Source organism: Streptomyces sp. P9(2023) (genome assembly GCF_032436795.1).
Lineage (GTDB): Bacteria > Actinomycetota > Actinomycetes > Streptomycetales > Streptomycetaceae > Streptomyces.
On record NZ_JAUPWM010000010.1, the window covers coordinates 1 to 55,652 of the forward strand.

The window sequence follows — 55,652 nt, forward strand, 5'->3', positions numbered from 1 at the left end:
GAAGCCCGGAAGCCCGGAAGCCCGGAAGCCCGGAAGCCCGGAAGCCCGGAAGCCCGGAAGCCCGGAAGCCCGGAAGCCCGGAAGCGACCGGCGTGAATTCGTGCCGGTTCGTACGCATCTTCGATTACGTGAACGGCCCTAAAAGGACGCTCAGTTGCCGATCGCGTTGTACGCGGCAAGCCAGCCCGAGGCCATCCGGTCCCCGCGCGTGAACACCACCGCGCCGCAGCCTTCCGCCTCCGGGTCCGGTGTCGTGTGGGTCGCGCGCTCGGCGAGGAGGGCACGGTACTGGTCGGGGGGAAGCGCGCAGTCGCGGGGTGGTGTGGTGCCAGGCCAGTCCGGGGAGGTGATGCCACGGTCGCGGGCCGCGCGCCACAGACGGGGGACCAGGTGAGGGGCGAGCGGTGGCGTGGCCATGCGTTCGCACATCCACAGCAGACGGCCCGCGCCGCGCGTCGGGCCGAGGGCGCGCCAGCGGATGCGCTGGGCGAGGTCGGACGCGACGACGCCGATCCAGGGGTGCACCGCGTCGAGCGGGCCCTGCGCGCCGAGCCACGCGAGGTAGCGGCGGGCCTCCTCCAGAACGTTGGTCATGCTCTCCACGGGGATGCCGAGGACATAGCCCGAGCGGCCGCGGAAGAGGTGGGGGCTGTGAGCGACGAGAAGGAGCACCGCTCGGGCGAGATCTCCGGCGACAGGCTTCGCCTCCTCGTCGGCCGGCTCGTCCACCGGCTCGGCGTCGGCACGCCCGCCGCCCCGCAGCGCCTGTAGGAGGGCCCGGCGCGCTCGGTCGGTGAAAGGAGCCTCTTCGAGTACGGGCAGGTGGATGCTGAGCAACGCCGCCAGCACGTCCTCGGCGTCTTCCGGCGACTCGGGGACAGGTGCTCGGCGCAGCGCCTCCGCCAGGGCGTGGGCGGGGTCCGTGTCGACCATGAAACGACTCGTCAGCTTCCCCAGTGCGGTGGGCTCCCAGCGTCCCTCTCCCCGGCCATGGAGGTGACCCGAGGTGAGCAGGAAACCGGCCGCCTCGTGGACCGGGTCGACGGAGTCGTGCCCCTGGTGCATGGCGAAGGAGCGGCCCCACCACTCCTCCGCGTCGGCCAGTGAGGACAACCGGCCCTGCACCGCCTCCGCGAGGAGATGGTCGGGTAGCCGGTCGTCAAGGCGGGACGTCACGGTGTAGCCGGCCGCCAGCCGGGCCTGCCACTCGGACCGGTCCGTCTCGTCGGTCAGGAGGAAGGCCCAGCCCTCCCGCTCGCCCGCGCCCACCCGGCCCGCCCGGCCGAACATCTGCTGGACCATCGAGACCTCCATGCGGTCCAGGCCGATGGTGGTGTCGCTGACGATCACGGCCCGGGCGGGCAGGTTCACCCCGGCCGCGACGGTCGAGGTCGCCACGAGTACGTCGGCCTCACGGCTCCGGAACGCCTGTTCCGCCTCGCGCTTGAAGGGCCAGTCGCGGTAGTGGAGCCGTACGCCCGCTTTGGTGCAGAGCCGCTCGACGGCCTCCGCGTCGTCGGCGTCCACCCTGGCCGTCGGGACGCCCCGGTCCGCCGCGAGGGCGAGCGCCGTCGCCCGTACCCGTCGTTTGCTGCCGCAGAAGACGAGGACACTGCCCCCGTCCTCGCTCACGGAACGCGTCAGGCTCACCGCGGCCTGCGTGCGCACCGCCGCGCGCGCGTTCCAGTCCGGGGCGTCCGCGGTGGGCAGCACCGGGAGCTGCCAGGTGAGCCGGGTGGGGCGCCAAGGGGTACGGACGAGGCGGGCACCGAGCCAGTCGGCGACCGCGTCGGCGTTCGCGGCGGTGGCCGAGAGCCCGACGATGCGTACGCCGGCGGTGTCCTCCCGTACGCGGGTGAGCAGGGCTTCGAGCAACGCGCCGCGGCTCGGGTCGCCGAGCAGATGGATCTCGTCGACCACCAGGCAGCTGACCTCGGCGAGCGCGTCGCGCAGTGAGCCGGCGCGACAGATGGACTCGAACTTCTCGGTGGTGGCCACCCAGAGGTCGGCCGTGCGGATCTGCTCGGCGTCGACGGCGAACTCGCCGGTCAGACGCACGACGCTGAGGCCGTGGTCGCGCCACAGGGCCAGTTCGCGGTCGAGTTCGTCCGTGAGCGAGCGCTGGGGGACCAGCCACGCCGCCTTGCGCCCCGCGGCGTGCGCCTTGAGTGCGGCGACCATGCCGATGGGCGTCTTGCCCGCCCCTGTCGGGGCCACGACGAGCAGGTGCGTGTCGTCGCGCATTACTTCGGGGACGGCGGCCGACTGCGCCGGATTGAAGGTGGGGTGCGGCAGTAGCGCGGCCCAGTCGCTGGGGACGAGCTCCGTGACGGGTGTGTACGCGGCGGATTCGGCCGCGGAGCCGCCCTCGCCTTCGCGTGCGGCCTCCGGGGGCTCCTCCAGTGCGTCCCACTGTGCCGCGAAGGAGTCGCGGGCGGCATGGGCGCCGGGTCCGGCGACCGGTGCCGCCGTTGCTCCCGTGGTGCGGGTGGGGTGCGCCACCAGGTCGGTTCGGCCGCCCATGTCGCCCACGGTTCCGACCTGTTCGGCCTCCACCCAGTACGCGGCCGAGCGGAAAGGTAGCCCGAGCGCGGTGAGACGGTCACGCAGGGGATCGAAGGCGGCGCCCGCCGGAAGGATCACCCGGACATCGTCGGCGGCGGCGACCGCGTCCTCGGGAGGCCGCCAGGCCGGGTCTGTCACCTTGCACCACAGGAGGGCGCGCTGTTCGGGCTCGCCCAGGGGCGGGAGGTCTCCGGGCCAGGCGGGGCGAGGCGACCGGGCCGCGGGTACGACCACCACCGTCGTAGCGGACCCGCCGCGGGACGAGACGTCGGAAGCGCCGCGGCCGTTCGCGGCGGTCAGCTGGGCGTAGGTCTTCAGCCCCAGGTCGGCAAGGGTGTACGCGGCCGGGCAGCCGGGGCAGACAAGTGCCACGTACCGGTAGACGCGGCCCGCCGACTCGTACGGTCGGCGCAGCGCGTGCAGGCGAGTCGCGCAGGTGGGGCAGGCGCTCGGTACCTCCTCGTCGTAACTCCACCCCGGTTCGGCGAAGCGCGGGAGGATCGTCCCGGTGAGCGTCACCCCCCAACGCTGCCGCAGCAGCCCGGCGACGGTCGCGTCCATGGTCATTTCCCCGTCCATGGGGCGACTCTGGCACTCCTGGATCCGCACCCGCCAGCCGTTTCGGGCCAAGGTCACACGGGCTGTTTCCGGGCCACCATCAGCCGGCACGCCGGGCTGCCGTCCGTCCGGCTGCCCAGGGCGTCGATCGCCGTCGTCTTCACGTCGAAGCCCGCCCGTGTCAGCCGGGCCCGTACGTCCGGCAGGCGGAAGGTGCGGTAGTACATGACGAAGGGTGGGCGCCAGATCGCGTTGCGTAGGCGCATCGTCGTGTCGAAGCCCAGGAGGGTCCAGTACGGGAGGGAGCCGACGCGGGGTGGGGCCGGGAGGGGGAAGGCGAGGAGGCCGCCCGGGCGGAGGGAGGTGTGGATCTGGCGGAAGAGGGTGAGCTGGTCCTTCGGGCGGAAGTGGCCGAAGGCGCCGAAGCTGACCGCCAGGTCGAAGGTGGGCGCGAACCCCAGCGCCAGGGCGTTCGCTCGGATCAAGGTCGCCTTGGGGTGGGCCCGGCGGGCCTCCGCCAGCATTCCCGCGCTGAAGTCGACGCCCGTGACCCGGCCCGCGCACAGCGAGCGGAGGACGGAGAGGCCCGCTCCCGTGCCGCAGCAGACGTCGAGGCCCGTGTCGAACGGGCCCAGCGGGCGCAGGGCCTCCGTCACCGCCGAAAGGACCCGGTCCGGGGTACGGAACGGCGTCGCGTCGAACTTCCCCGCCAGCAGGTCGTACCCGTGCTCCACCGAGGAGAGCGCCTGGACGGTCAGCTCACGGACGGTCGGGCCCTGAGGGGTGAACATGCTCCGACAGTACGCCGTCCCCCTGCGCCGGGATCAGGTTCCAGGACGGCGCGGTGCCCGTCAGTTGGCAGCACAGCAGATAGAGGGGGATGGGTGGCGTGTACGGCGATGTTCCGTCGGGGTGGTGGATCAGTCTGGGGCGGCGGTCCGGGATCTCCGCCCCGGGCGCGTAGCAGGACGGCAGCGGCCAGATCAGGTCCAGGTCCGAGCCCGTCGGGACCAGCCACCACCACCAGTCCGTGTCCGCGTAGACACAGCCCTTGGCGGGCAGCCGGGACAGGATGCGGAATCCGTAGCGCGCCGGAACGCCGACCGCGTCGCAGCCCAGGTTCGTACGGAAGCCCGGCGGGACGACGAGCCGCGTCGAGCCCGCATCGGCCGGGCCACCCGCGCCCGGCGTCCTGCGCGACCTCGGCGTCAGCAGGGTCGCCATCGACCTCAGCACGTGTGCCCCATGCCGTGGGCCAGTTCGGCCCAGACGACTCTGGCCGTGCCGTGTCCCGTACTGTCCGCTCCCCACGCGCTGCTCAGAGCCTCCACGAGCACCAGGCCGCGCCCGCGCTCCTCCTCGCCGCAGTCCCTGATCCGCGGGTCGGCCGCGCCGCCTTCGTCCCGTACCGCTATCCGCAACTGCTCTTCCCCCTCGCGCAGTTCGCAGACGACATGGCCGCTCGCGGTGTGCACGACCGCGTTGGTGACCAGCTCGGAGACGATCAGCGTCACCGTGTCGCGTATGTCCGGGGCGCAGCCCCAGAGGATGAGCCGCTCCTCCGCCAGTCTGCGGGCCCGCGAGACCGACGCGGTGCGGGCGGGGAGCTCGAAGGCGAACCTGCGGACGTCGTGGCGGTGCAGGTCGTGGCGGTGGGCATCGGTGCGTGGGCGCTGCTGCATGACGCGGTGGCTCATGAGGCCTGAGGGAAGCGCGTTACCAGAAGCCACGACCGGTTCCTCACAACAGTGGGTAAGCAGTGCCGTACGACGACCCCCGTGGCGGCGCGCGGCAGCAGCGCGTACTGGTTCACCGGAATACTTTGCTCCCGACGCGGACACTTGGCAAGTGGCACTCTGAAAATTGCAGAGTGCTGTGTTCTCTCTGGCTAGGTTCGTGGCACACTCAAGCCAAACAGCGCGTCGGGGAGGTCTGAGAGTGAGCGAGCCGCGGTCCGCCCCCACGGTGGGACAGGTCGTTCTCGGTAGACGTCTGCAGGATCTGCGCGAGCGGGCCGGCCTGAAGCGGGAGGAGGCCGCCAAGGTCCTCCGTGTCGCGCCGGCCACCATCCGCCGCATGGAGACCGCGGAAGTCGCGCTGAAGATTCCGTACGTACAGCTCCTGCTCCAGGCGTACGGCATCAACGAATCCGAGGCCGAGGCGTTCGTCGCCCTGGCCGAGGAGGCCAACCTGCCCGGCTGGTGGCAGCGGTTCCACGACGTGCTGCCCGGCTGGTTCTCCATGTACGTCAGCCTGGAGGGGGCCGCCAGCCTCATCCGTGCGTACGAACCGCAGTTCGTCCCCGGTCTGTTGCAGACCGAGGGGTACGCCCGCGCCATTCTGCGCAGCGGGGCGGTCGGTGGCAGCTGTGCCGAGGAGATCGAACGTCATGTAGCCCTGCGGATGGAGCGCCAGTCCCTGCTGACCAGGGAGGACGCCCCGCGGTTCTGGGTGATCATGGACGAGACGGTCTTCCGCCGACCGGTCGGCGACGGGCCCGAAGTGATGCGCGACCAGCTCGACCGGCTGCTCGAAGCGTCCGAGCTGCCGAACGTCACCCTGCAGATCGCGGAGTACGCGTCCGGCCACCACCCCGGCACCTATGGACCGTTCGTCCTCTTCCGCTTCGCCGTGCCCGAACTCCCGGACATGGTCTACAGCGAGTACCTGACCGGTGCCGTCTATCTCGACGCGCGCCCGGAGGTGGCCTCCCATCTCGAGGTCATGGACCGGATGGCGGCCCAGGCCGCGACTGCACAACGCACGAAGGAGATCCTCCGGGGTCTCCGCAAGGAGCTGTGAATGGATCGCATATACAACGGCATGCCCGCCGCGGATCTCGGTGTCGATGGCTGGCACAAGCCGTGGAGCGGCGGGAACGGGGGCAACTGCGTGGAGGCCATGAAGCTGGCCGACGGCAGAGTCGCCGTGCGACAGTCCGCAGACCCTGAGGGACCCGCGCTCATCTACACCCACGGCGAGATCGCCGCGTTCATCCAGGGAGCGAAATCCGGTCAGGCCGACTTTCTGCTCACCTGACCCCTTCCGTCACACCCCTACCGTCGCGTAACTCTTGCTGCAGTACCAGTAGTTCCACTCCCGGACCAGGAGCCCCGATGACCCAGGACCCCGCAGCCGCAGCCGTACGGATCGACACCAGCAAGCCGCACCCCGCGCGGATGTACGACTGGTTCCTGGGCGGCAAGGACAACTACCCCGTCGACGAGGAGATGGCCAAGCAGCTCCTCACCCTCGACGCCCGAGGCCGGGACATGGCCCGGGTCAACCGCGCCTTCATGCACCGCGCCATCCGCTGGCTCAGCGCCAACGGCGTCCGCCAGTACCTGGACATCGGCACCGGCATCCCGACCGAGCCCAACCTGCACCAGATCGCCCAGCAGGCCGCGCCCGAGTCGCGGATCGTCTACTGCGACAACGACCCGATCGTGCTCGCGCACGCGGCCGCCCTGCTGCGCTCGACCCCCGAAGGGGCCACCGAGTACATCCAGGCGGACGCCCGCGACCCCGAGACGATCCTCGAAAGAGCAGGGAAGGTCCTTGATTTCGACCGGCCCATCGCTCTGTCGATGCTGGCCCTGCTGCACTTCGTCGGGGACGAGGACGGGGCGGACGAGCTGGTCCGCAAGCTCGTCGACCAGCTGGCCCCGGGCAGCTACCTCGTCCTCTCGCACGTCACCGGGGACTTCGACCCGAAGGGTGCGGCGAAGGCCACCGCGATGTACAAGGCCCGGGGGCTGACCCTGCGGCCGCGCTCGCGCGACGAGCTGGCCGCGTTCTTCGACGGCCTGGAGCTCGTGGAGCCCGGGGTCTCGCTCACCGCCGAGTGGCACCCGGAGCTCGGCGAGGTCGTCCCCGTCCAGGGCGACGACCCGATCCCGGGCTGGGCCGCCGTCGGCCGCAAGGTCTGATCTGACCCCTCCCGTACGCACACGTCGAGGCCCGCGGACCGAGGAACGGTCCGCGGGCCTCACCCGTCAGCCCTGCGGCCCGACAGCCCCGCCCGGCTCGACCAGCGTCACCAGGAACGATTTCGCCGGCCCCACGTTTCCCGCCGCGTCCACCGTCCGGTACTCGACCGTGTGCGTGCCGTAGTCCGGTGTGGCGTCGTCCCAGGGCACCGCCCGGCTCCGGCCCAGCTTCCCGTAGACGAGGTCGTCGATGACCGTGCCGCCCGGGGTGAAGCGGAACGGCGCCTCGGCGTCGGTCGGCCAGCCGTAGTACGTGTACCAGCCGTCACCGTCCACCCGGAACTGGCGTACCACCGAACCCGGTTGGTCGTCGACCGCCGACAGCTTCATCGTGAACGGGCCGTCGTAGACGTACTCGACGGGCCTGCCGGGCCGGTTCACCGTCCGCAGCGGCGTGGACAGTTCGTACGAAGCCGTCGCCGGCCGGGCGTCCACCGCCCACCTCAACTCGGCGTCCGTGCCCGGGATCCGGGCGGTGAGGCTGTGCGTGCCCGGGGCGAGACGCAGCGAACGCAGGTCCAGGTCACGGTCGTTGCCCGGATTCGCGACCGGCCGGCCGTCGAGCCGCCACCGGACGGCCAGGGTGCGGCGCGTCGGATGGGTGGTGTCCGCGTGGACCACCGAACGCGCGCCGACCGGAGAGGTCGTCGGGGTGTGGCCCGTGAACGCGGCCCCGGCGACGCCCTCCCCGGTGGTCAGCGCCCGGTCCACGGTCCAGCTCACGGTACGGGTGAGGGCCGCCGAGCCGCGTACCTCCGGGTCCCGCACGAACGGTGTCGGGTCGCTCACCGTCGCCGTCAGCGTGTGGGCGCCGGGGGAGAGGCGCAGCGCGCGCAGGTCGACGGTCCTCGCGTTGCCGGTCCTGAGCGGACGGCCGTCGAGCCGCCAGACGACGTCGAGTTCACCACCGAGCGGGTGCAGCGTGTCCACCCAGACCGTCCGATCGGCCCCGATCGGCGCCGAGTTGGGAGTGTGGTCCTGGACCAGGTTCACCTTCGCCGAGATCGCGCCCACCATCACCTCGCGCTCGACCTGGTCGAAGTCGTAGCCGAGCGTCTTCATGATCGAGTGCTTGCTCGGTCGCCAGACGCCCTTCGTGCTGTAGAGACCGCCCTCGTGCCGGCCGATGACCCCGCCGGCCTCGCTGGGTTCGCCCAGCCAGCGCCACCATTTGGCGCGCCGCTCCCGCATCTGCTCCTCGGACAGGAGGGTGTGGTGCGCCGAGGCCGGCTCCGTCCCCTGGTACGCGCCGCCCGCGACGCCGCGCGCGTAGTAGTCGTACTCGTCCTGGAGCCCGCCCAGCGAGTGGCCTATCTCGTGCGGGGTGATCAGTGAGGAGAGCGCGTTGCCGCCGGACGCGGTCGCGTAACTGCCGCCCGCGCCGCCGTAGGTGGCGCTGTTCGCGAGAGCCACGATCTGGCGGTTCGCGGGGCTCGTGCCCGGGACGAGGCCGGCCAGCGCGGCGGCCTTGGCGCTGTCCACGGTCAGCAGCCGCTGCACGCTGTTCGGGTTGCAGCCGCCCCAGAAGCCCATGTCCAGCGGGGTGTCGCGGCGGGGCGCGTCGAGCCCCGGATCGCAGTCCACGCCCGACTCCGGCGAAGGGACCTCCACCGCCCAGACGTTGATGTACGAGCGGTACGAGGCGAACGGCTCGATGCTCCACAGCACGCTCAGGTGCTTGTCGACGTCCGCCCGGAACTCCGCCCGCTCCCCGGCCGTGTAGCCGTCGCCGAGGACCACCAGGTTGAAGCGCTTGTCGGCCGGGCCGGTGAGCTGGACGGGGACGACGTCCGCGGCGGCCAGAAGAGGGTCGGCGGCGAGGACGGGGTCGGCGGCGGCGAGGACGGGGTCGGCGGGTGCCGGGGACTCGGCCACCGCCGGTCCGGCGCCGACCAGTCCCGCGGTCAGCAGACAGCCCGTCGTGAGACGGGCCATCGCCCTTCGAAAGCGTGTGCCAGGTGAGCTCATGGGGCGCGAGCGTATGCCGCGCCCCGCGTGTCGTAAAGATGTTCCCCGGACAGTCGTCCGGGCGTCGATTCAGCGGCGCAGGTACGCAAGTTCCGGATGCTCGGCGGTGTAGCCGTCGACCAGCCGACGCGCCACCGATACCGAGTCGACCAGCGGATGCAGCGCGAACGCCTTCACCGCCGTCGCCCGCGCCCCGCTCTCCGCCGCCGCGAGGACCTCGCGCTCGACGGCCTTGACCGCCGTCACCAGTCCCACCGCGTGGTACGGCAGCGGCGCCACCGAGACCGGATGCGCGCCCGCCGCGTCCACGAAGCAGGGCACCTCGATCACCGCGTCCGCGTCCAGGACCGAAAGGGTGGAGCCGTTACGGACGTTGAGGATGAGCGTGGCCCGTTCGTTGCGGGCGATCGCCCGCATCAGCGCCAGGGCCACCTTCTCGTACCCGCCCGACTCCAGGTCCTCCTCGTCGCGCTCCCCGATCCCGGCCGCCTCCCGGTTGGCGGCCATGTAGGTCGCCTCCCGGTCGGCGAGCGTACGCCGCCAGGCGGCCAGCGGAGGCGTGTCCGGCCTGCCCATCTCCCGGTAGAAACCGGCCTGTTGGTCGCGCAGATAGGCGCCGCGCGTCCGCTCCGCCTGCTGGTACGCGTGGACGGCCTCGCGGTTGAAGTAGTAGTAGTGCAGGTACTCGTTGGGGATCGCGCCCAGCGAGCGCAGCCACTCCGGGCCGAAGAGCCGCCCCTCCTCGAAGGAGCCGAGCGCCTCCTCGTCCGCGAGCAGCCGCGGCAGCTCGTCCCGCCCGCCGACCCGAAGGCCCCGCAGCCAGCCCAGGTGATTGAGGCCGACGTAGTCGATCCACGCCTCGTCCGGGTTCGCGCCCAGGATCCGGGCGACCCGGCGGCCGAGCCCGACGGGGGAGTCGCAGATGCCGACGACCCGGTCGCCGAGCACCCGCGACATCGCCTCCGTCACCAGGCCCGCCGGGTTGGTGAAGTTGATGACCCAGGCGTCCGGGGCGAGTTCGGCGATCCGCCGGGCGATGTGCACCGCGACCGGTACGGTCCGCAGCCCGTACGCGATCCCGCCCGCGCCGACCGTCTCCTGACCGAGGACCCCTTCGGCGAGGGCGATCCGCTCGTCGGCGGCCCGGCCCGCCAGACCGCCGACCCGGATCGCCGAGAAGACGAAGTCCGCACCGCGCAGCGCCTCGTCCAGATCCGTCGTCGCCGTCACCACCGGGGCGTCCGGGACGCCCGCGCCCTGCTCCGTGAGGACCCGGGCGATCGCCGAGAGCCGTCCGCCGTCGAGGTCGTGGAGGGTCACGTGGGTGACCCTGCCCTCGGCGTGATCGCCGAGCAGGGCGCCGTACACCAGCGGCACCCGGAATCCGCCGCCGCCGAGAATCGTCAGTTTCATGCCCGTACGCTACTGGGATGCACGTACTGAGCAGCCGGATCCTGCTCCGGCCGGCCGACCCCGAACGCTCCCGCGCCTTCTACGGCGAGACCCTCGGGCTCACGGTGTACCGCGAGTTCGGCACCGGCCCCGACCGGGGCACCGTCTACTTCCTGGGCGGCGGATACCTGGAGGTCTCCGGGCGGGCCCCCACGCGCGAGCCCGCGCCACAACTGCGCCTCTGGCTCCAGGTGGCGGACGTGCGCGCGGTGTACGCCGAGCTGCTCGACAAGGCCGTGGAGATCCTGCGCGAGCCGGTGACCGAGCCCTGGGGGCTGGTCGAGATGTGGATCGCGGACCCCGACGGCGTCGAGATCGCCGTCGTCGAGGTCCCCGAGAACCATCCCCTCCGCTACCGCCCCTGAGCCACCCCTCCACTCACCCCACGTCGAGCGCGTTGCGCAGGCCGAGCCGGAAGCGCGCTCGGTCGTGGCGCTTGAGGGCCTCCAGCTCGGGCGCGCGGAACAGCGGCTGGACCGTGCAGCGCGCGGCCGTCGAGCCCGTACGGTCGAGCAGCGCGTTGACGGCCTGCCGGGCGGAGGCGTTGGCGCCCTCCATCGTGGCCAGGTCGATGTCGACGGCCACGTAGTCACCGGCCAGATAGAAGTTCGGGATCCGGGTGGCCGCCTGGGGCCGGTTGTGGAAGGTGCCGACCGGGTGGATGAGGAGCTGGTCGTCGTTGGTCGGGTTCGGGGTGCCGAGGCCGTCCACCCCCGGGTCCAGGAACCAGGAGTGCAGGGCGCCGTCCTTCAGGACCGTACGGCCCGTGTCGTTGAAGCCGGCCTTCAGCTGCGCCCACACCTCGCGCGCCACTTCCGTACGGGTGCACTGCTTGGCCGTCTTGCCGTACAGGATCCCGGGCCGGTCCCACTCCGAGACGTCCACCGACAGACAGTCCACGACCGACCCGTCGCCGTAGTCGGCCGGGAAGTTCCGCGTCGGCCAGTGGTGCGCCTGCTGGATGCAGGTGAGGGACCAGGGGGAGTCGATGAGGTTGGCGTGCCCGGCGAGCAGCGGCGCCCGCTCGGTCAGATAGAACTGGATGCCCGTCATCCAGTCCGTCTCCAGCTTGTCGCACCGGGCCAGCTGGGGATCGGCCGCCCTCAGCGCGGCGCCCCAGGTCCGCCGGGCGTGCTCCACCGGCATGGCGGAGACGTAGTGGTCGGCGGTGACCGAACGCCGTACGCCGTCCGGGTCCTCGATCACGGCCGCGGAGATCCGTCCGGCGGCCGCGTCGTACGCCATCTCGCGCACCGTCCAGCCGACCTTGAACTCCACGCCGAGGCCGGTCAGATGGTCGACCCACGGGTCGATCCACGCCTCGTTCGTCGGCAGGTCGAGGATGCGGTCGAGCGGTCCGTCGGCGCCCCGGCCGAGGGCGTTGAAGGCGAACGCCTCAAGCAGCGTGGCGACGGTACGGGTGCTGGCCTCCTCGGCCTTGGTGGCCACGATGTTCCGGGTGAGGCCGACGGCGAGGATGCGCTGGTAGTCGTAGCTCATCCGGTCGGCCCGCAGGAACTCCCACCAGGGCGTGGCCTCCCAGGTCCGGTCGCGGCGCTCGTCGCAGCTGGTGAGGAAGACCAGGAACCGGTTGACGAAGTACGCGGCCTCGTGGAGCGGGATCGAGCGCGCGGTCTCCAGCAGAGCGGTCAGGGCGCGGCGGATCTCGTCGAGGGTGAGCTCGGCGGGCTTGTGGCCCGGCCAGGGGAGCGGGATGCGCAGGTCCTCGCGGCCGGTGCGGGCGAAGGACATCTCGGCCGGTGCGACGAGGTTGTCCCAGACGCCGTTGGCGTTCCCGGGGAACGGGATGCGCCGCATCGTGTCGGGGAGGTTGTGATAGATCCCGGGGATGAAGCGGAAGCCGTGCTCGGCCGGGAGCGCGCGTCGGCCGCCCCTGGCGCTGTCGGGCACGTCCATCGAGCGGGCCTTGCCGCCGAGCGCCCGGCGCTCGTAGACGGTGACGCGGAAGCCGCGTTCGGCCAGCTCGTGGGCTGCGGTCAGTCCGGCGACGCCGCCGCCGAGGACGGCGACGGCCGGTGGTGCGGCCTGCTCGGCGCGGCCGGTCGTGGCGGCCGCGTGGGCCGGTACGGCTCCGACGCCTGCCGCGGCGGTCGCCGCGGTGACGGCGGCGGCCGTGGTGACGAAGGTGCGTCGCGAGGTGCCCGTACGGTTCATGCCCCAGCCCCTTTGCCTTACCGGCGGTAACGGTCACGTCCGGCGCAGGAGCATAAGGGCGTCGATCGGCTCCCGGAAGTGCCGTACGGGCCACCCGGCACACATGGCGCGATCCCGCCCCTCCCGTACAGGCGATCCCGCCCTTCCCGCACGAGCGAACCCGCCTCTCCCGTACAACCGATCCCACCCGTCCCGCACCAGGGACAATGACGTCATGCCCCGACGCACCACCCGCCCCAAGCGGCGCCCCGCCACGTCTCCCGCGCCCGCCGTGACCGAGTCCTCGCCCTGCCCCTGCGGCCTGGCCGCTCCGTACGGCGAGTGCTGTGGACGCTTCCACGCGGGCCCCGCCACCGCGCCCACCGCCGAACTCCTCATGCGCTCCCGCTACAGCGCCTTCGTCGTGCGCGACGCGGCGTATCTGCTGCGGACCTGGGCCCCGGAGACCCGCCCCGCCGAGGTCGACTTCGACCCGTCGATGCGCTGGGCGGGCCTGGAGATCCGCGAGACGACCGACGGGACCGCCTTCCACCAGTCCGGGACCGTCACCTTCGTCGCCCGCTACACCCACGCGGGCGAGCAGGGCTCCCTCCACGAGCGCAGCCGGTTCCGGCGCCACGACGGCGCCTGGGTGTACGTCGACGGCGATTTCATCGACGAGGACTGACTAAGACGAGGACCGACCACGACGAGGACCGACCACGACGAGGACCGACCACGACGAGGACCGACCACGACGAGGACCGACTACGACGCGACGCCGACCTGCTCCCGCCGCCCCCGCGGCATCCCCTGCGCCAGGTCCTCCGCGATCAGCTTCTTCGTGATGGCGTCCGTCGCCGCCCGCAGCTCCGGCCCGCTGGGCCGGCCGGTCTCCCGCTCGACCCGGTCGCTGAGCCAGTCCCCCCAGGCGTGCGTGATCACCTCGGCCTCCCGCCGCCCCGCCTGGGTGTGCGAGAGGAGGTTGCCGTCCCGGGTCAGGAACCCCTCGTCGACCATCCGCTCGAAGACCGGCAGCAGGACCTCCGGGGGGACCCGCCGGCCGGCCGAGATCAGGCCGAGGCTGGCGTGCCCGACCGTCCGGGTGAAGAGCTCCACCTGCATCACCGCCCACGCGCCCGCCGTGTCGAGCCGGGTGTCGGAGTTGGCGACGATCCGGCGCGCGGTGTCCAGGTCCGTCTTGCGCAGGATCCTGCCGACGGAGAGTTCGAGCAGCTTGGCCGAGTCGCCCGAGGACGTCGGCGACGCGAAGCCCTCACCCATGTCGGGCGCCGAGGCGCGGGCGGTGTCCCGGAGCGGGACCTCCTTGAGGAAGAGCGCGACGACGAAGCCGATCGCCGCGACCGGCACCGTCCAGAGGAAGACCGTGTGCAGGGTGTCCGCGTACGCCTGGACGATCGGCGCCGCCACGTCGTCCGGCAGCCCGTGGACCCCGGCCGGGCTCGTCGCGGCCTCGGCGATGGCCGACGGCTGCAGGCCCGGCCCGGCGATGGCGGCCGCCTCGCCGACGCCCTCGGCCAGGTTCGGCTTCAGGGAGTTGGCGTAGATCGTGCCGAAGACCGCCGTGCCGAAGGAGCTGCCGAGCGTACGGAAGAAGGTGACGCCCGAGGTGGCGGTGCCGAGGTCGGCGTAGTCCACGGTGTTCTGCACGGCGATCGTGAGCACCTGCATGCACAGCCCGATGCCGGCGCCGAGCACGAACATGTACAGCGACTCCAGCCAGGCACTGGTCTCGGTGTCCATGAGGGACAGCAGGAAGAGGCCGACGCCCATCACCAGACAGCCCACGATGGGGAAGATCCGGTAGGTTCCGGTCTTGCTGACCACGTTGCCGCTGTAGATCGAGGCGATCAGCAGACCGATCACCATGGGGAGCGTACGGATGCCGGAGATCGTGGCCGAGTCGCCGTCGACGTACTGGAGGTACGACGGCAGGAAGGTCATCGAGCCGAGCATCGCGAAGCCGACCACGAAGCTCAGCACGGAACAGACGGTGAAGACCGGATTGGCGAACAGCCGCATGGGCAGCATCGGTTCGGCGGCCCGGGTCTCCACCCAGCAGAAGAGCGCGAGCGCGATCAGTCCGCCGGCGAAGAGGCCGATGATGACCGCGGAGCCCCAGGCGTACTCGTTCCCGCCCCAACTGGTCGCCAGGATCAGGGCGCTGGACCCGGCGGCGACCAGCGCGATGCCCGCGTAGTCGATGATCGGCTTGCTCGCGGACCGTACGGACGGGATGGTGCGGGCGGCGGCGATGACGACCAGGATCGCGATGGGGACGTTCACGTAGAACGCCCAGCGCCAGCTCAGATGGTCGGTGAACAGCCCGCCGAGCAGCGGCCCGATGACGGTGGAGACGCCGAAGACGGCGCCGATCGCGCCCTGGTACTTGCCGCGGTCGCGCAGCGGGATCACATCGGCGATCAGCGCCATCGAGGTGACCATCAGCCCGCCGGCGCCGATGCCCTGCAGGCCGCGCCAGAGGATCAGGAGCGTCATGTTGCCGGCGAGGCCGCAGAGGAACGAGCCGGTGATGAAGACGATCGCGGAGATCTGGAAGATCACCTTGCGGCCGAACAGGTCACCGAACTTGCCGACCAGGACGGTGGCGACCGTCTCCGCCAGCAGATAGGCGGTGACCACCCAGGACATGTGGGCGGCGCCGCCGAGGTCCGAGACGATGGTCGGCAGGGCGGTGCCGACGATCGTCTGGTCCAGCGCCGCGAGCAGCACGCCGAGCATGATCGTGCCGAAGACGATGTTGCGGCGGCGGCTGTCGAGCACGGGCGGCTCGGCGGCCGGGGGCGCTGGGACGGCTTCGCTGGTGGTGGTCACCCTCGCAGCCTCACACCGGGCGGCCCCGCCCGCATGCGGGGGACGCCCGAACCGGTGCGGCGCCGGGGCGGCACCCCGAACGGGTCAGCGCGGGGGCCGGACGGGACGGCACCCCGAACGGCCCTGCGCGCGCCCGGTGGCACCCCGAACGGCCCAACGCCCGCGCGCCGACCGCTAGCGCGGGGTCACCGGAAGCAGCGGGTGGTGCTTGGCGAGGATCTTGTTCGCCCGGGCCAGCGCGGCCAGCGCGTGCTCGCGGTCCGCCCGGTCCTCCGCGCAGAGCGGCCCCCGGAACCTCAGCACCTCGCGCGCCGCGCAGTCGGCGTCGACCTCCGCCTGCAGCACGTGCAGCGGCAGGCAGGACCCGATCATGGCGGCCACACGATCGGGGATCGGGACGGGTACGAGGGGCGAGGGCGAGGTGATCACGGGTCAGTCCTTGTGGGTACGGGTATGGGTGTGGGGTCTCCCTCTCTCATACGTACAGGATGGGGTTCCGGGTTCGGAGACGGGGATGTCTCCGTGGGGCAACGGCCCCGGGCCCCTTCGGCGGGGCGTGCGGACGGTCCGGGCGCGCTCTCGGGCCGCGGCCCGACCGCCCCGACGGTGTTCCTGCAGGTGCGCGCCGCGCGGGCCGATCTTCCTCCCCGAGCCGCCTCCGGACTCGCTCGGTTGTTCGCCGAACGGAGACTCGGGAGCCCGCATGTGGATGTGAAGCATCTCACTCCCGGCGGCACGGGCCGGTCGACGGAAACCTCGCCGGAGGAGACCGTGTGCGGAAGGTTGAAATCTGGTTACGTGTGGGTAAGTTGACTGGTCGGTAAGTCCGGAGGTCCCGCTCGTCCCCGTCCGCACCGCCGCGAACAGGAGCCCCGCCATGGGCGTACGCAAGGACTTGAAGCAGGCGAGGAGCCGCCCCGAGCTGCGCGACCGCTTCCCCGTCCGGCTCGTGCGGGAGGACGGTGTCGTCCGCGAGGCGCACACGGCTCCGCCGACCGGGCCGCCGCCCTCCGGAACGCCGGCCGACATCCCCTTCGTCCACGCGGCCGAGGACCCCGGGTCGATCGTCATCCGCCGTCAGGAGCACGGGAACTGGCGGCCCGTCACCGCAGCCGAGTTCGCCGGGGACGTGCTGGCCGTGGCGAAGGGGCTGATCGCGGCCGGCGTCGAACCCGGCGCGCGGGTCGGGCTGATGGCACGTACCGGATACGCCTGGGCCGTGCTCGACTTCGCCATCTGGTCGGCCGGCGGGCAGACCGTCCCCGTCTACCCCACCTCGTCGCCCGACCAGGTCGGCTGGATCCTGCGGGATTCCGGCGCCCGGCACGTCGTCACCGAGAGCGCCGAGCACACCGCCGTCGTGGCCGAGGCCGCCGCCACGCTCCCCGAACCAGTCCGGACCTGGCAGACCGACTCCGGAGGCCTGGCCGAACTCGCCGTTCTCGGGGCGGAGATCGCCGACGCGGTCCCGGCCGCGCGCCGCGCCGCGCTCACCCCTGACACCGTCGCGACCCTCTGCTACACGTCCGGGACCACCGGCCGCCCCAAGGGCTGCGCCCTCACCCACGGCAACCTGCACGCCGAGGCGCACGCCACCGTCGAACTGCTCCATCCGGTCTTCAAGGCGGTGACCGGGCAACCGGCCTCGACCCTGCTCTTCCTGCCCCTCGCCCACATCCTCGGCCGCGTCATCCAGATCGCCTGTCTCATGGCGCGCATCGAGATCGGCCAGTTCCCCAGCATCAAACCCGACGAACTCCGCCCGGAACTCCGCCGGTTCAGGCCGACGTTCGTCGTCGGCGTGCCCTACCTCTTCGAGAAGATCCACGACACCGGCCGGGCCACCGCCGAGAAGCTCGGCCGCGGCGCCTCCTTCGACCGCGCCGACGCCATCGCCGTCCGCTACGGCGAGGCCTCCCTGGGCCATGTCCTCGGCGCAGGACCCCGCCCCGGCGCCGGGCTGAGAGCCGCCCACGCCCTCTACGACGCGCTCGTCTACCGGCGCATCCGCAAGGAGCTCGGCGGGAACCTGCGGTACGCCATCAGCGGCGGCTCCCCGCTCGACGGCGCCCTCAGCCACTTCTTCTACGCCGCCGGTGTCCTCGTCTACGAGGGCTACGGCCTCACCGAGACCAGTGCGGCCGCGACCGTCACCCCGCCCCTGGCACCACGACCCGGCACCGTCGGCCGGCCCGTGCCCGGCACAGCCGTCCGGATCGCCGACGACGGCGAGGTCCTCCTCAAGGGCCCGATCGTCTTCAGCGCCTACTGGAACAACCCCGAGGCGACCGCGGAGGTGCTACGGGACGGCTGGTTCGCCACCGGCGACCTCGGCGCCCTCGACGAGGAGGGCCATCTCGTCATCACCGGCCGCAAGAAGGACATCCTGGTCACCTCGGGCGGCAAGAACGTCTCCCCGGCCGTCCTGGAGGACCGGCTGCGCAGCCGCCCGCCGGTCGGTCAGTGCCTGGTCGTCGGCGACAACCGCCCGTACATAGCAGCGCTCGTCACCCTCGACCCCGAGGCGATCCAGCACTGGCTGGCCGTCCGTAAACGCCCGGCGGACACGCCCGTTGCCGCGCTCGCCGAGGACCCGGAGCTGCTCGCCGACATCCAGAAGGCCGTCGACCACGCCAACCGGGCCGTCTCCCGGGCCGAGTCGATCCGCCGGTTCCGTGTCGTGCCGGGGGAGTTCAGCGAGGAGAACGGCATGCTCACCCCGTCCCTCAAGGTGAAGCGGCACGCGGTCATGGCGGCGTACGGCACGGAGATCGACGCCCTGTACCGCTGACGGCCGTGTCCGGGCCGGGCCGTGCCCGGGCCGCTACGCCAGCACCTCGGACAGGTCGTACGACACCGGCTCCTCCAACTGCCCGTAGCCACAGGACTCCGGGGCCCGGTCCGGCCGCCACCGCTTGAACTGTGCCGTGTGCCGGAACCGGTCGCCCTCCATGTGGTCGTACCCCACCTCGCACACCCGCTCCGGCCGCAGCGCCACCCACGACAGGTCCTTCTTCCCCGACCAGCGGCTCGGCGCACCCGGCAGCCGGGCCCCCATGTGCGCGGCCTCGTCGGCCCAGGCCGCCCACGGGTGTCCGACGGGCGGGTCCATCCGCAGCGGCTCCAGCTCGGCGATCAGCTCCTCGCGGCGCTTGGCGGTGAAGGCGGCGCAGACCCCGACGTGCTGGAGGGTGCCGCCGTCGTCGTACAGCCCGAGCAGCAGCGAGCCGACGACCGGGCCGCTCTTGTGGAAGCGGTAGCCGGCCACCACCACGTCGGCCGTCCGCTCGTGCTTGACCTTGTACATCAGCCGTTCGTCGGGCCGGTACGGCAGATCCAGCGGCTTGGCGATCACCCCGTCCAGGCCCGCCCCCTCGTACTGCTCGAACCAGCGCGCCGCGACCTCCGGATCCGTCGTCGCGGGCGCCAGATGGACCGGGGCGTCGACCCCGTGCAGGGCCTCCTCCAGGGCGGCCCGCCGATCGGTGAGGGGCGTTTCGAGCAGCGACTCGTCGCCGAGGGCGAGCAGGTCGAAGGCGATGAACCGGGCCGGGGTCTTCTCGGCCAGCATCCGCACCCGCGAGTCGGCCGGGTGGATGCGCTCGGAGAGCCGGTCGAAGTCCAGCCGCCCGTCGTGTTCGATCACGATCTCGCCGTCGACCACGCAGCGCCGGGGCAGCCGGCGGAGCAGGGCGTCGACCAGCTCGGGGAAGTAGCGGGTCAGCGGCTTGCCCGTACGACTGCCGATGACCAGCTCGCCCCCGTCCCGGTGCACGATGGCGCGGAAGCCGTCCCACTTGGCCTCGTACTGCATGCCCGGCGGAATCTTCTTCACGGACTTGGCCAGCATCGGCTTCACGGGCGGCATCACCGGGAGATCCATGGACTGATTGTCCGGTATGCGGGGAGTGTCGGCGAGCCCTACGCTGACACGCATGGCGAGCAAGGCGGCAGCGGTCGAACTGGAAGTCGGAGAGCGGACCGTACGCGTCTCCAATCCGGAGAAGGTGTACTTCCCCGAACCCGGCTACACCAAGCTCGACATGGTCAGCTACTACCTCGCCGTCGGCGACGGCATCACCCGCGCCCTGCGCGACCGGCCGACGACCCTGGAGCGCTACCCCGACGGGGTGACGGGCGAGTCCTTCTTCCAGAAGCGCGCCCCCAAGTACCTCCCTGACTGGATCCCGACCGCGCACATCACCTTCCCCAGCGGCCGGTCCGCCGACGAGATGTGCCCGACCGAGCCCGCGGCCGTCCTGTGGGCGGCCAACCTCGGCGCGGTCACCTTCCACCCCTGGCCGGTACGGCGCGAGGACACCGACCACCCCGACGAGCTGCGCATCGACCTCGACCCCCAGCCCGGGACCGACTACACCGACGCCGTCCGCGCCGCGCACGAGCTGCACGCCGTCCTGGACGAGCACGGACTGCGCGGCTGGCCCAAGACCTCGGGCGGGCGCGGCCTGCACGTCTTCGTGCCGATCGAACCGCGATGGACCTTCACCCAGGTCCGTCGCGCGGCCATCGCCTGCGGCCGGGAGCTGGAGCGCCGGATGCCGGACCGGGTGACCATCAAGTGGTGGAAGGAGGAGCGCGGCGAGCGGATCTTCGTCGACTACAACCAGACCGCCCGCGACCGCACGATCGCCTCCGCGTACTCCGTACGCCCCCGTCCGCACGCCCCCGTCTCCGCGCCGCTGAACTGGGACGAGATCGACGACGCCACGCCCCGGGACTTCGACATCAAGACCATGCCGGCCCGGTACGCGGAGGTGGGCGACGTCCACGCCGACATGGACGACCACCGGTTCAGCCTGGAGAGCCTGCTGGAACTGGCCCGCCGCGACGAGGCGGAACACGGCCTCGGCGACCTGCCGTACCCGCCCGAGTACCCGAAGATGCCGGGCGAACCGAAGCGGGTCCAGCCGAGCAGGGCGAAGAAGACGACCGACTGACGACCGACTGACGGCGGACTGGCGACCGACGCGATCGGCTCGAAGAACCTGGCCGGCGGCCACGCGAGAAGGGGTCCTGACGGCTCCCGGCGGGGGTGTCGGCACGCGTACACGGGGGGCACGGGTGGGTCGACCAGCCCCCGCGCCCGCCCCGTGCCAACGGCCGTACAGGACCTTTCCCGACTCGCCCCAAACCCCTCCTGAGCTGGGCTTTCACCTCGAACTCGCCTAGCGTTCGGGCATCGGGAAAGGGGTGCCGGATGGACCGGAACATACGTGACGTCGACGATGTGCTGAAGCTGCTCGACGGACTCTTCGCACCGGAGTACGACCGCTGGACCGCCGACGGGGCCGGCTGGTGGAACGGCTTCTACGGCGACCGCTCCAAGGACGTGCCGTTCTTCGTCGCGAAGCCGGACGAAAGCCTTGTCTCGTACGTCGAACGCGGACCGGTGGCCCCCGGCCGGGTCCTCGACCTGGGCTGCGGCCCCGGGCGCAACGCCCTGTACCTGGCGTCCCTCGGGTTCGAGGTGGACGCCGTGGACCTCTCAGACGAGGCGCTCGACTGGGCGCGGCAGCGGGCGGCGGAGGCCGGCGCGGAGGTGCGGTTCCACCACGGGGACGCCTTCGAACTCGCCGGGAGCGCGCTCACCGGGCCGTACGACCTGATCTGCGACTCGGGGTGCTTCCACCACCTGCCGCCGCACCGCAGGGTCAGCTACCTCGCCCTGCTCGACCGGCTCCTCGCGCCCGGCGGGCACCTCGCCCTGACGTGTTTCGCGTCCGGCGGTATGGGCTCGGAGCTGCCCGACGCCGCGTTCTACCGCGATGCGCGCCTGCACGGCGGGCTCGCCTACACCGCGGACTCGCTGCGCTGGATCTTCGCGGAGCTGACGGAGGTCGAGCTGCGCCGGATGCGGGACGAGCCGGCCGACTCCCCGCACTTCGGCGAGTCGTTCCTCTGGACGGCCCTCTTCCGTCGCCCGGACACCGACCCCGACGCCGATCCGGGCACGCTCACGAGCTGACCGCGCGAGGGCCCCTCATCCGGGGGAGACTCGGAGACGTACGCCCGAGACCGGGGGAACCCCGAAGGAGCGGTGCCATGCGCACGCGTTACGTCACCGGATCCCCGAACTGGATCGACCTCGGCACCCCGGACATCGACCGGGCGGCCGCCTTCTACCAGGGTGTCTTCGGCTGGGACTTCGTCTCCGCGGGTCCCGAGGCCGGCGGGTACGGGATGTTCCGCTCCGGCGGCGAGACCGTCGCCGGTGGCATGAGCATCGCCCCCGGGGAGGGCGGCCCGCCCGCCTGGACCGTGTACTTCCAGTCGCCCGACGCCGAGGCCACGGCCAAGGCGGTGCGGGCGGCCGGCGGCACGGTCCTGTCCGAGCCGATGGACGTCTTCGACCTCGGCCGCATGGCGCTCTTCGCCGACCCCGCGGGCGCCGGCTTCGCCACCTGGCAGCCGGGCGCGAACAAGGGCCTCGACCTCGTCGACGGCCCGAACTCCCTGACCTGGGCCGAGCTCTACACCCCGGACGTGGACGCGGCCGTCGCGTTCTACGGCTCGGTCTTCGGCATGGAGACCTCCACCATGCCGATGCCGGGGAACACCGGCACGTACATCATGCTGAACCCGGCGGGACAGGGCGAGGAGGCGACGTTCGGCGGTGTCGTGCCGCTCGACCTCGACCCCGTCGAGGCGGGCGAGGGCCCGTCCTGGCTCGTCTACTTCGAGGTGCCGGACACGGATGCGGCCGTGGCGGCGGCCGAACGTCTCGGCGGTACGGTGCGGCTCGCCGCGATGGAGATGGAGGCCGTCGGCCGGATGGCGAAGCTCGCCGACCCGTTCGGCGCGCGGTTCGCGGTGATCACCAGCACTCCGCCAGAGGAAGCGGCCTGAGTCCCGTTCGGTACGGGCCGTACGCGCCGGGCGGAAATGACCCGGCGCGCCGCATTGATCGAACGTTGAGGGACTGTTTACGGCCGACCGGCAACGTATCGGCCATGCAGACCGACACCACCGTGATGACCGCCCCGGCCGCCCCCGACATGTCCTGGCAGGAGAACGCCCTGTGCGCCCAGGCCGGGCCGGAATTCTTCTTCCCGGCTCCAGGCTCCTCGACCCGCGAGGCCAAGCAGTTGTGCGGGGCGTGCGAGGGGCGGGTCGCCTGTCTCCAGTACGCGCTCGAGAACGACGAGCGGTTCGGGGTCTGGGGCGGCCTCTCGGAGAAGGAGCGGGGGCGGCTGAAGAGCACGGGAGGCCCCCGCCGCCGACTCCGCCACTGAGCGGTACCCCGCCCCTGCGCGGTACCGCGGCCTTGAGCAGTGCCCCGCCCCTGAGTGGTACCTCAGCGCGTCAGCCCGCCGCGCGGGCCGCCATGCGTGCCTTGCGGGCCGCCAGCTTCTCGTCGAACTTCGACGCCTCGCTGTCCAGGCCGTTCATGTACATCCCCAGCTCGTCCTGGGCCTTCAGGCCCTCCGGGCCGAGGCCGTCGATCTGGAGCACCTTGAGGAAGCGCAGCACGGGCTGCAGCACGTCGTCGTGGTGGATCCGCATGTTGTAGATCTCGCCGATCGCCATCTGCGCGGCCATCCGCTCGAAGCCCGGCATGCCGTGTCCGGGCATCCGGAAGTTGACGACGACGTCCCGCACGGCCTGCATGGTCAGGTCCGGGGCGAGCTCGAAGGCCGCGCCCAGCAGGTTGCGGTAGAAGACCATGTGCAGGTTCTCGTCGGTGGCGATGCGCGCCAGCATCCGGTCGCAGACCGGGTCGCCGGACTGGTGGCCGGTGTTCCGGTGCGAGATGCGGGTGGCCAGCTCCTGGAAGGCGACGTACGCGACCGAGTGCAGCATCGAGTGCCGGTTGTCGGACTCGAAGCCCTCGCTCATGTGCGCCATCCGGAACTGCTCCAGCTTGTCCGGGTCCACGGCGCGCGAGGCCAGCAGATAGTCACGCATGACGATGCCGTGGCGGCCCTCCTCGGCGGTCCAGCGGTGCACCCAGGTGCCCCAGGCGCCGTCGCGGCCGAAGAGCGAGGCGATCTCGTGGTGGTAGCTGGGCAGGTTGTCCTCGGTCAGCAGGTTGACCACGAGGGCGATCTTGCCGACCTCGGTGACCTTGGACTGGGACGGGTCCCAGGCCTCGCCGTCCTCGAAGAAGCCCGGGAAGTTCCGGCCGTCGGACCACGGCACGTACTCGTGCGGCATCCAGTCCTTGGTGACCTTGAGGTGCCGGTTCAGCTCCTTCTCCACCACCTCTTCCAGCGCGTAGAGCAGCCGCGCGTCGGTCCACCCTGTCGAGCTGCCGAGGTGGGGAGAGGTGAGCGTCACGGGGACTCCTGGGGACGGAGAAGGGGGCACGGAAAATACCTACGCATTCGTAGGTTACGAAACCGTAGGTTAAGGCTCTGTAAGGCATCGGCCAAGCCCGTCTCGGCGATGTCCGGTTACGTTCCGTTATGTGAGCAGCTGGTGGGGGCGTACGGAGAGCCAGGTCACGACCCCGGGCGTTGGGGGGCGTCGTGATCATGGCTACTCAGAGCAGATGGTCGGCCTCCCCGGCCTTCACGGCCGAGATCAGTGCGCGCAGCGCCTCGACCGAGTCGCTCACGTACTCGCCGGGCGCGAGGGTCGAGCCGATGTAGGCACGGCCGGCGTCGTCGAGGCCGAAGCGGAAGCAGTTCGCGCCCTCGCTGCAGAAGGCCACGTTCCAGGCGATCTTCTCGGGGGCGGCATGATTCATGACGTTCATACGGGTTCCTTCAGAGCTCCTGGGCGAGCGCGTGGATGAACGCGCGCGATTCGGGTTCGGGCAGGGCGAGTCCGCGGAGCCGTTCCAACAGGCCACGATAGCGCCGGAGTTGCATGTCGGCGTCGAGCAGGATCGAGCCGTGGGAAGAGTCCAGCTGTACGGTGTCGAGCTGGGGCACGGGCGCCGCCGCATAGGTGAACGACTGGCCCGCGCCGGGGAAGCCGCCGGCCGTGAACGGGATGACGCGCACCGTGATCGTGTCCCGCTCCGAGCGCGCCAGCATGTACTCCAGCTGGGCCCTGGCCACCTTCGGGCCGCCGAACTGCATCCGCAGGGCGGCCTCGTGGATCACCGCCTCGTAGAGCGTGGGCCGGTCCCGGTCCAGGATCTCCTGGCGGCGCAGCCGCAGCGCCACCCGCGCCTGGAGATCGGGTCCCGGCAGCGGCGGGTCGACGGTGTCGAAGACGGCCCGCGCGTGCTCCTCGGTCTGCAGGAGGCCGGGGATGTGGGTGGTGACGGCGGTGTGCAACTCCGAGGCGTGGAACTCGAGTTCGGCGATGTCGATGAGTCCGGGCGGCAGCAGTCCGCGGTGCTCCTCCCACCAGCCCCGGTCCCGTTCCTGGGCCGTCGCGGCGAGCAGGTCGACGAGGCCGGTGTCCGGGCAGCCGTAGTTGAAGGCGAGAGTGCGCACGCGCTCGGCGCTGATGCCGAAGCGGCCCGACTCGATGTTGGGGATACGGGTGCGGTCGACGCCCAGGAGGGCGGCGGCCTGCTGGGCCGACATCCCCGACTGTTCGCGCAGTTTGCGCAGTTCCTTCCCGAGCCGCTGCTGGCGCGCGGTCGGGGTGCTCCTGGGTGGCACGCTCGCTCTTCCCTCCTGGCCGGCCCGTCGTGGTCGGCGGTCGGCCCGTGGTGGCCGGCATTTTGGCCGGAATAACACGTCTACCCGCAAGTAGTAGCACCGTGCTCCGGGCGTACACTACGGTCGGTAGTGTCAGTCTCACACGCAGCGACCGTATCTGTGTGTGAGCATCCCCACACACAGGAAATGTGAGCAACACGATGAAGGGCGCCCTGCGTTGCCTCCCGTCCGCCGTCGCGGCCGGGCCCATATCTCCCGCGGCGGAGAACCTCAGCTACTCGATGGTCCTGCCCGGGGGCGCCTACTGCGCCGGACTGGCCCGGCAGGCCGTCCGCACGCTGCTCACCCGGCACGGTCTGGCCGAGCTCTGCGACACCGCCGTGCTCGCGGCCTCCGAACTGGTCGCCGCCGCCTACCGCTTCACCCCCGACCGGGAGATGATCCTGCGCGTCCGCCGGCAGTTCGAGGCGTTGCGGATCGTCCTCTACGACCAGCATCCGGCGCACTCCTCGGCGGAGAAGGCCGAGGAATGCCGCGACCGCCGAAGCCGCAGCATGTGGCTGCTGGCCGCGGCGGTCGACCGGCGCGGCGGGGACTGGGGACTCGCCCCGGTGCTCACGCCCGGTGGCGGCACGAAGTCCTGGGCGTTACTGAGCCGTTGACACGACCTCCGCCGCGTCCGTCGGCCGCAGCTCGCCGTCGAGCAGCAGCCAGCGGGTGATCCCCAGCGACTCCAGGAACGGCACGTCGTGGCTGGCCACGATCAACGCCCCCTCGTACGCCTCCAGGGCCGCCGTCAGCTTCCGCACCGACGCCATGTCCAGATTGTTCGTCGGCTCGTCCAGCATCAGCAGCCGCGGTGCCGGTTCGGCGAGCAGCAACGCCGCAAGGGTGGCCCGGAACCGCTCCCCGCCGGACAGCGTCCCGGCCGGCTGGTCCGCCCGCGCACCCCGGAACAGGAACCGGGCGAGGCGCGCCCTGATCATGTTGGCCGTCGCCTCGGGCGCGAACCGGGCCACGTTCTCCACCACACTCAACCCGTCGTCGAGCACGTCGAGTCGCTGCGGCAGGAAACGCAGCGGCACATGGGTCTCGACCTCGCCCGCCACCGGCTCCAACTCCCCGGCGATCGTGCGCAACAGCGTCGTCTTGCCGGCCCCGTTGCGGCCCACGAGCGCGATCCGCTCGGGCCCGCGCAGCTCGAAGCCGCCGTCCACCCGGGCGCCGTACCGCAGTTCCAGATCGCGCAGCGTCAGCACCTCGCGGCCCGGGTGGACCGTGGTGCGCGGCAGCTCGATCCTGATCTCGTCGTCGTCCCGCACCGCCTCCACCGCCACGTCGAGCCGCTCGCGCGCCTCGGCCAGCCGCTCGGTGTGCAGGGCGCGGTGCTTGCCCGCCGACACCTGCGCCGCGGCCTTGCGGTTGTTGGCGACGATCTTCGGTACGACCTTGTTGTCGAAGCTCTTCTGCCCGTACCGCTTCCGGCGCGCCAACTTCATCTGTGCTTCGGAGAGTTCGCGCCTCTGCCGCTGGACGTCGGCCTCGGCGACCCGCACCATCCGTTCGGCCGCCTCCTGTTCGGCGGCGAGCGCCGCCTCGTACGCGGAGTACGCCCCGCCGTACCAGGCGACCTCGCCGTCGCGGAGATCGGCGATCTGGTCGACCCGCTCCAGGAGTTGACGGTCGTGGCTGACCACGACCAGGACGCCGGACCAGGCGTCCACGGCCTCGTAGAGCCGGTTCCGCGCGTGCAGGTCGAGATTGTTCGTCGGCTCGTCGAGCAGCAGGATGTCCGGCCGGGCGAGCAGCAGCGCCGCGAGCCGCAGCAGCACCGACTCGCCGCCGGACACCTCGCCGATCGTCCGGTCGAGGCCGATGTGCCCGAGGCCGAGCTGGTCGAGCGTGGCGCGGGCCCGTTCCTCCACGTCCCAGTCGTCGCCGACCGCGGTGAAGTGCTCCTCGGCGGGATCGCCCGCCTCGATGGCGTGCAGCGCGGCCCGGGTCTCGGCGATCCCGAGGGCCTGGTCGACCCGGAGCGCGGTGTCCAGGACCAGGTTCTGCGGGAGGTAGCCGACCTCGCCGACCGTACGGACCGTGCCGTCGGCGGGGGTCAGCTCACCGGCGACGAGCTTGAGGAGCGTCGACTTCCCGGAGCCGTTCAGACCGATCAGGCCGGTCCGGCCGGGGCCGACCGCGAGCCGGAAGTCGCTCAGGACCTCGGTGCCGTCCGGCCAGGAGAACGACAGGGACGAGCAGGTGATGAAAGTGGGATGGGTCGCCATGGGGGCCTCCCTGTTGCGAGAGCGTGGGCTGGGGCAACGGGTGAGACACCGGGGCGCGGGCAGGCGGGACATGCTCGTACGCCGAGGGCGAAGACGGCACACGCGGCGCTGCTCAGGGGCAGCAAGAGGCACGCGCGGCACGGTGTCTCGCATCCTCAGACGAGCAACGGCCTTCTCCGATCGGGCGACAACAGGGCCAGGTCAGGACGGTACGCCCGGCGCCGGGCGGAGACAAACGATTTAAGCGAATGCGGAGACGGCGCGCGGTCAGTCGTCCAGGAGCTGGGCCAGGTCCTCGTCCCAGTCCAGGTACTGGTGCTCGCGGCCGGTCGGCACCAGGTGCTGCGAGCGCTGGAGGAAGCGGCGCAGCTCGGATGTGCGCACGTGCACCACGGCCACGCCCTCGGGCGCGTGGAACTCCACGACGGTGCGGTCGTACCCGTACGGGCGGACCCGGACGTCCCCGAGCCCGGCGGGTCCGTCGACCCCCTGCGCGAGCAGCTCGCGCGAGAAGGCCCAGGACACCTCGACGCCCTCCAGCGTCGCGGGCGGCGGGAACGCCATGCTCACGGCGAAGGGATCCTCGCGGTCGTACCGGAGTGTGGCGGGGACGGTCTCCATCCGGGGCGCGGATGCGACCAGACGGGCCTGAACGGCCTGCTCGATGACGGTGGACAAGGCCAGCTCCTGTCGCGCGGCTTCGGTTCCTGACGTCTCCCTGACACAAGGGAAGACGAACGAAGGGGCCGGAACGTGCACTGGGGGGTCACGTGAGCTGTGTCACCGCCCGCCCCCGCGTCTGCCCGGTACGAGGCGGTCTGGACGGGGTCTTCGGGGTGGGCTAGCTTCCGGCGCCATGACGTCCAAGGGGAAGACGAGACGAATGATGTGGGCGGGACTGAGCGGGGCGGCCCTCGCACTGGCCCTGACGGTCCCGGCGCACGGGACTTCGGGCGGTACGGCGCCGGTCGGGGCCTACGGAGCCGGCTGGCAGCTGACGGAGACCGGTACGGACGCCCGCTTCCGGGGGCTCGACGCCGTCGACCGTACGACAGCCTGGGCGGCGGGCTCGAAGGGGACGGTGCTGCGGACCACGGACGGCGGCCGGAGCTGGCGGAACGTCTCGCCACCCGGCGCGGGGGAACTGGAGCTGCGCGACGTCGAGGCGTTCGACGCCCGGCGCGCGGTGGTTCTCGCCATCGGCGAGGGGGAGGCCTCCCGGGTCCTGCGCACCGACGATGGCGGAGCCACCTGGACGGAGTCCTTCCGCAACACCGACCCGCGGGCGTTCTACGACTGCATGACCTTCTTCGACCGCCGGCACGGGCTCGCCATGAGCGACCCGGTCGACGGGAAGTACCGGATCCTGTCGACCCGGGACGGCGGCCGTTCGTGGGCGGTCCTGCCCGACGCGGGGATGCCGGCCGCGCTGCCCGGCGAGGCCGGGTTCGCGGCGAGCGGCCAGTGCCTGGTCTCCTCCGGGCCGCGGGACGTCTGGCTGGCCACCGGTGGCGGTGCCGGCGCGCGCGTGCTGCACTCCCGCGACCGGGGCCTGAACTGGACCGTCGCCGAGTCGGCCATCCCGGCCGGCGACCCGGCGCGGGGCGTCTTCGGGCTGGCCTTCCGTGACCGTACGCACGGCATCGCCGTCGGCGGCGACTACCGGGCGGGACAGGCCTCGCCGCACGCGGCCGCGGTCACCGGCGACGGCGGACGCCACTGGAGCGCGGCCTCGGCCCCGCCGCCCGCGTACCGCTCGGGCGTCGCGTGGCTCCCGTACTCCCTCCCCCATAGCCTTGACGGCATGGGAGGTGCCCCCAACGCCGCGCTCGCGGTCGGCCCGACCGGCACGGACCTGACGACGGACGGCGGCCGCACCTGGCGGACCGTCGACACCGGCTCGTACGACACGGTCGACTGCACGCGGGACGGCGCGTGCTGGGCCTCCGGCGAGAAGGGCCGCATCGCCCGCCTCGGCAGAGGCTGAACGGCTAGGAAGGGAGCTGTTCGCGGTACGGGGCGAGGGCCTCGGCCGTCTTCGTCGCGTAGAACTCCGTGATCCGGTACGCGCAGACGCCCTCGACCGTGAACGGGTCGGCCGCCACGATCTTCTCGATCTCCGCGCGGTCGACCCCGGCGGCCAGGACGATGCCGCCGTCCCGCGGGTTCTTCCGCCCGGACGCGATGAAGACGCCCGCGGCGTACTGCGCGTCGAGCCATTCGACGTGCGCGTCGAGCAGCGCGTCGGCCCGCTCGACCGGGGCGGTGTAGGTCAATTCCAGAACGAACATGATCGCAGGCTACCCGGGGGCCGGACGGCGGCGGGAAAACCGCTCGCCAGTCGGACGGAGGCGCGCCGTAGGGTGGCCGACATCATGACGATCATCGACGTTCCCGAGGGCTGGCCCACCGACGAGACGACGGCCCGCGCCGTGCAGCGGGAACTGCGCTCCCGGCTCGTCCTCGACGAGCCGGGCCCGGAGCCCGGCACCGGCCATGTCACCGGGCTCGACGTGGCGTACGAGGACGAGCGCGACCTCGTCGCCGCCGCGGCCGTCGTCCTGGACGCCCGGACGCTCGCCGTCGTGGAGGAGGCGACGGCGGTCGGCCGGGTGTCGTTCCCGTACGTCCCCGGGCTGCTCGCCTTCCGCGAGATCCCGACGGTGCTCGCCGCGCTCGGTTCGCTGACCGCCGACCCGGGGCTGCTCGTCTGCGACGGCTACGGTCTCGCCCACCCCCGCCGCTTCGGGCTCGCGAGCCACCTCGGCGTGCTGACGGGCCGCCCGTCGATCGGCGTCGCGAAGAACCCGTTCACCTTCGCGTACGAGCAACCCGGCCCGGACCGGGGCGACTTCAGCCCTCTGACGGCGGGGGACGAGGAGGTCGGGCGGGCCCTGCGCACCCAGGCGGGGGTGAAGCCCGTCTACGTCTCCGTCGGCCACCGGGTCTCCCTCGACAACGCCTGCGCCCACACCCTGCTGCTGGCGCCGCGCTACCGCATCCCGGAGACCACGCGGCGCGCCGACTCCCTCTGCCGCCGGGCCCTCCGGGAGGCCCTGGACCGGTCGGGGGCTGAGTAGCGTGACTGAGTACGCGTACGGATGGCGGGCGGTGATCGCGCGAGGCAGGCTTGTGCGCATGACATCCCCCGTCTCCGCCCCTCCACGCACCGCCGGGCGCTCCATGAACGTGCTGCTCGCCGGGGCCGGGCTGCTCGCCCTGGCCTGGGTCTGCGCCATGATCTACGTCGTCGCCGCCTGGGTGCTCGCATGATCGGCACGCTCCAGTGCGTCGTCCTGGACTGCACCGACGTCATGGAGCTCGCCGGGTTCTACCAGCAGGTGCTGGGCGGTGAGGTCAACCGTCCCGACCCGCAGTGGGCCGTCGGCGATGCCTGGGCCACCCTGCACGATGCCGCCGGCGCGCCGGTGCTCGCCTTCCAGGGCGTGGCCGACCACCGCCCGCCCGTCTGGGGAGCGCCCGAGCAGCAGTTCCACCTCGACGTCCGGGTCACCGACCTGGAGGCCGCCCACGACGCGGTGCTCGCGCTCGGGGCGTCGCTGCTCGACGAAGGGGACGGCGGCCGGGCCTGGCGCATCTACGCCGACCCGGCCGGCCACCCCTTCTGCCTCGTGCGCCACTGAAGGGCTACGGCGCCCGAGCTCGGCCTCAGCCCCTGTGCGCCACCCGGAAGCGGATGCCGGCCGCTTGCAGCCGGTCGAGGAGCGCGTCGCCCATCGCCACCGCCGTCGTGACCTGACCGGAGGTCTTGGGCAGGTCGTCGTCCAGGGCGAGGCAGAGCGCCGACTCGGCGAGGATCTTCGCCGTCTCGTCGTACCCCGGGTCGCCGCCCGAGACCTCCGTGAAGACGCGCCGCCCGCCGCCCTCGCCGACGAAGCGCACGGAGAACCAGCTGCGGGCCCGCCGCTCGGCGCTGGGGCCCCGGCCGGCTTCGTAACGATCCATCAGCCACCGCCGCACGGGCGCGAGTTGGGCAGCGGCGAGGCCGGTGCCGACCACGGCGGAGCCGCCGAGCGCCATCGGGAGCGTCTTGACCGAGGCGTAGTGCCGGTAGACGAAGTCGGGGCCGTACGACTCAAGGGCCCGCGCCGAACGGGCCACCACCTGCGCGTCGATGGTCGGCAGCGGCAGCGCCCAGGTGCCGGTCTCCCGGCTGAATCGCGGCCCTGCGATCGGGGCGCGCGCCCGGCGGCCCACCAACCGGGGCTCGTACAGGCGCCGTTCGCGCGCGGCGCGCAGGGTCTCCCGGCCGCGGCCCATCGCCGTCAGAGCCGACGCGAACGTGCCGCCCGAGAAGATGGCCCCCGCGCGCACGAAGCCGTCGATCCGCAGCGGTACGTCCTTCGGCAGCTGCCGGACGGTGAAGTACACGCCCAAGTCGTGCGGTACGGAGTCGAAGCCGCACGCGTGCACGATCCTTGCCCCCGTCTCGCGGGCCCGCGCGTCGTGCCGTACGTACATCTCGTCGACGAACTCCGGCTCGCCGGTGAGGTCCACATAGTCCGTACCGGCCTCCGCGCAGGCCGCCACCAGGGCCTCGCCGTACCAGACGTACGGGCCGACCGTGGTGGCCACCACCCGGGCGGACGCGGCCAGTTCGCGCATCGCCACCGCGTCGGCGGAGTCCGCGACCACCAGCGGCAGCTCGCCGCACCGGGGCCACCGCGCCGCCAGCCGCTCACGCAACGCGGTCAGCTTGGCGCGGCTCCGCCCGGCGAGCGCCCACCGGCACCCGACCGGAGCGTGCTCGGCCAGATACTCCGCGGTCAGCTCACCCACGAACCCGGTGGCCCCGAAGAGCACGACGTCGAACGCCCGCTCCCCGTCGCCCCGCCGCACACCGTTCCCGCTCTCCATCCGGCCCCTCGCCTTCACCGACGGCTTCCCCTGCGAGCGCGGAGCCTAGCGGTACCTCCCGCGCGGTCGGACGGCGGACCGTCAGCGGTAGTCGTCGGGGTGGCCCTGCATCCAGGTGTTGATCCGGTCCCGGGTGCCGATCAGCAGGGCCTGGCGCTTCTTCAGGTTCGCGAACTCGCGGTCACCGGCCAGGGTCGTCCGCAGCTTCTCGATCCAGGCGATCGGCTCGGGGAAGTGGCCGGGCCCCTTGGGGTCGGCCTTCATCGCGCCGTCGAGCCGGTCCAGTTCGTCGTAGACGCGGCCGAGGAAGTAGGCGCAGTCCGTGGCGCAGCTGTCGTTGAGCGTGGCCTGCAGCCCGGCGAAGGCGTCCCTGACCAGCACCGTCGGTGCGGTCGGCTCCGCGCCGCTCTCGGGCTGCCCCTCGTCACCCGTCGCCCCGCTGTCGCCCGCGGCCGGCGGCGAAGCGGTCGCGCCACGGGGCGAGCCCTCGTCCGCGGGCTTGTCCGCCGTGCCGGAGCAGGAGATCAGCAGGGCGGCGGTCAGCGGTGCCGCGAGCAGGGCGGAGATCCCGCGTCGTGATATGCGCATGACGGGACCCTATCCGCAGCCGGTCCGGGCGCGGCGGGTGCGCCAAGGAATTTCCAAGCGCTTGCTCGGCCTGGGGTCTTGTGCGGAGTGGAACACGTTCCTAGCATCACCGGTGTTACATCATTGGTGTCACATAGCTGGGGGCTCGATGGCGGCGACGACGGCAACCACCCACACCACCACTCGAACCGGGCCCCTCTCCGGGGTGCGGGTGGTGGAGCTGGCGGGGATCGGGCCCGGTCCGTTCGCTGCCATGCTGCTCGCCGATCTCGGGGCCGACGTCGTCCGGGTCGACCGGCCGGGCGGGCCCGGGCTCGGCATCGACCCCGCGTACGACCTCACCAACCGCAACAAGCGCTCCGCCCTCGTCGACCTCAAGGCGGACGGCGGTCCCGCGACCGTCCTCGACCTGGTCGAGCGGGCCGACATCCTGATCGAGGGCTACCGGCCCGGCGTCGCCGAACGCCTCGGCGTCGGCCCCGACGCCTGCCTCGCCCGCAACCCGAAGCTCGTCTACGGCCGGATGACCGGCTGGGGCCAGGACGGGCCGCTCGCCGCCAGCGCCGGACACGACATCGCGTACCTCGCGATCACCGGCACCCTCGGCATGATCGGCCCCGACCCGGACGGCCCGCCCACCGTCCCCGCCAATCTCGTCGGCGACTACGCGGGCGGCTCGCTCTACCTCGTCGTCGGGGTCCTCGCGGCGCTCCAGCACGCCCGCGCGCACGGCGAGGGCCAGGTCGTCGACGCCGCCATCGTCGACGGTTCCGCCCACCTCGCCACCATGATCCACGGCATGCTCGCGGCCGGCGGCTGGCAGGACCGGCGCGGCGTCAACCTGCTGGACGGCGGCTGCCCCTTCTACGGCACGTACGAGACCTCCGACGGCCGGTACATGGCCGTCGGCGCGCTTGAGCAGCAGTTCTACGACGAGTTCGTCCGGCTCCTCGGCATCGAGGACGTCGCCCCCGCCCGCCGCGACTTCGGCCGCTGGGCGGAGCTCCGTACCGCTGTCGCGGAACGCTTCCGTACCCGTACGAGCGAGGAGTGGACCGCCGTCTTCGAGGGGACCGACGCGTGCGTCGCCCCCGTCCTCTCCCTCCGCGAGGCCCCCGCGCACCCGCACCTCGCCGCCCGCGCCACCTTCGTCGAGCACGGCGGCCTCACCCAGCCCGCCCCCGCACCCCGCTTCTCCGTCACCCCCGGGACCGTCCGCACCGGCCCCGCCCGGCCCGGCGCCGACACCGACGAGATCGCCCGCGACTGGGCCGTCCCCTCCCTGAAAGGCCAGCCCGAAGCATGAAGCGCCAGCTCTACACCGCCGACCACGAGGCCTTCCGCGCCACCGTCCGTACCTTCCTCGCCAAGGAGGTGCTGCCGCACTACGAGCAGTGGGAGAAGGACGGCGTCGTCGCGCGCGAGGCCTGGCGCGCCGCCGGCCGGCAGGGGCTGCTCGGCCTCGCCGTGGACGAGGAGTACGGCGGCGGCGGCAACCCCGACTTCCGCTACAGCGCCGTCCTCGCCGAGGAGTTCACCCGGGCCGGCGCGCCCGGTTTCGCCCTCGGGCTGCACAACGACATCATCGGCCCGTACCTCACCTCGCTCGCCACCGAGGAGCAGAAGCGCCGCTGGCTGCCCGGTTTCTGCACCGGCGAGCTGATCACCGCCATCGCGATGACCGAGCCGGGGGCGGGCTCCGACCTCCAGGGCATCCGTACGAGCGCCGAGGACCGGGGCGACCACTGGGTGCTCAACGGCTCCAAGACCTTCATCTCCAACGGGATCCTCGCCGACCTGGTGATCGTGGTCGCGAAGACGACGCCCGAGGGCGGGGCGCACGGGCTCTCGCTGCTCGTCGTCGAGCGGGGGACGGAGGGCTTCGAGCGGGGCAGGAACCTGGACAAGATCGGCCAGAAGTCCCAGGACACCGCCGAGCTCTTCTTCCACGACGTCCGCGTCCCCAAGGAGAACCTCCTCGGCGAGCTCAACGGGGCCTTCGTCCACCTCATGACCAATCTCGCCCAGGAGCGGATGGCCATCGCCGTGGCGGGCATCGCCGCCGCCGAACACCTCCTGGAGATCACCACCCGGTACGTGAAGGAGCGCGAGGCGTTCGGTCGCCCGCTGGCCAAGCTCCAGCACATCCGCTTCGAGATCGCGGAGATGGCGACCGAGTGCGCCGTCACCCGTACGTTCCTCGACCGGTGCATCGTGGATCACTCGAACGGGGAACTCGACGCCGTCCACGCCTCGATGGCCAAGTGGTGGGCGACCGAGCTGCAGAAGCGGGTCGCCGACCGCTGCCTCCAACTCCACGGAGGGTACGGCTACATGGCCGAGTTCCCGGTGGCCAGGGCGTTCACCGACGGCCGTATCCAGACCATCTACGGCGGCACGACCGAGATCATGAAGGAGATCATCGGACGTTCCCTGCTGGGCTAGGCGACAAGCGCTGGTCCCTCCGCCCGACACCCCTCATCGTCGACATCCCCGAACCTTGAAACCCTCGAAAGGCTTCTCGTGAGCACCGAAGCGTATGTGTACGACGCGATCCGCACCCCGCGCGGTCGCGGCAAGGCCAACGGAGCCCTGCACGGCACCAAGCCCATCGACCTCGTCGTCGGACTCATCCACGAGCTTCGCGACCGCTTCCCCGGGCTCGACCCGGCCGCGATCGACGACATCGTCCTCGGCGTCGTCGGCCCGGTCGGCGACCAGGGCTCCGACATCGCCCGGATCGCGGCCATCGCCGCCGGCCTGCCCGACACCGTCGCAGGCGTCCAGGAGAACCGCTTCTGTGCCTCCGGCCTCGAAGCCGTCAACATGGCCGCGATGAAGGTCCGTTCGGGCTGGGAGGAGCTCGTCCTCGCCGGTGGCGTCGAGTCCATGTCGCGCGTCCCGATGGCCTCCGACGGCGGCGCCTGGTTCGCCGACCCGATGACCAACCACGAGACCGGGTTCGTTCCCCAGGGCATCGGCGCCGACCTCATCGCCACCATCGAGGGCTTCTCGCGCCGCGACGTCGACGAATACGCCGCGCTCTCCCAGGAGCGCGCCGCGGCCGCCTGGAAGGACGGCCGCTTCGACCGCTCCGTCGTCCCCGTCAAGGACCGGCACAGCGGCCTCGTCGTCCTCGACCACGACGAGCACATGCGCCCCGGTACCACCGCCGACTCGCTCGCCGCCCTCAAGCCCTCCTTCGCCGCCATCGGCGACATGGGCGGCTTCGACGCCGTCGCGCTGCAGAAGTACCACTGGGTGGAGAAGATCGACCACGTCCACCACGCCGGCAACTCCTCCGGCATCGTGGACGGCGCCTCGCTCGTCGCCATCGGCTCGAAGGCCGTCGGCGAGCGGTACGGGCTGACGCCGCGCGCCCGGATCGTCGCCGCCGCCGTCTCGGGCTCCGAGCCCACCATCATGCTCACCGGGCCCGCCCCCGCGACCCGCAAGGCGCTCGCCAAGGCCGGTCTCACCATGGACGACATCGACCTGGTCGAGATCAACGAGGCCTTCGCGGGCGTCGTGCTCCGCTTCGTCAAGGACATGGGCATCAGCCTCGACAAGGTCAACGTCAACGGCGGCGCGATCGCGCTCGGCCACCCGCTCGGCGCGACCGGCGCGATGATCCTCGGCACCCTCGTCGACGAGCTGGAGCGCCAGGACAAGCGGTACGGCCTCGCCACGCTGTGCGTCGGCGGCGGCATGGGCATCGCCACCATCGTCGAGCGCGTCTGACCGTCCGTCCCCCCCGGCCTTCACCAGTCTTACGGAGAAGCAGCAATGAGCAACCAGAGCACCACCATCCGCTGGGAGCAGGACGAGACCGGCGTCGTCACCCTTGTTCTGGACGACCCGAACCAGTCCGCGAACACCATGAACCAGGCGTTCAAGGACTCCATCGCGGCGATCGCCGACCGCGCCGAGGCCGAGAAGGACTCCATCCGCGGCATCATCTACACCTCCGCCAAGAAGACCTTCTTCGCGGGCGGCGACCTCAAGGACATGATCCGGCTGAGGCCGGAGGACGCCCAGCTCGCCTTCGACACCGGCACCGAGATCAAGCGCTCCCTGCGCCGCATCGAGACCCTCGGCAAGCCGGTCGTCGCCGCCATCAACGGCGCGGCGCTCGGCGGCGGTTACGAGATCGCCCTCGCCTCCCACCACCGGATCGCGCTCGACGCGCCCGGCTCCAAGATCGGCCTGCCCGAGGTCACGCTCGGCCTGCTCCCGGCGGGCGGCGGCGTCACCCGTACCGTACGGCTCATGGGCATCGCCGACGCCCTGCTGAAGGTGCTGCTCCAGGGCACCCAGTACGCGCCCCGGCGGGCCCTGGAGAACGGCCTGGTCCACGAGGTGGCCGCCACGCCGGAGGAGATGCTCGCCAAGGCGCGCGCCTTCATCGACGCGAACCCCGAGTCGCAGCAGCCCTGGGACGTCAAGGGGTACAAGATCCCGGGCGGCACCCCGTCCAATCCCCGCTTCGCCGCCAACCTGCCGGCCTTCCCGGCCAACCTGAAGAAGCAGCTGAACGGCGCGCCGTACCCGGCCCCGCGCAACATCCTCGCCTGCGCCGTCGAGGGCTCCCAGGTCGACTTCGAGACGGCGCTGACCATCGAGGCCCGGTACTTCACCGAGCTGGTCACCGGCCAGACCGCGAAGAACATGATCCAGGCGTTCTTCTTCGACCTCCAGGCCGTCAACTCCGGCGCCAGCCGCCCCCAGGGCGTCGAGCCGCGCCCCGTCCGCAAGGTCGCCGTGCTCGGCGCGGGCATGATGGGGGCCGGGATCGCGTACTCGTGCGCCCGCGCGGGCATCGAGGTCGTCCTCAAGGACGTCACGGCGGAGTCCGCGGCGAAGGGCAAGGGCTACTCCGAGCAGCTCTGCGCCAAGGCCGTCTCCCGGGGCCGTACGACCCGGGCCAAGGCGGACGAACTCCTCGCCCGGATCACCCCGACCGCCGACCCCGCCGACGTCACGGGCTGCGACGCCGTGATCGAGGCCGTCTTCGAGGACACCGCGCTCAAGCACAAGGTCTTCGAGGAGATCCAGGACATCGTCGAGCCGGACGCGCTGCTCTGCTCCAACACCTCCACGCTGCCGATCACCGTGCTCGCGGAGGGTGTCTCCCGCCCGGACGACTTCATCGGCCTGCACTTCTTCTCGCCGGTCGACAAGATGCCGCTGGTGGAGATCATCAAGGGCGAGCGCACCGGCGACGAGGCGCTGGCCCGCGCCTTCGACCTCGTCCGGCAGATCAAGAAGACCCCGATCGTCGTCAACGACTCGCGCGGCTTCTTCACCTCGCGGGTGATCGGTCAGTTCATCAACGAAGGCGTCGCCATGGTCGGCGAGGGCGTCGAACCGGCCTCGATCGAGCAGGCGGCGGCGCAGGCCGGATACCCGGCCAAGGTCCTCTCCCTGATGGACGAGCTGACCCTCACGCTGCCCCGGAAGATCCGCAACGAGACCCGGCGCGCGATCGAGGAGGCCGGCGGCACCTGGGCCGGGCACCCCTCGGACGCGGTCATCGACCGGATGGTCGACGAGTTCGGGCGTACCGGACGCAGCGGCGGCGCGGGCTTCTACGAGTACGGGGAGGACGGCAAGCGGGCGGGCCTGTGGCCGGGGCTGCGCGAGCACTTCACGCGCGCGGACGTGGAGATCCCCTTCGAGGACATGAAGGAGCGGATGCTCTTCTCCGAGGCGCTGGACTCGGTCCGCTGCCTGGAGGAGAACGTCCTGACCTCGGTCGCCGACGCGAACATCGGCTCGATCATGGGCATCGGCTTCCCGGCGTGGACCGGTGGAGTGCTCCAGTACATCAACGGCTACGAGGGCGGGCTGCCGGGCTTCGTGGCACGCGCGCGTGAGCTGGCGGAGAAGTACGGCGACCGCTTCCAGCCGCCGGCGCTGCTGGTGGAGAAGGCGGAGCGGGGCGAGGTCTTCACGGACGCGTGACGTCCTTGCCTCGCTGAGCGGTCCCGGCGCACCGGTCCGATCGTCCGATCGGGCGGTGTGTCGGGGCCGCCTCGTGTGGGGGCGGGGGCGGGGCCCCGCGTCCCTCTACGCTCGCAGACGATCAAGGAGGTCGGATGCGGGACAAGACCGGTCGCTGGATCCGTGGCGTCATCCTCGCCGTGGTGAGCGTGTCGTGCGTGGCCCTGCTCGTCGGATGCGACTCCGAAAAGGACGATCCCGCGGACGAGCCGTCGCCGTCGGTCGTGTCCGAGGAACGGTCGGAGGATCCGTCCGAGGATCCGTTCGAGGACCGGTCGGAGGATCCGGACGACACTCCGAACCCTCGGCCCACGGGCGACGACCAGCAGTCCATCGCCCCGGAACCACTGCCGCCGACGGCCTCCCGCACGGACGACGAGGACGGCCCGACCAGCGCGCCGTCCCTCACCCCGCCGGTGCCCCCCTCGCCCAAGGCTCCGGTCCCGCCCGAGCTGCCCGATCCCGACGGCACGTGAGCGAGTCCGACGAGCACCCGCCGCCCGAGCATTCGCCGCCCGAGCACGCGGCCACCCCGCCCGCCCGGGGGAGCGAGCCGACCAGCCCCACCGCGCTCCTCAGGATCGTGATCGCGCAAGGGACGTTCATCGCGGCGCTCATGTTCTACCTGGGGGCGATGTACACCAGCAGTTTCTACGCGTACTTCCACATCTCCCTCAGCGCGCTCGACCTGGGCTTCGGCGAGCAGGTCACCCAGAGCCTCCACATGCTGAAGCTGGAGGTCCTGGTGGCCGCCGGGGTGGTCCTGCTCCTCGTGGCAGTGCCCTGGTACTCGGCGCGGTCCTGGCCGAACGGCGCCGCGGCGCCCCGCGCCCCCTCACGGGCCGAGGTCCTGGCGGGCCGACTGCAACTGCCGGTCGTGGCCGTCGGCGTGGTGCTGCTCGCCCTGTGGAGCGAGATCCAGCCGTACGGCTGGACCGCTCCGCTGGTCATCGCGGCCGGTCTTCTGATGGGCCAGTTCCGTGACGCGACGGGGCGACGCCCGACGGCATTCCGGTACCGGGCGCTGCCGATCTTCGCGGCGGGGGTCTTCCTCTTCTGGGCGCTCACCCAGGTCACCGTGCAGACCGCCGAACGGGACGCCGCTTCCCGCGCCCGCCATGTCACCGAATGGACCGGCGTAATGCTCCTCAGCACCCATCCACTCGCCCTGCCCACCAGCAGGGTCACGAAGGATGTGCTGCCGAGCGGAGTACGGCATCGCTACCGCTACACCGGGCTGCGCCTGCTCCTGGAACGCGACGGGCGGTACTACGTCGTCCCGCTGGGCTGGAATGTGAAGCAGGACGTGATGTACATCGTCCGCGAGAGCGACACCGTGTGGATCGGCCTGACCCCGGGAACCCGGCCGAAGCTGCTCGGCTAGCCGTCCGCGGCGCTTTCCGTACCGGACTCCGTACCCGTACCCGTCTCCGTGCCGAACGCCGCCCGCAACTCCTCCTGCAGGGACCGCTGGAAGGCCGTGACGAGGGCCTGGATCACCATCGGCTGCATGTGCGCGGAGAGCGACTTCATGGCGGCCAGGTGGTCCGGGTCCTCGGCGCTCTCCCGGTACGGGTTCCAGACCTCCTCCCGGAAGAGCCGGGACAGCTCCTGCGCCGCCACGCGCGCGTGCTCCAGGAGGACGGTGCGGGAGGCGAGGATCGTCTCGTGCGCGATGGGGACGTCGAGCAGCTCGACGCCGAGCCGCAACAGCGAGGCGTCGAGCCGGAAGACGTCGGGGTCGTCACCCTTGTCCAGTACCCCCATCGCCGCGAGCCGGTCGACGTCCGTGTCCCCGAGGCCCCGCCCGGCGCGCCGCTCCAGCTCGCGCCGGGTGATCTCCTCGGCGGACTCGGGCGCCCAGGCGGCGATCAGGGCCCGGTGCACGGCGAGGTCGCGCTCGCTGAGATCGGGCGGCAGTGCGTGCAGATACCGCTCGATGGCGGCGAGCGTCATCCCCCGCCGCTGGAGCTCCTCGATCAACGCGAGCCGGGAGAGGTGCCCGGGCCCGTACTGCCCGACCCGCCGCGGCCCGATGACGGGCGGTGGCAGCAGCCCCTTGGTCCCGTAGAACCGCACGGTCCGTACGGTGACACCGGCGCGAGCGGCCAACTCGTCGACGGTGAACGTCGGCACGTCGCTCTCGGTGGCCATCTGGGGCGCCTCGCTTTCGGTACTGTGCTGTGCCGTTGCGCTAGGTGGAACAGTATTGCTGTCTCACCACCGATGTAAAAGAGAACGGACCCATGGGGGCATGGTGAAGAGCGAAGACATCCCGTCGATACCGGACGCGGCATGGCTGGAGGAGCGGCTGGGGGAGGGTTCCCTCTGGCGGCCTTCCGAGGCGGATCTGCCGCCGGAGCTGACTCACGCCGGCTCCAGGGATTTCCTCCTGAGAGTCGGCTTCCCCGCCGTACACCTGGACGCCGTCGGAATCGACACCAGGCACCTGCGGGACGAGGACGCGCTGGAACCGTGCGACGCGGACGAGTTCTACGGGAACCGCTACCCCGACGACGACTCCCCGCCGGTGAACTTCTGCTTCACCGTAGCCCTCCAGAACGACCAGCACCTGATGCTCGAAGCGGCGGACGGCGGCATCACCCACTACGACCCCAACGGCTGGGACCACGCGGACGGCTGGCAGGGCCCGGCCTCCGAGTCCCTCCCCGCGCTGGCCGTGCTCCTCGGCCTGATCGCCGAGTCGTCCGACGCGCTGGAAACCTCCGACGACACCGCCCGAGCGGCGGCCGTCACCGCTCTCCGCGAGCGCATGACCGTCGGGGACCTGCTGGTGCACGACTCGGAGTTCTGGGACCAGGTTTTCGAGGACCTGATCTGACGGACCGACCGCGTCCACGCGGCCCGTGCCGGCGACCGGCCGCGCACCCGCGCGGAGACCTGGCGTGTACCTGCCGCTAGAGTCACATGCTTGTTCGAAGGTGGGGAAGTCGACAGGGGAGGGCCATGTACACGGAACTCAGGGAGACGGCCACGGAGTTGGCCGGAGTCCTGTGGCGGGAACACACCGTGTACCGGGAGCGCGGCGGTGGGGTCGTGATCCGGGGCGAGCACGTGGAGCGCTGGATCAGCTTCGCGCCGACCGGGGGTAGGAACCAGGCCCGGCTGCGCGCCGGGCGTCTCCTCGACGGCGGCACCACGGCACCGGCCCGCTCCGAGACCGTGGTCGACCTCTCCGTCGGTACGGCCGAGCTGGCCGCGGTCTGCCGTCGCCTGCTCGCCGACGTCGCCGCGGCGGAGACGATCCCGCCGCCCCGGGCCCGTCGCGAGAAGGCCGCCCGCGCCGAGCGCCCGGCCGGATCGAGGACCGGGACCAAGGCCCCCCGCCCGCGTAAGAGCCGGCACACCGGCCTCGCCTCGTGGGTGGTGATGATCTGCGTCGCCGGCGTCGTGGGTCTGTGGGCGTACAGCGTCTTCGGCGCGTACGGGTACTAGACTAGGGCCCCGTGACGACGGCTGGGTCTCAAGGACGGCTCGTCCTTGAGACCCAGGCCGGTCGGGTCGGTAGGTTAGGCGGTCAGCACCGTCGGGCCGCTCAGAACCCCGTCACCGGGTAGTGGTCCGACAGGTTCGTGTACGTGTACTTCGTGCCCCAGCTGGAGACCGTCCAGGGCGCGCTCTGCTCCAGGACCACGTTGTTCGTCCAGTTCGCCGGGCGCGCGTTGCCCGAGCGGTACAGGACGTAGTCGAGGTCCTCGCGCGGGTCGTCCGGGTAGCGCTCGGAGGCGATCGAGTTCAGCTCGGTGTCGAAGGAGTACGGGCGACCGGTACGCGCGTCCGCGCCCACCAGGCCCGCGTCGGTCAGCATCGTGCCGTACTCGGAGGTCCGCGAGTCGACGTTCATGTCGCCGGCCACGATGACCTGCTCGTTCGCCGGGATGTTCTTGGCGTCGAGGAAGGCGTCCATCGCCTTGAACTGGCGGCTGCGCATCTGCGCCGCCTCGCCCGCCGAGCAGCCCGGGTCGGTGGACTGGGTGTGCGTGCCGACGACGTGGACCTTGGCGCCGTTCACGTCGAGGACGGTGTAGACGAAGCCCTTGTTCGAGTACCAGTCCGCGCCGCAGGCGTCCTTGTAGACGTACTGCTCCTTGCGGACGATCGGCCACTTGCTGAGGATCGTCACGCCGCCGTCCTCGGGCGTCGTGGCCGAGTAGGCGCCGCTCGTGGCGTCCCAACCGGTCTTGCTGCGGCCCATGACCGGCGTCTGGTACGGGTACTGCGCGGCCGAGTTCGCCTTGAGCGCGTCCGAGGAGGAGTTGTCGAACGCCTCCTGGATCACGACCACGTCCTGGCCCTGGTAGAAGGACGCGGCGGGTATCGCCTTGGCCCGGTGGTCCTGGCCCCAGTTGGGGTAGAGCGACTTGCTGAACAGGAAGGTGTTGTAGGTGAGCACCTTCAGGCGGGGCGTCTCGGCTGCGGAGGCCGAGGGGGCTGCGGTGGCCAGGGTCGCGGCGGCGAGCGCCAGGGACAGGGCGGCGCCGGAGGCACGACGGCGGTGTGCGGCGAGCGGCACGGAAACTCCCATATGTAGGTGGGGGGTTGGAGCAGCGCGCCACATCAAATCAGCCGTAGTTACCTTGCGGTAGCCATTGGGTGCCGGGAACCTTGCGCGGTCATGTCAGCATGAAGGTTGTGTATACAGGTTCGAAGGGCGCGGAAATCGTGGCTTGCCCAGCGGGTATCATGCGCGCATGACCCTCGCGCAGAATTCGACGATCTTCGACATGGACCTCGGTCCGCTCAACCCCGTCACGGCTGAGCTGATCCTTGGCGTGGTGCTGTTCGCCCTGACCTTCCTGATCCTGGCGAAGGGCATCCTGCCGAAGATCAACCGCACCCTCGCCGAGCGTGAGGACGCCACCGCGGGTGGCGAAGGCCGCGCCGACGGCCTCCGTGCCCAGGCCACGGCGATCCGCGAGCAGTACGAGGCCGAGCTGGCCGAGGCCCGCCACGAGGCCGCCCGCATCCGCTCGCAGGCCACCGAGGAGGGCGCGGCCGCCATCGCCGCCGCCCGTGCCGAGGGCAACCGTGAGCGCGACGCGATCCTGGCCGCCGGTGCCGAGCGCATCGCCGCCGAGCGCGACGCCGCCGAGCGCGAGCTCAACCAGGACGTCGAGGCCTGGGCCCGCGCCCTGGCCGGCCGTATCGTCGGCGAGCCGGTCGGCGCCGACCGCGGCTGACGCGCACCACAACCACCACGCACCATGTGATCGGGGCCGCGCCCCGGGCCGACGCCCGGGAAGCGGCCCCGATTCTTTTGTGCCCCTACGTCACTGTTGCCGCCTTTGCCGGAAACGCCCGGCAAGGCGCAGGCTGAGAGCATGAGGAGAACGCCCGTATGACCGAACCGCGCCCGCCCCAGCCACCCCCCGTCGGCGGTGTCCTCTGGAGCGTCGCCGGGGACATCCGCGGGCTCCTCATGCTGCCCTCCGCCCTGGCCCTCCAGGTCGCCCACCCCGCCGTCGGCGCGGGCGTCGACGAGCACTCGGTCTTCCGGACCGACCCCTGGGGCCGCGGCGAGCGCTCGCTGCGCTCCGCGCTGCTCTGGGTGTACGGCGGCGAGGCCGCGATCGAGGAAGGGCGCCGGCTCCGCACGCTGCACCGGACCATCCAGGGCACCGACGCCCACGGCCGGCGCTACCACGCGCTGACCCCGTCCCACTACTCCTGGGTGCACGCCACCGGCTTCCCCGTCTACCACCACGGCCTGCGCCTGCTGCACCGCCCGCTCACCGAGGCCCAGGAACGGCAGCTCTACGCGGAGTGGCTCCAAGTCGGCCGCATCCTCGGCATCCACGACCGGGACATGCCACAGACGGTCGAGGAGTTCTGGCCGTACTACCGCAAGATGCTCGGCGAGCTGGAGGCCACCGTCGTGCTGCGCGAGCTGGTCGCCACCGATCAGCCGGTACCGCCGCCCGACCGCGGTCCCCTGCCGCTACGGCTGCTGCTCCGGGCGGTGTGGCCGCTGATCCTGCCCCGCCTCGCCCGCTTCCGCGCCTTCGTCACCGTCGGCCTGATGCCCCCGGACGCCCGCGAGGCCGTCGGCCTGGAGTGGACCGACGAGCAGGAGCGCCGGCTCCGCCGCTTCGCCCGGATCGTACGGGCCATGGTGCCCGTACTCCCCGAACGGCTCCGCTACCTGCCCATCGCGCGTGAAGCTCGCCGCGAGGCGAGGCTCAGCGGGCGAGCCCCCCGCGCCTGATCACCTCCGCGTACCAGCGCGCGCTGTCCTTCGGCGTACGGCGCTGGCTCGGGAAGTCCACGTACACGATCCCGAACCGCTTGCCGTACCCGTAGGCCCACTCGAAGTTGTCCAGGAGCGACCAGAGGAAGTACCCGCGCACGTCGGCGCCGTCGGCGAGCGCGCGGTGCGTCGCCGCCAGGTGGGCGTCGAGGTACGCCACCCGCTCCGGGTCGTGGACGTTCCCCTCCGGGTCGGCGTAGTCGTCGTACGCCGCGCCGTTCTCGGTGATCAGCAGCGGTACGCCCGGCAGCTCGTCGCGCAGCCGGACAAGCAGCTCGTACAGGCCGTCCGCGTCCACCGGCCAGTCCATCGCCGTGCGCGGCCCGGGCGCCGCCTCGAACCGCACCTGCTCCGGCGCGCCGGGATACGGCGACGGGGACTCCGAGACGCCGGCGCCGACCACGGCGGGGGTGTAGTAGTTCACGCCGAGCGAGTCGATGGGCGTGGAGATCGCCTCCAGGTCGCCGTCCCGGACGAACGACCAGTCCGTGATCCGGGCGGTGTCCTCGACCAGATCGGCCGGGAGCCGGCCGTGGAAGACCGGGTCGAGGAAGATCCGGTTGGCGACGGCGTCGATACGGCGGGCCGCGTCCGTGTCCTCGGGGGAGTCCGACAGTGCACGGATCGCGTGCAGGTTGAGGGTCAGCGAGAGCTCCGCCGAGGCGGGCACGGCCGCCCGCAGCGCCCGCGCGGCCAGGCCGTGGGCGAGGTTGAGGTGGTGGGCGGCGCGCAGGGCGGCCGCGTCGTCGGTGCGGCCCGGGGCGTGCATCCCGTTGCCGTAACCGAGGAAGGCCGAGCACCAGGGCTCGTTGAGGGTCGTCCAGGTGGTGATCCGGTCGCCGAGCGCCTCGGCGGCGAGCCCCGCGTACTCCGCGAAGCGCTCCGCGGTCACCCGCTCCGGCCAGCCGCCCGCGTCTTCCAGCTCCTGCGGCAGGTCCCAGTGGTAGAGCGTGGCGACCGGCCGGATCCCGGCGTCGAGCAGCTCGTCGGCCAGGCCCCGGTAGAAGTCGAGCCCCTTCTGGACGGCCGGACCGCGCCCGGTCGGCTGGACCCGGGACCAGGAGAGCGAGAAGCGGTAGTCCGTGAGGCCGAGATCCTTCATCAGGGCCACGTCCTCGCGCACGCGGTGGTAGTGGTCGGCGGCGATGTCACCGGTGTCGCCGTTGCGCACCTTGCCCGGCGTACGGCTGAAGGTGTCCCAGATGGACGGGGTACGGCCGTCCTCGGCGGCGGCCCCCTCGATCTGGTAGGCGGCGGTGGCCGCGCCCCAGCGGAAGCCGTCAGGGAAGAGAGCGTTCATGGACGGAGAACTCCTGTGAGAGTAGGAGGGATACGGTCTGCCCGGCACGGTGGGCCCGGGGGAGACCGGCCCGAGGCGGCCACGGAGCTCAGCCCTTCACGGCGCCCTGCATGATGCCGCCGACGATCTGCCGGCCCAGCAGGCCGAAGACGAGCAGCACCGGCAGCGTGCCGAGCAGGGTGCCCGCCATGATCACGGACTGGTCGTGGACGTAGCCGCCGCCGAGCTGGCGGAGCGCGACCTGCACGGTCGGCTCCTGCGAGGACAGCGCGATGATCGGCCAGAAGAAGTCGTTCCAGGCGGCCATGAAGGTCAGCAGCCCGAGCACCGCCATGCCCGGCCGGGCGATGGGCACCACGATCGACCAGAAGATCCGGGCCGAGGACGCCCCGTCGACCCGGGCCGCCTCGATCAGCTCGTCCGGCAGGGACTGCACCAGGTACTGGCGCATGAAGAACACCCCGAAGGCCGAGACGAGACCCGGCAGGATCACCGACTGCAGCTGGTTCACCCAGCCCAGCTCGGCGATCAGCATGAAGAGCGGGATCACCCCGAGCTGCGGCGGGATCATCATCGTGCCGACGGTGATCGCGAGCAGCGCGCCCCGGCCCCGGAACCGCAGCTTGGCGAAGGCGAACCCGGCAAGGGTGCAGCAGAGCACCGTGCCGACGGTGATCGAGCCGGAGACGACGAGCGAGTTGAAGAGGGCCTTCCCGATGTCCGCCTCCTCCATCACCGCCTCGAAGTTGCGGAACAGGTTGGGCCCCGGCAGCAGAGTCGGCGGCACCTGCGCGAGATCGGCGTTGGAACGGCTGGCGGCGACGATCGTCCAGTAGAACGGGAAGGCCGAGACGAGGACGGCGAGGATCAGGATCGCGTACGTGATCTTGCCCCCGCGCCCGGTACGGCCGGCGACTCGCGTGGTCACGCCCGGCCCTCCTTCCGCGAACGGCGCCGCACGATCAGGGCGTTGACCCCGACGAGGACGAGAATCAACAGGAACATCAGCCAGGCGATGGCGGCGGCGCGGCCGAGATGGAAGTAGCCCCAGCCCTGCTCGTACAGATAGAGCCCGAGCGTCTGGTACTGGTGCGAGATGCCGCCCGAGATCGATCCCTCGAAGAGCAGTGGCTCACCGAAGAGTTGGGTCGCGCCGATGGTGGAGACGACCGTGGTGAAGACGATCGTGGGCCGCAGCCCGGGCAGGGTCACGTGGAAGAACTGCCGCCAGCGCGAGGCCCCGTCCATCTCCGCCGCCTCGTACAGCTCGGAGGGGATGGACTGCATGCCCGCGAGGTAGATCAGCGCGTTGTAGCCCGTCCAGCGCCAGATCACGATCGACGAGACGGCGATCTGCGAGGCGAGTGTGGAGTTCTGCCAGTCGACCGGGCCGAAACCGACCAGCGAGAGCGCGTAGTTGACCAGCCCGTAGTCATGGCCGAAGAGCTGGGCGAAGACGAGTGTGGCGGCGGCGACGGAGGTCGCGTACGGCAGCAGCATCGCGGTACGGAAGAACGTCCGGCCACGGAGCTTGTAGTTGAGCAGATGGGCGAGACCGAGGGCCATCGCGAGCTGCGGCACGGTGGACAGGACTCCGATGGTGAACGTGTTGCGGAGCGCGGTCCAGAAGAACTCGTCGGTGAGCAGCGCCGCGTAGTTGCCGAAGCCGCGCCACTCCATGTCGCCGGGGGTCTGCAGCTCGACGCGGTAGAGCGAGACGAAGGCGGTGTAGAGCAGCGGGAAGAGGCCGAACGCCGCGAAGAGGGTGAAGAACGGGGCGATGTAGGCGTACGGGACGAGTGCGGACCGTCTGCGGCGGCGCGCCGGTCCTTGGGAGGACCGGGCCGACGACGGCGGGACGGGTGCCGCCGTCGGCCCGGAGGCGGTCAGGGTCACGGTGCGGCCCTTCGGGTCGGGTGGAGCGGGTACGGTTCGCGACTGCGGCGGCGGGGGCCGGGAGCGGGCCCCACGCCAGGGTCAGGGCCCGGTGGCGGGCCCCCACCCCTGGGTCAGGGCCCGGTGGCGGGCACCCCGACCCATGGGTCAGGACCCGGCGTGGGGTCCCCACCCCCGGGTCAGCCGACGGCGTTCTCGACGCCCTTCTGCGCGTTCGACCACGCCTTGTCCGGCGCGGTGCCCTTGCGCTCCACCTCGCTCAGCGCGTTGGTGATCTGGTCGGCGACGTTCTTGTCATGGACCCCGAGCACCTGCACCGGCGCCTCCTTGGCCGCGTCGCCGAAAATCTGCCCGATCGGCGCACCGGAGAAGTACGGGTCCGTTGCGGTCGCTACCTGGGCGATGGCACCGGTCGAGGACGGGAAGTTGCCCTGCTTCTTGAAGAGCGTGGCCTGCTGCTCGGGGGCGGTGAGCCACTTGATCAGCTCGTACGCCTCCTTCTTGTGCTTGGCCGCACGCGGGACGGAGAGATACGAACCGCCCCAGTTCCCGGCGCCGCCGGGCAGCTTGGCGATGTCCCACTTGCCCTTGCCGGCGTCACCGGCCTGGCCCTTGATGTAGCCGAGCATCCACGCGGGGCAGGGGAGTGTGGCGAAGGAGCCGGTGGAGAACGCCTGGTTCCACTGCGGCGACCACTGGTCGAGCTTGGCGCTCAGACCCACCTGCGCGGCCTTCGTCGAGGTCTCCCACGCGGTCTTCACGGCGGGGTTCTCGGCGTAGATGAGCTTGCCCGAAGCGTCGTAGTACCGCTCCTTCTCCTGGCCGATCATGACCGCGTACAGGCTGCCGACGCTGTCCACCCAGGAGCTCTTGGCCGGGGCCTTGGCCCTGTACTGCCGGCCGAGCTCCAGGTAGCCGTCCCAGCTGGACCACTTCTGCGCCAACTCGGTCCGGTCCGTGGGGAGTCCGGCCTGCTTGAACAGGTCGGTGCGGTAGCACATGGCCTCCGGGCCGACGTCCGTGCCGAGCCCGAGGACCTTGCCGTCCTGGGTGGTCGCGGCGGACCACTTGGCGTCGGCGAACTCTCCCTTCAGCTCGTCCGCGCCGTACTTCTTCAGGTCCTCGAACTTGTCCGACTGCTGCTGGGTGACGGAGGCGATCCGGCCGACCTCGATGCCCTGGACGTCGGCGAGCCCGCCCCCGCCGGCCAGCCGGGTCTGGAGCGACTTCCAGTAGTCCTGCTCGTCCTCGGTGTCGCTCTGCTTGATCGTCACGTTCGGGTGGGCCTTCTCGTACGCGGCGTAGAGCCCGGCCTCCTTGTAGCCGAACGAGCCGAAGAGGTCGACGGTGATCGTGACCTTTCCGCCCGCGCTGTCGGACGTGCCGTCGGATCCACCGGATCCGCAGGCGGCGAGCAGGACCCCGGCAAGGACGACCGCGCCGATCCGTACGGCGGTGGTCGTTCTGGCGGCTCGGGCTGTGGGCATGGGAAGCCTCCGTCGTGAGAGCGCTCTCAGGAATGCGTCTGGAGCGTGCCTCCCGGCCGAGGTTCCCGTCAAGAGTCGAACGAGTAACAGCTCGGTACACGGCGGAACTTGTCCGCGCGCTTCAGGAGCTGTACGCGAGTCGATCTCCGGGGGAGTCGGGTCAGGCGGAGGCCCGGCGGACCAGCTCGGTCGCGGTGATCACGGGCTCGGGGACGCCCGCGCCGTCCAGGGTGCCCATCAGTAGTCGAACCATCAACCGCCCCATTCCTTCGATGTCCTGACGGACCGTCGTGAGTTGCGGATCGGTGGCCTCGGCCACCGGAAGCATGTCGTCGAAGCCGACAAGCGCCACGTCGTCCGGGACGCGCCGGCCGTGCTCGCGCAGCACGCGCAGCGCACCCGACGCCATGAGGTCGTTGGCGGCGAAGACGGCGTCCAGGTCGGGGCGGCGGCGCAGGAGTTCGGTCATCGCGCGGGCCCCGCTCGCCTCCGTGAAGTCGCCCTCGGCGACCAGCTCCGATCCGGCGTCCGGCAGTTCGTCACGGTAGCCGTCGAGCCGGTCGAGCGACGAGGTCTGGTCGCCAGGCCCGGTGATGTGCGCGATGTTCCGGCGGCCGAGCGAGCGCAGATGGCGCACGGCGGTACGGGCGCCGCCCCGGTTGTCGCAGTCGACGTACGGTACGGGAGGGTCGCCCGCGGGCCCCGTCCACCCGGGCCGCCCGCCGAAGACCGTGGGCACCTGGGCGCGCCGGACGATCTCCGGGAGCTGGTCGTCGTTGTGCAGCGAGAAGGCGAGCGCCCCGTCGACGTGCCCGCCGCCGAGATAGCGGGCGATCCGCTCGTGGTCACCCGGCCCCTCCACCCAGAGCAGGACCAACTGGGCGTCGAACGCGGTCAGTTCGCGGCTGATGCCGCGCACCTGCTGCTCGAAGAAGGGGTCCGAGAAGATCCGGAACTCCGGCTCGGCGATGATCACGGCGACGGCGCCGTTGCGCCGGGTCACCAGGGTCCGCGCGGCGTGGTTGGGGATGTACCCGAGCTCCGCGACGGCCTCGCGCACCTTCTCCGCGAGCGCGTCCCGGACCCCGGCCCCGCCGTTGACGACACGGGACACGGTCGCCCGGGACACCCCGGCGCGCGCGGCGACGGCTTCCAGGGTCGGGCGGGTCCCGGACGTCGTTTCGCTCAAGGCTGGCTCCCCACGGGCACGGCTGGTGCGACGTTGCTGACAGCGTCGAGGGTAACTCCTGGTCGGGCGGGGCGAGGGCGGAGGGGAAAGCGCTCTCAGCGTCGTGCCGCGTCCGCCACGGGGCCCGGCGCTCCGCGAGCCGGTGCCCGCGCCGTCGAACGCGGGGCTGGCCGTGACCGTCCGACCCCGCGTCGGCCTCGCGTCGGACGCGGTGCTGGACGTCCCGTCCGCCCTGGCCTCGGCCGTCGCGTCGGACGCGGCGGTGGCGCGCTGCCGGCTCGTCGGCGCCCACACCTGCGCGGCGAGTGCCGGACGGCGGTGCTCGGCGTCCGGCGCGGCCCCCCGGCAGCAGGCACGGCGCCGGGGCCGCCTCGCCCCCGCGCCCGTCAGTCCGCCCGTCGCAGGAAGGCGCTGCCGGCTCGCCGGTCTCCGTACGTGCGCGGCGTGTGCCGGGCGGTGCGCAGCGTCAGACCCTGCCGCCCGGCAGTCGGAACGGCGCCGGGCGCCGCGCGCCGCCCTTGGTCTGCTCCCGCGCCGTGTGCTCAGCTCGTTCGTCGCAGCACGGCGCTGCCGGCTCACCCGTGCCCGCACCTGCGCGGCGTATGCCGGACCCGGGCGGCGGTGCTCGGCGTCCGGCGCTGCCCCCCCGGCAGCCGGAACAGTGCCGGGGCCGCCTCGCCCCCCGCCCGCCCGTCAGTCCGCCCGTCGCAGCACGTTCACGTCCGGCAGGGCGCGGTGGCGGTGGTGGGCCGCCGCGATCTCCGCGAGTGCCGGGCGGCCGAGGGCCTGGTAGGCCAGGGTCAGCAGTTCGTGCGCGTGCTGCTCGTGCTCCGTGCGGCCGTACGACGCCCAGTGCAGGTCGCGGCCGAGGGCCAGCGCCTCCGCCGGATCGCCCGCCGCCGCCCGCCGCAGGGCCTCGTCACGGGCCGCGCGTACGGCCTCGGCGTCGTCGAACAGGTCCTGCACGAACGTGCCGAAGCGGTGGGGGTCCGCCGCGCCCAGCGGCGGCCGGTCGAGCGCCGTCGCCCCGGAGACCAGCGCGCCCGCGCCGTCCAACGTTGTGAGCCGGGCGTCGTCGACGGGCGCCCGCCGGTACACGTACGCCTGGGAGTACGCGAGCCCCGTCTCCGTGCGCTCGCCGGTCTCGAAGCCGGTCAGCACCGTCCGCAGCCGGCCGACATCCGCGAGCCGCGCGAGCTCCGCCTCGTCGCCCTCGGCCGCGTAGTCGGCGAGATCGCGCTCCGCCGCCTCGATCCGCGCCCGTACCGCCTCCAACGGCGTGCGGTGGCACCGCTCGATCTCCCCGCCGTCACCTGTGTAGTACGAGGCGACTCCGTCGCACCTGCGCCCGTCGTCCGACCAGAGCCCGAAGTGCAGGCCGTCGGAGCCGCCGTGCAGGAAGGTGAGGAACTCCGGCGGATCGCGGTAGTACCGCCCGTGCACCCGTACGTCGAGACCGTCCCGGGGGAGCGCCGACCCGTCCGCGAACAGGTCCGTCACCCCGCACGGCGCGAACTCCAGATCCGCCAGCGCCCGGCGCTCGACCGGGCCGAGCGCGGCCAGGAAGTCCGCGAACCGGAAGGAGGAGTCCGGGAGTTCGAGCCCCCACTCCGCCTCGACCCGTCGCGCCACGGCCTCCCGTACCGCCTGGTCGCCGTACCGCTCCGTCCCGACCGACACCGCCACCTCGTCCGCTCCCGTCCGCCGTCAGTCCCCCCGTTCCATACCGCCGGGAGCCTATCCACCAGCGCGCGGACGCGCCCCGCCCCGCCCCGGGCGAGGGCGCGTCCCCGGCTTCCTCAGTGATCCTCGTGCTCGTGGATCGTGTTCGTCTCCGCGATCTTCTTCCACGACTTCGGCCGCACCGGCCGCTCAGCCCCGGAGGCCGGCGCGGCCCACGACCTGGCCGACACCCCCGCCGCCACCGTCGACGCCGCCGGCTTCACCGGCTCGTACAGCCAGGTGTCGAAGAGCGCGGCCAGCGGCTTGCCCGAGACGCGCTCCGCGTACGTCACGAAGTCCTGCACCTTGGCGTTGCCGTACGCGAACTCCGTCGGCCAGCCCTTCAGGATCGCGAAGAAGTCCTCGTCGCCGATCTCGTTGCGCAGCGCCTGGAGCGCCAGCGCGCCCCGGTCGTACACGGCGACATGGAACTGGTCGTCCGGCCCCGGGTCGCCCGGCTTCACCGTCCAGAACGGGTCGTCGGCGCCCCGCGACGCGTACACGTAGTCCGCCAGCTCCTGCGCCGTCCCCTCGCCCTCCTTCTCCGACCACAGCCACTGGCTGTAGCGCGCGAAGCCCTCGTTGACCCAGATGTCCTTCCACCGGTCCACCGAGACGCTGTCGCCGTACCACTGGTGTGCCAGCTCGTGCACGACGATCGACGCGTTCGCCCCGTTGGCGAACTGCCGGGGGCTGTAGAACGGCCGGGTCTGGGTCTCCAGCGCGAACCCGCTGGTCACGTTGGGAACGTAGCCCCCGAGCGCGTTGAAGGGGTACGGCCCGTAGACCTCCTCCAGCCACTCCGCGATCTCGGTCGTCCGCTCGATCGAGGCCCGCGCCGCGCCCGCGTTGTCGCCGAGGTCCTTGCTGTACGCGTTGAGGACGGGGATCCCGTTCGCCGTCCGGTCCGTCGTGATGTCGAACCTGCCCACCGCGAGCGTGGCCAGATAGGTCGCCTGCGGCTTGTTGGAACGCCAGTTGAAGCGGGTCCAGCCGAGCCGCGAGGACTGCGACTGGAGCACGCCGTTGCTGATCGCCTGCGTGCCGTCCGGTACGGAGACCGAGACGTCGAAGGTGGCCTTGTCCAGGGGGTGGTCGTTGGACGGGAACCACCAGGCGGCCGACTCCGGCTCCTGCGCGGCGACGCCGCCGTCGGGCGTGCGCTGCCAGGCGGTCCAGCCGCCGATCTTCACCTCGGAGGGCTTGCCCGCGTACCGCACGACGACCGAGATCGTACGGTTCTTCTCCAGCGGGGTCGCCGGGGTGATCTCCAGCTCCTGCTGTCCGCTGGTGGCGAACCGGGCCTTCCTGCCGTTCACCCGCACCTCGCTGACCTTCAGTCCGAGGTCGAGGTTGAAGCGGGAGAGGTTCTGCGTCGTGGTGGCGAGGATCGTCGCCGTGCCCTCCAACAGGTCCGTCGCGGGCTGGTACTTCAGCCGCAGATCGTAGTGGGAGACGTCGTAGCCGCCGTTGCCACTGGCCGGGTAGTAGGGGTCGCCGATGCCCGATGCGCCCGGAACGTAGTCGGCGGCCGATGCCGGGATCGCCAGCAGGAGAGAGGCCGCGAGTGCGCTCGGAACGACAAGTCTGCGGTGCACGAGAGCTCCATCGGTATGAGGTCGGTAAGAAGCACGAATGGTGTTCGCTCCTTAGCGACGCTATTCAGCCCAGTGATGCCCCGTCACGTCCAGAGGACCCCCTTTCACACGATCGCCATTCGGCCGAAACGAACCCTCTGGGCGTACTCGTCCCCTCCCGTTCCCGACGGCCCTCTGTTGCACGGGAGTTGACGACGGTACGTTCCGCCCCATGCCGATACGTGTGCGGAGAACCCGCGGAGCCCGTCTGTCGTGCAGAACCCTCACCGTGGCCGCCACGGCCGCCCTGCTGTCCGCCCTCGTCTCCCCGTCCGGCGCCGCCGCGCAGATGACCGACCGGGCCGTACGGGAGTCCAGGCCCGTGTACTCCTACGGCGACGCGATACGCGAGTCCGTCTGGGTGGACACCGGTCTCGACGGCGACGGCGACGGCCGCACCGACCGGGTCGCGGCCGACATCGTCCGCCCCCGCGAGACCGCGGCCGCCGGCCGGAAGATCCCGGTCATCATGGACGCCAGCCCGTACTACGCCTGCTGCGGACGCGGCAACGAGAGCCAGAAGAAGACCTACGACGCCGCCGGGAACCCGGTCCAGGTCCCGCTCTTCTACGACAACTACTTCGTGCCGCGCGGCTACGCCTTCGTCGCCGTCGACCTCGCCGGCACCAACCGCTCCGACGGCTGCGACGACGTCGGCGGCCGCTCCGACGTCCAGTCCGCGAAGGCGGTCGTGGACTGGCTGAACGGCCGCGCGCGCGGCTACACGACCCGTACCGGCGCCGAGCGGGCCAAGGCCACCACCTGGTCCACCGGCAAGGTCGGCATGATCGGCAAGAGCTGGGACGGCACCGTCGCCAACGGCGTCGCCGCCACCGGCGTCGAGGGCCTGGAGACGATCGTCCCGATCGGCGCGATCTCCTCCTGGTACGACTACTTCCACTCCCAGGGCGCCCCGCTCTACAACGCCAACCCGAGCTGGCTCTCCGAGTACGTCAACAGCCCCGAGGCGAACGCCCGTTGTGGCGCCGTCCAGGAGCGCGTCACCGCCGGCACCCCGTACAGCGGCGACTGGACCCCCGCCTGGAGCGAGCGCGACCACGTCCCGGACGCCCGGAAGGTCCGGGCCAGCGTCTTCGTCGTGCACGGGCAGCAGGACCTCAACGTCCGCGCCAACCAGTTCGGCCAGTGGTGGGACGCCCTCGCCGCTCAGGGCGTCGAGCGCAAGATATGGCTCTCCCAGACCGGCCACGTCGACCCCTTCGACTTCCGCCGCGCCGACTGGGTCCGCACCCTGCACCGCTGGTTCGACAACCAGCTC

Annotated in this window: 53 protein-coding genes (1 of these 53 running past the window's edge); 26 read left to right on the forward strand and 27 right to left on the reverse strand. The window is 71.7% G+C overall.

The window, feature by feature from the left end; translation table 11 throughout:
* Window positions 1–150: 150 nt before the first annotated feature.
* Genes Q5762_RS16385 through Q5762_RS16400 form a run of 4 tightly spaced genes read right to left on the reverse strand, consistent with a single transcriptional unit; the run spans window position 151 to window position 4,805 of the window.
* The gene (locus tag Q5762_RS16385; protein WP_315892844.1) at window positions 151–3,144 is read right to left on the reverse strand and encodes a DEAD/DEAH box helicase; all 2,994 of its coding nucleotides are present in this window, start codon (window positions 3,142–3,144) and stop codon (window positions 151–153) included.
* 53 nt (window positions 3,145–3,197) lie between these two features.
* Window positions 3,198–3,914, reverse strand: coding sequence for a class I SAM-dependent methyltransferase (locus Q5762_RS16390; RefSeq protein WP_315892845.1), 717 nt, complete (start codon window positions 3,912–3,914; stop codon window positions 3,198–3,200).
* Complete coding sequence (locus Q5762_RS16395; protein ID WP_315893026.1) at window positions 3,883–4,347, reverse strand: hypothetical protein; 465 nt, start codon at window positions 4,345–4,347, stop codon at window positions 3,883–3,885. Before Q5762_RS16395 ends, Q5762_RS16390 begins: the two co-directional genes overlap by 32 nt.
* A 5-nt stretch (window positions 4,348–4,352) precedes the next feature.
* Window positions 4,353–4,805 (reverse strand): ATP-binding protein, encoded by a 453-nt coding sequence (locus tag Q5762_RS16400; RefSeq protein WP_399495183.1) that lies wholly within the window; start codon window positions 4,803–4,805, stop codon window positions 4,353–4,355.
* Between the two features lie 256 nt (window positions 4,806–5,061).
* Here Q5762_RS16400 and Q5762_RS16405 point away from each other — a divergent pair, with 256 nt between their 5' ends.
* From Q5762_RS16405 to Q5762_RS16415, 3 genes are all read left to right on the forward strand, one after another.
* On the forward strand, window positions 5,062–5,925 hold the full coding sequence (locus tag Q5762_RS16405; protein WP_315892847.1) for a helix-turn-helix transcriptional regulator: 864 nt from the start codon (window positions 5,062–5,064) through the stop codon (window positions 5,923–5,925).
* Window positions 5,926–6,162 (forward strand): DUF397 domain-containing protein, encoded by a 237-nt coding sequence (locus Q5762_RS16410; protein ID WP_315892848.1) that lies wholly within the window; start codon window positions 5,926–5,928, stop codon window positions 6,160–6,162.
* A gap of 77 nt (window positions 6,163–6,239) precedes the next feature.
* Window positions 6,240–7,052: an SAM-dependent methyltransferase gene (locus Q5762_RS16415; RefSeq protein ID WP_315892849.1), complete on the forward strand. Its 813-nt coding sequence runs from the start codon at window positions 6,240–6,242 to the stop codon at window positions 7,050–7,052.
* Window positions 7,053–7,118: 66 nt separating this feature from the next.
* On the opposite strand, the gene Q5762_RS16420 is transcribed toward Q5762_RS16415, so the two are convergent.
* Window positions 7,119–9,047, reverse strand: coding sequence for a M64 family metallopeptidase (locus Q5762_RS16420; protein ID WP_315892850.1), 1,929 nt, complete (start codon window positions 9,045–9,047; stop codon window positions 7,119–7,121).
* A 102-nt stretch (window positions 9,048–9,149) separates the two neighbouring features.
* Window positions 9,150–10,493: a 6-phospho-beta-glucosidase gene (locus tag Q5762_RS16425; RefSeq protein WP_315892851.1), complete on the reverse strand. Its 1,344-nt coding sequence runs from the start codon at window positions 10,491–10,493 to the stop codon at window positions 9,150–9,152.
* A gap of 17 nt (window positions 10,494–10,510) precedes the next feature.
* Between Q5762_RS16425 and Q5762_RS16430 the strand changes: the two genes are divergently transcribed.
* A complete protein-coding gene (locus Q5762_RS16430) occupies window positions 10,511–10,897 on the forward strand; it encodes a VOC family protein (protein WP_315892852.1) in 387 nt (128 codons plus the stop codon).
* Window positions 10,898–10,910: 13 nt separating this feature from the next.
* Here Q5762_RS16430 and Q5762_RS16435 read toward each other — a convergent pair whose 3' ends face one another.
* Complete coding sequence (locus Q5762_RS16435; RefSeq protein ID WP_315892853.1) at window positions 10,911–12,707, reverse strand: FAD-dependent oxidoreductase; 1,797 nt, start codon at window positions 12,705–12,707, stop codon at window positions 10,911–10,913.
* Window positions 12,708–12,921: 214 nt separating this feature from the next.
* On the opposite strand from Q5762_RS16435, the gene Q5762_RS16440 reads away from it, so the two are divergent.
* Entirely contained in the window at window positions 12,922–13,374 is a 453-nt protein-coding gene (locus tag Q5762_RS16440; RefSeq protein ID WP_315892854.1) for a YchJ family protein, read from the forward strand.
* Window positions 13,375–13,454: 80 nt separating this feature from the next.
* On the opposite strand, the gene Q5762_RS16445 is transcribed toward Q5762_RS16440, so the two are convergent.
* Window positions 13,455–15,542, reverse strand: a complete 2,088-nt coding sequence (locus Q5762_RS16445) for an MDR family MFS transporter (protein ID WP_315892855.1) — start codon at window positions 15,540–15,542, stop codon at window positions 13,455–13,457.
* Between the two features lie 174 nt (window positions 15,543–15,716).
* A complete protein-coding gene (locus Q5762_RS16450) occupies window positions 15,717–15,914 on the reverse strand; it encodes a hypothetical protein (RefSeq protein WP_399495184.1) in 198 nt (65 codons plus the stop codon).
* Between the two features lie 505 nt (window positions 15,915–16,419).
* Here Q5762_RS16450 and Q5762_RS16455 point away from each other — a divergent pair.
* On the forward strand, window positions 16,420–18,333 hold the full coding sequence (locus tag Q5762_RS16455; RefSeq protein ID WP_315892856.1) for an AMP-dependent synthetase/ligase: 1,914 nt from the start codon (window positions 16,420–16,422) through the stop codon (window positions 18,331–18,333).
* 33 nt (window positions 18,334–18,366) lie between these two features.
* Here Q5762_RS16455 and Q5762_RS16460 read toward each other — a convergent pair whose 3' ends face one another.
* Complete coding sequence (locus Q5762_RS16460; protein WP_315892857.1) at window positions 18,367–19,425, reverse strand: ATP-dependent DNA ligase; 1,059 nt, start codon at window positions 19,423–19,425, stop codon at window positions 18,367–18,369.
* A gap of 52 nt (window positions 19,426–19,477) precedes the next feature.
* Here Q5762_RS16460 and ligD point away from each other — a divergent pair, with 52 nt between their 5' ends.
* The 4 genes from ligD to Q5762_RS16480 all read left to right on the forward strand — a co-directional run bounded on the left by ligD (window position 19,478) and on the right by Q5762_RS16480 (window position 22,795).
* A complete protein-coding gene (gene ligD, locus Q5762_RS16465) occupies window positions 19,478–20,500 on the forward strand; it encodes a non-homologous end-joining DNA ligase (protein ID WP_315892858.1) in 1,023 nt (340 codons plus the stop codon).
* 260 nt (window positions 20,501–20,760) lie between these two features.
* A complete protein-coding gene (locus tag Q5762_RS16470) occupies window positions 20,761–21,528 on the forward strand; it encodes a class I SAM-dependent methyltransferase (protein ID WP_315892859.1) in 768 nt (255 codons plus the stop codon).
* Between the two features lie 77 nt (window positions 21,529–21,605).
* Entirely contained in the window at window positions 21,606–22,409 is an 804-nt protein-coding gene (locus Q5762_RS16475; protein ID WP_315892860.1) for a VOC family protein, read from the forward strand.
* Between the two features lie 104 nt (window positions 22,410–22,513).
* Complete coding sequence (locus tag Q5762_RS16480; RefSeq protein WP_315892861.1) at window positions 22,514–22,795, forward strand: WhiB family transcriptional regulator; 282 nt, start codon at window positions 22,514–22,516, stop codon at window positions 22,793–22,795.
* Window positions 22,796–22,865: 70 nt separating this feature from the next.
* Here the strand turns inward: Q5762_RS16480 and Q5762_RS16485 are convergent, their stop codons facing one another.
* From Q5762_RS16485 to Q5762_RS16495, 3 genes are all read right to left on the reverse strand, one after another.
* Entirely contained in the window at window positions 22,866–23,840 is a 975-nt protein-coding gene (locus Q5762_RS16485; protein WP_315892862.1) for an acyl-ACP desaturase, read from the reverse strand.
* 205 nt (window positions 23,841–24,045) lie between these two features.
* The gene (locus Q5762_RS16490; RefSeq protein ID WP_315892863.1) at window positions 24,046–24,261 is read right to left on the reverse strand and encodes a hypothetical protein; all 216 of its coding nucleotides are present in this window, start codon (window positions 24,259–24,261) and stop codon (window positions 24,046–24,048) included.
* 10 nt (window positions 24,262–24,271) lie between these two features.
* Window positions 24,272–25,123 carry a helix-turn-helix transcriptional regulator gene (locus Q5762_RS16495; RefSeq protein WP_315892864.1) on the reverse strand — a complete coding sequence of 284 codons (852 nt, stop codon included), beginning with the start codon at window positions 25,121–25,123 and terminating at the stop codon, window positions 24,272–24,274.
* A gap of 188 nt (window positions 25,124–25,311) precedes the next feature.
* Here Q5762_RS16495 and Q5762_RS16500 point away from each other — a divergent pair, with 188 nt between their 5' ends.
* Window positions 25,312–25,785, forward strand: a complete 474-nt coding sequence (locus Q5762_RS16500; RefSeq protein ID WP_315892865.1) for an ATP-binding protein — start codon at window positions 25,312–25,314, stop codon at window positions 25,783–25,785.
* On the opposite strand, the gene Q5762_RS16505 is transcribed toward Q5762_RS16500, so the two are convergent.
* Complete coding sequence (locus Q5762_RS16505) at window positions 25,771–27,405, reverse strand: ATP-binding cassette domain-containing protein (RefSeq protein WP_315892866.1); 1,635 nt, start codon at window positions 27,403–27,405, stop codon at window positions 25,771–25,773. The genes Q5762_RS16500 and Q5762_RS16505 overlap by 15 nt on opposite strands.
* A 267-nt stretch (window positions 27,406–27,672) precedes the next feature.
* A complete protein-coding gene (locus tag Q5762_RS16510) occupies window positions 27,673–28,083 on the reverse strand; it encodes an SsgA family sporulation/cell division regulator (RefSeq protein ID WP_315892867.1) in 411 nt (136 codons plus the stop codon).
* Between the two features lie 178 nt (window positions 28,084–28,261).
* Here Q5762_RS16510 and Q5762_RS16515 point away from each other — a divergent pair, with 178 nt between their 5' ends.
* Window positions 28,262–29,392: an oxidoreductase gene (locus tag Q5762_RS16515; protein WP_315892868.1), complete on the forward strand. Its 1,131-nt coding sequence runs from the start codon at window positions 28,262–28,264 to the stop codon at window positions 29,390–29,392.
* A gap of 4 nt (window positions 29,393–29,396) precedes the next feature.
* On the opposite strand, the gene Q5762_RS16520 is transcribed toward Q5762_RS16515, so the two are convergent.
* Window positions 29,397–29,696, reverse strand: a complete 300-nt coding sequence (locus Q5762_RS16520) for a YciI family protein (RefSeq protein WP_315892869.1) — start codon at window positions 29,694–29,696, stop codon at window positions 29,397–29,399.
* Window positions 29,697–29,780: 84 nt separating this feature from the next.
* On the opposite strand from Q5762_RS16520, the gene Q5762_RS16525 reads away from it, so the two are divergent.
* From Q5762_RS16525 to Q5762_RS16535, 3 genes are read left to right on the forward strand one after another with little or no spacing between them, the layout of a single operon-like run.
* Window positions 29,781–30,485, forward strand: a complete 705-nt coding sequence (locus Q5762_RS16525; protein ID WP_315892870.1) for an endonuclease V — start codon at window positions 29,781–29,783, stop codon at window positions 30,483–30,485.
* A gap of 58 nt (window positions 30,486–30,543) precedes the next feature.
* A complete protein-coding gene (mmpA, locus tag Q5762_RS16530; protein ID WP_315892871.1) occupies window positions 30,544–30,678 on the forward strand; it encodes a morphogenic membrane protein MmpA in 135 nt (44 codons plus the stop codon).
* The gene (locus tag Q5762_RS16535; protein WP_315892872.1) at window positions 30,675–31,049 is read left to right on the forward strand and encodes a VOC family protein; all 375 of its coding nucleotides are present in this window, start codon (window positions 30,675–30,677) and stop codon (window positions 31,047–31,049) included. The genes mmpA and Q5762_RS16535 overlap by 4 nt, the downstream gene beginning before the upstream one ends.
* A 25-nt stretch (window positions 31,050–31,074) precedes the next feature.
* Here the strand turns inward: Q5762_RS16535 and Q5762_RS16540 are convergent, their stop codons facing one another.
* Window positions 31,075–32,283, reverse strand: coding sequence for a saccharopine dehydrogenase NADP-binding domain-containing protein (locus tag Q5762_RS16540; protein ID WP_315892873.1), 1,209 nt, complete (start codon window positions 32,281–32,283; stop codon window positions 31,075–31,077).
* Window positions 32,284–32,364: 81 nt separating this feature from the next.
* Entirely contained in the window at window positions 32,365–32,871 is a 507-nt protein-coding gene (locus Q5762_RS16545) for a hypothetical protein (RefSeq protein WP_315892874.1), read from the reverse strand.
* A gap of 148 nt (window positions 32,872–33,019) precedes the next feature.
* Between Q5762_RS16545 and Q5762_RS16550 the strand changes: the two genes are divergently transcribed.
* The 6 genes from Q5762_RS16550 (at window position 33,020) to Q5762_RS16575 (ending at window position 40,258) form a co-directional block, all read left to right on the forward strand.
* Window positions 33,020–34,177, forward strand: a complete 1,158-nt coding sequence (locus tag Q5762_RS16550; RefSeq protein WP_315892875.1) for a CaiB/BaiF CoA-transferase family protein — start codon at window positions 33,020–33,022, stop codon at window positions 34,175–34,177.
* Window positions 34,174–35,316: an acyl-CoA dehydrogenase family protein gene (locus Q5762_RS16555; RefSeq protein WP_315892876.1), complete on the forward strand. Its 1,143-nt coding sequence runs from the start codon at window positions 34,174–34,176 to the stop codon at window positions 35,314–35,316. Before Q5762_RS16550 ends, Q5762_RS16555 begins: the two co-directional genes overlap by 4 nt.
* Before the next feature lie 78 nt (window positions 35,317–35,394).
* Entirely contained in the window at window positions 35,395–36,612 is a 1,218-nt protein-coding gene (locus tag Q5762_RS16560; RefSeq protein WP_315892877.1) for an acetyl-CoA C-acetyltransferase, read from the forward strand.
* Window positions 36,613–36,657: 45 nt separating this feature from the next.
* Complete coding sequence (locus Q5762_RS16565; protein ID WP_315892878.1) at window positions 36,658–38,835, forward strand: 3-hydroxyacyl-CoA dehydrogenase NAD-binding domain-containing protein; 2,178 nt, start codon at window positions 36,658–36,660, stop codon at window positions 38,833–38,835.
* A 134-nt stretch (window positions 38,836–38,969) separates the two neighbouring features.
* Window positions 38,970–39,350, forward strand: coding sequence for a hypothetical protein (locus tag Q5762_RS16570; protein WP_315892879.1), 381 nt, complete (start codon window positions 38,970–38,972; stop codon window positions 39,348–39,350).
* Window positions 39,347–40,258 carry a hypothetical protein gene (locus Q5762_RS16575; RefSeq protein ID WP_315892880.1) on the forward strand — a complete coding sequence of 304 codons (912 nt, stop codon included), beginning with the start codon at window positions 39,347–39,349 and terminating at the stop codon, window positions 40,256–40,258. The genes Q5762_RS16570 and Q5762_RS16575 overlap by 4 nt, the downstream gene beginning before the upstream one ends.
* Here Q5762_RS16575 and Q5762_RS16580 read toward each other — a convergent pair.
* Window positions 40,255–41,028, reverse strand: coding sequence for a MerR family transcriptional regulator (locus tag Q5762_RS16580; RefSeq protein ID WP_315892881.1), 774 nt, complete (start codon window positions 41,026–41,028; stop codon window positions 40,255–40,257). The two genes, Q5762_RS16575 and Q5762_RS16580, sit on opposite strands and share 4 nt — an antisense overlap.
* A gap of 100 nt (window positions 41,029–41,128) precedes the next feature.
* Here Q5762_RS16580 and Q5762_RS16585 point away from each other — a divergent pair, with 100 nt between their 5' ends.
* Entirely contained in the window at window positions 41,129–41,716 is a 588-nt protein-coding gene (locus tag Q5762_RS16585; RefSeq protein ID WP_315892882.1) for an SUKH-4 family immunity protein, read from the forward strand.
* A gap of 125 nt (window positions 41,717–41,841) precedes the next feature.
* Window positions 41,842–42,330: a hypothetical protein gene (locus Q5762_RS16590; RefSeq protein ID WP_315892883.1), complete on the forward strand. Its 489-nt coding sequence runs from the start codon at window positions 41,842–41,844 to the stop codon at window positions 42,328–42,330.
* A 100-nt stretch (window positions 42,331–42,430) separates the two neighbouring features.
* On the opposite strand, the gene sph is transcribed toward Q5762_RS16590, so the two are convergent.
* On the reverse strand, window positions 42,431–43,420 hold the full coding sequence (sph, locus tag Q5762_RS16595) for a sphingomyelin phosphodiesterase (protein WP_315892884.1): 990 nt from the start codon (window positions 43,418–43,420) through the stop codon (window positions 42,431–42,433).
* Window positions 43,421–43,586: 166 nt separating this feature from the next.
* On the opposite strand from sph, the gene Q5762_RS16600 reads away from it, so the two are divergent.
* Together Q5762_RS16600 and Q5762_RS16605 are read left to right on the forward strand one after the other, a co-directional pair.
* Window positions 43,587–44,075, forward strand: coding sequence for a hypothetical protein (locus Q5762_RS16600; RefSeq protein ID WP_315892885.1), 489 nt, complete (start codon window positions 43,587–43,589; stop codon window positions 44,073–44,075).
* A 158-nt stretch (window positions 44,076–44,233) separates the two neighbouring features.
* Window positions 44,234–45,100: an oxygenase MpaB family protein gene (locus tag Q5762_RS16605; RefSeq protein ID WP_315892886.1), complete on the forward strand. Its 867-nt coding sequence runs from the start codon at window positions 44,234–44,236 to the stop codon at window positions 45,098–45,100.
* Here Q5762_RS16605 and Q5762_RS16610 read toward each other — a convergent pair.
* The 7 genes from Q5762_RS16610 to Q5762_RS16640 form a co-directional block, all read right to left on the reverse strand.
* Entirely contained in the window at window positions 45,075–46,442 is a 1,368-nt protein-coding gene (locus Q5762_RS16610) for a GH1 family beta-glucosidase (protein WP_315892887.1), read from the reverse strand. The genes Q5762_RS16605 and Q5762_RS16610 overlap by 26 nt on opposite strands.
* Window positions 46,443–46,530: 88 nt before the next feature.
* Window positions 46,531–47,370: a carbohydrate ABC transporter permease gene (locus Q5762_RS16615; RefSeq protein ID WP_315892888.1), complete on the reverse strand. Its 840-nt coding sequence runs from the start codon at window positions 47,368–47,370 to the stop codon at window positions 46,531–46,533.
* Window positions 47,367–48,338, reverse strand: coding sequence for a carbohydrate ABC transporter permease (locus Q5762_RS16620; RefSeq protein WP_399495181.1), 972 nt, complete (start codon window positions 48,336–48,338; stop codon window positions 47,367–47,369). Before Q5762_RS16620 ends, Q5762_RS16615 begins: the two co-directional genes overlap by 4 nt.
* Before the next feature lie 179 nt (window positions 48,339–48,517).
* On the reverse strand, window positions 48,518–49,825 hold the full coding sequence (locus Q5762_RS16625; protein ID WP_315892889.1) for an extracellular solute-binding protein: 1,308 nt from the start codon (window positions 49,823–49,825) through the stop codon (window positions 48,518–48,520).
* A gap of 160 nt (window positions 49,826–49,985) precedes the next feature.
* Entirely contained in the window at window positions 49,986–51,014 is a 1,029-nt protein-coding gene (locus Q5762_RS16630) for a LacI family DNA-binding transcriptional regulator (protein WP_315892890.1), read from the reverse strand.
* Between the two features lie 693 nt (window positions 51,015–51,707).
* Window positions 51,708–52,700 (reverse strand): ADP-ribosylation family protein, encoded by a 993-nt coding sequence (locus tag Q5762_RS16635; protein WP_315892891.1) that lies wholly within the window; start codon window positions 52,698–52,700, stop codon window positions 51,708–51,710.
* Window positions 52,701–52,813: 113 nt separating this feature from the next.
* The gene (locus Q5762_RS16640; RefSeq protein ID WP_315892892.1) at window positions 52,814–54,334 is read right to left on the reverse strand and encodes a M1 family metallopeptidase; all 1,521 of its coding nucleotides are present in this window, start codon (window positions 54,332–54,334) and stop codon (window positions 52,814–52,816) included.
* A gap of 211 nt (window positions 54,335–54,545) precedes the next feature.
* On the opposite strand from Q5762_RS16640, the gene Q5762_RS16645 reads away from it, so the two are divergent.
* Window positions 54,546–55,652, forward strand: the 5' portion of a protein-coding gene (locus Q5762_RS16645; RefSeq protein WP_315892893.1) for a Xaa-Pro dipeptidyl-peptidase. Its footprint extends 894 nt past the window's final position; the window shows 1,107 of its 2,001 coding nt (coding positions 1–1,107); the start codon lies at window positions 54,546–54,548; its stop codon lies off the right edge, out of view.

Bases quoted from the DNA above. Each gene is read 5' to 3' on its own strand.
- Q5762_RS16385 (WP_315892844.1), bottom strand. From the start codon at position 3,144: ATGGACGGGGAAATGACCATGGACGCGACCGTCGCCGGGCTGCTGCGG.
- Q5762_RS16390 (WP_315892845.1), bottom strand. From the start codon at position 3,914: ATGTTCACCCCTCAGGGCCCGACCGTCCGTGAGCTGACCGTCCAGGCG.
- Q5762_RS16395 (WP_315893026.1), bottom strand. From the start codon at position 4,347: ATGGCGACCCTGCTGACGCCGAGGTCGCGCAGGACGCCGGGCGCGGGT.
- Q5762_RS16400 (WP_399495183.1), bottom strand. From the start codon at position 4,805: ATGCAGCAGCGCCCACGCACCGATGCCCACCGCCACGACCTGCACCGC.
- Q5762_RS16410 (WP_315892848.1), top strand. From the start codon at position 5,926: ATGGATCGCATATACAACGGCATGCCCGCCGCGGATCTCGGTGTCGAT.
- Q5762_RS16415 (WP_315892849.1), top strand. From the start codon at position 6,240: ATGACCCAGGACCCCGCAGCCGCAGCCGTACGGATCGACACCAGCAAG.
- Q5762_RS16420 (WP_315892850.1), bottom strand. From the start codon at position 9,047: ATGGCCCGTCTCACGACGGGCTGTCTGCTGACCGCGGGACTGGTCGGC.
- Q5762_RS16425 (WP_315892851.1), bottom strand. From the start codon at position 10,493: ATGAAACTGACGATTCTCGGCGGCGGCGGATTCCGGGTGCCGCTGGTG.
- Q5762_RS16430 (WP_315892852.1), top strand. From the start codon at position 10,511: ATGCACGTACTGAGCAGCCGGATCCTGCTCCGGCCGGCCGACCCCGAA.
- Q5762_RS16435 (WP_315892853.1), bottom strand. From the start codon at position 12,707: ATGAACCGTACGGGCACCTCGCGACGCACCTTCGTCACCACGGCCGCC.
- Q5762_RS16440 (WP_315892854.1), top strand. From the start codon at position 12,922: ATGCCCCGACGCACCACCCGCCCCAAGCGGCGCCCCGCCACGTCTCCC.
- Q5762_RS16450 (WP_399495184.1), bottom strand. From the start codon at position 15,914: ATGATCGGGTCCTGCCTGCCGCTGCACGTGCTGCAGGCGGAGGTCGAC.
- Q5762_RS16455 (WP_315892856.1), top strand. From the start codon at position 16,420: ATGGGCGTACGCAAGGACTTGAAGCAGGCGAGGAGCCGCCCCGAGCTG.
- Q5762_RS16460 (WP_315892857.1), bottom strand. From the start codon at position 19,425: ATGGATCTCCCGGTGATGCCGCCCGTGAAGCCGATGCTGGCCAAGTCC.
- ligD (WP_315892858.1), top strand. From the start codon at position 19,478: ATGGCGAGCAAGGCGGCAGCGGTCGAACTGGAAGTCGGAGAGCGGACC.
- Q5762_RS16470 (WP_315892859.1), top strand. From the start codon at position 20,761: ATGGACCGGAACATACGTGACGTCGACGATGTGCTGAAGCTGCTCGAC.
- Q5762_RS16475 (WP_315892860.1), top strand. From the start codon at position 21,606: ATGCGCACGCGTTACGTCACCGGATCCCCGAACTGGATCGACCTCGGC.
- Q5762_RS16480 (WP_315892861.1), top strand. From the start codon at position 22,514: ATGCAGACCGACACCACCGTGATGACCGCCCCGGCCGCCCCCGACATG.
- Q5762_RS16490 (WP_315892863.1), bottom strand. From the start codon at position 24,261: ATGAACGTCATGAATCATGCCGCCCCCGAGAAGATCGCCTGGAACGTG.
- Q5762_RS16505 (WP_315892866.1), bottom strand. From the start codon at position 27,405: ATGGCGACCCATCCCACTTTCATCACCTGCTCGTCCCTGTCGTTCTCC.
- Q5762_RS16515 (WP_315892868.1), top strand. From the start codon at position 28,262: ATGACGTCCAAGGGGAAGACGAGACGAATGATGTGGGCGGGACTGAGC.
- Q5762_RS16520 (WP_315892869.1), bottom strand. From the start codon at position 29,696: ATGTTCGTTCTGGAATTGACCTACACCGCCCCGGTCGAGCGGGCCGAC.
- Q5762_RS16525 (WP_315892870.1), top strand. From the start codon at position 29,781: ATGACGATCATCGACGTTCCCGAGGGCTGGCCCACCGACGAGACGACG.
- mmpA (WP_315892871.1), top strand. From the start codon at position 30,544: ATGACATCCCCCGTCTCCGCCCCTCCACGCACCGCCGGGCGCTCCATG.
- Q5762_RS16535 (WP_315892872.1), top strand. From the start codon at position 30,675: ATGATCGGCACGCTCCAGTGCGTCGTCCTGGACTGCACCGACGTCATG.
- Q5762_RS16540 (WP_315892873.1), bottom strand. From the start codon at position 32,283: ATGGAGAGCGGGAACGGTGTGCGGCGGGGCGACGGGGAGCGGGCGTTC.
- Q5762_RS16545 (WP_315892874.1), bottom strand. From the start codon at position 32,871: ATGCGCATATCACGACGCGGGATCTCCGCCCTGCTCGCGGCACCGCTG.
- Q5762_RS16550 (WP_315892875.1), top strand. From the start codon at position 33,020: ATGGCGGCGACGACGGCAACCACCCACACCACCACTCGAACCGGGCCC.
- Q5762_RS16555 (WP_315892876.1), top strand. From the start codon at position 34,174: ATGAAGCGCCAGCTCTACACCGCCGACCACGAGGCCTTCCGCGCCACC.
- Q5762_RS16565 (WP_315892878.1), top strand. From the start codon at position 36,658: ATGAGCAACCAGAGCACCACCATCCGCTGGGAGCAGGACGAGACCGGC.
- Q5762_RS16570 (WP_315892879.1), top strand. From the start codon at position 38,970: ATGCGGGACAAGACCGGTCGCTGGATCCGTGGCGTCATCCTCGCCGTG.
- Q5762_RS16580 (WP_315892881.1), bottom strand. From the start codon at position 41,028: ATGGCCACCGAGAGCGACGTGCCGACGTTCACCGTCGACGAGTTGGCC.
- Q5762_RS16585 (WP_315892882.1), top strand. From the start codon at position 41,129: ATGGTGAAGAGCGAAGACATCCCGTCGATACCGGACGCGGCATGGCTG.
- Q5762_RS16590 (WP_315892883.1), top strand. From the start codon at position 41,842: ATGTACACGGAACTCAGGGAGACGGCCACGGAGTTGGCCGGAGTCCTG.
- sph (WP_315892884.1), bottom strand. From the start codon at position 43,420: ATGGGAGTTTCCGTGCCGCTCGCCGCACACCGCCGTCGTGCCTCCGGC.
- Q5762_RS16600 (WP_315892885.1), top strand. From the start codon at position 43,587: ATGACCCTCGCGCAGAATTCGACGATCTTCGACATGGACCTCGGTCCG.
- Q5762_RS16605 (WP_315892886.1), top strand. From the start codon at position 44,234: ATGACCGAACCGCGCCCGCCCCAGCCACCCCCCGTCGGCGGTGTCCTC.
- Q5762_RS16610 (WP_315892887.1), bottom strand. From the start codon at position 46,442: ATGAACGCTCTCTTCCCTGACGGCTTCCGCTGGGGCGCGGCCACCGCC.
- Q5762_RS16625 (WP_315892889.1), bottom strand. From the start codon at position 49,825: ATGCCCACAGCCCGAGCCGCCAGAACGACCACCGCCGTACGGATCGGC.